This window comes from Enterobacter cloacae complex sp. 309I3 (assembly GCF_050031595.1).
GTDB lineage: Bacteria > Pseudomonadota > Gammaproteobacteria > Enterobacterales > Enterobacteriaceae > Enterobacter > Enterobacter cloacae.
The window spans coordinates 1,148,404-1,204,942 of the sequence record NZ_JBLGWI010000001.1; the positions used below are offsets into that span (position 1 = coordinate 1,148,404).

Annotated in this window: 54 protein-coding genes, 1 pseudogene and 1 other annotated feature (2 of these 56 running past the window's edge); of the genes and pseudogenes, 28 read left to right on the top strand and 27 right to left on the bottom strand. The window is 54.4% G+C overall.

Annotation, left to right across the window (positions count from 1 at the left end):
• Positions 1 to 392, top strand: the 3' portion of a protein-coding gene (gene acrR / locus ACQG22_RS05330; protein ID WP_023620092.1) for a multidrug efflux transporter transcriptional repressor AcrR. It extends 262 nt beyond the left edge of the window; the window shows 392 of its 654 coding nt (coding positions 263–654); its start codon lies beyond the left edge, outside the window; it ends in the stop codon at positions 390 to 392.
• Positions 393 to 505: 113 nt separating this feature from the next.
• A complete protein-coding gene (mscK, locus tag ACQG22_RS05335; RefSeq protein ID WP_102751745.1) occupies positions 506 to 3,853 on the top strand; it encodes a mechanosensitive channel MscK in 3,348 nt (1,115 codons plus the stop codon).
• A 1-nt stretch (position 3,854) separates the two neighbouring features.
• Here mscK and rsmS read toward each other — a convergent pair whose 3' ends face one another.
• Positions 3,855 to 4,040 (bottom strand): pleiotropic regulatory protein RsmS, encoded by a 186-nt coding sequence (gene rsmS / locus ACQG22_RS05340; RefSeq protein ID WP_023620091.1) that lies wholly within the window; start codon positions 4,038 to 4,040, stop codon positions 3,855 to 3,857.
• A 12-nt stretch (positions 4,041 to 4,052) separates the two neighbouring features.
• Positions 4,053 to 4,580, bottom strand: a complete 528-nt coding sequence (priC, locus tag ACQG22_RS05345) for a primosomal replication protein N'' (protein WP_102751744.1) — start codon at positions 4,578 to 4,580, stop codon at positions 4,053 to 4,055.
• A 50-nt stretch (positions 4,581 to 4,630) separates the two neighbouring features.
• Here priC and ACQG22_RS05350 point away from each other — a divergent pair, with 50 nt between their 5' ends.
• From ACQG22_RS05350 to ACQG22_RS05390, 9 genes are all read left to right on the top strand, one after another.
• Complete coding sequence (locus ACQG22_RS05350) at positions 4,631 to 5,008, top strand: DUF454 family protein (protein WP_013095896.1); 378 nt, start codon at positions 4,631 to 4,633, stop codon at positions 5,006 to 5,008.
• A 151-nt stretch (positions 5,009 to 5,159) separates the two neighbouring features.
• Positions 5,160 to 5,711 carry an adenine phosphoribosyltransferase gene (apt, locus tag ACQG22_RS05355; protein ID WP_000127359.1) on the top strand — a complete coding sequence of 184 codons (552 nt, stop codon included), beginning with the start codon at positions 5,160 to 5,162 and terminating at the stop codon, positions 5,709 to 5,711.
• Positions 5,712 to 5,799: 88 nt separating this feature from the next.
• On the top strand, positions 5,800 to 7,725 hold the full coding sequence (gene dnaX, locus ACQG22_RS05360) for a DNA polymerase III subunit gamma/tau (RefSeq protein ID WP_020685009.1): 1,926 nt from the start codon (positions 5,800 to 5,802) through the stop codon (positions 7,723 to 7,725).
• Positions 7,055 to 7,119, top strand: a sequence feature (DnaX frameshifting element). (Overlaps the previous gene by 65 nt.)
• A gap of 53 nt (positions 7,726 to 7,778) precedes the next feature.
• Entirely contained in the window at positions 7,779 to 8,111 is a 333-nt protein-coding gene (locus ACQG22_RS05365; protein WP_003858972.1) for a YbaB/EbfC family nucleoid-associated protein, read from the top strand.
• Positions 8,111 to 8,716, top strand: a complete 606-nt coding sequence (gene recR, locus ACQG22_RS05370; protein ID WP_013095898.1) for a recombination mediator RecR — start codon at positions 8,111 to 8,113, stop codon at positions 8,714 to 8,716. Before ACQG22_RS05365 ends, recR begins: the two co-directional genes overlap by 1 nt.
• Before the next feature lie 110 nt (positions 8,717 to 8,826).
• The gene (gene htpG, locus ACQG22_RS05375) at positions 8,827 to 10,701 is read left to right on the top strand and encodes a molecular chaperone HtpG (RefSeq protein ID WP_020685010.1); all 1,875 of its coding nucleotides are present in this window, start codon (positions 8,827 to 8,829) and stop codon (positions 10,699 to 10,701) included.
• A gap of 195 nt (positions 10,702 to 10,896) precedes the next feature.
• Positions 10,897 to 11,541 (top strand): adenylate kinase, encoded by a 645-nt coding sequence (gene adk, locus ACQG22_RS05380; RefSeq protein ID WP_006809841.1) that lies wholly within the window; start codon positions 10,897 to 10,899, stop codon positions 11,539 to 11,541.
• Between the two features lie 124 nt (positions 11,542 to 11,665).
• Positions 11,666 to 12,628 (top strand): ferrochelatase, encoded by a 963-nt coding sequence (hemH, locus tag ACQG22_RS05385; RefSeq protein WP_013095900.1) that lies wholly within the window; start codon positions 11,666 to 11,668, stop codon positions 12,626 to 12,628.
• Between the two features lie 62 nt (positions 12,629 to 12,690).
• Entirely contained in the window at positions 12,691 to 13,995 is a 1,305-nt protein-coding gene (locus ACQG22_RS05390; protein ID WP_020685011.1) for an inosine/guanosine kinase, read from the top strand.
• Between the two features lie 92 nt (positions 13,996 to 14,087).
• On the opposite strand, the gene ybaL is transcribed toward ACQG22_RS05390, so the two are convergent.
• Complete coding sequence (gene ybaL, locus ACQG22_RS05395; protein ID WP_029882633.1) at positions 14,088 to 15,764, bottom strand: YbaL family putative K(+) efflux transporter; 1,677 nt, start codon at positions 15,762 to 15,764, stop codon at positions 14,088 to 14,090.
• A gap of 228 nt (positions 15,765 to 15,992) precedes the next feature.
• The gene (locus ACQG22_RS05400) at positions 15,993 to 17,213 is read right to left on the bottom strand and encodes an MFS transporter (protein ID WP_013095903.1); all 1,221 of its coding nucleotides are present in this window, start codon (positions 17,211 to 17,213) and stop codon (positions 15,993 to 15,995) included.
• A 163-nt stretch (positions 17,214 to 17,376) separates the two neighbouring features.
• Between ACQG22_RS05400 and ushA the strand changes: the two genes are divergently transcribed.
• Positions 17,377 to 19,029, top strand: a complete 1,653-nt coding sequence (ushA, locus tag ACQG22_RS05405) for a bifunctional UDP-sugar hydrolase/5'-nucleotidase UshA (protein WP_149896821.1) — start codon at positions 17,377 to 17,379, stop codon at positions 19,027 to 19,029.
• A gap of 122 nt (positions 19,030 to 19,151) precedes the next feature.
• Here the strand turns inward: ushA and ybaK are convergent, their stop codons facing one another.
• The 5 genes from ybaK to ACQG22_RS05430 form a co-directional block, all read right to left on the bottom strand.
• Entirely contained in the window at positions 19,152 to 19,631 is a 480-nt protein-coding gene (ybaK, locus tag ACQG22_RS05410; RefSeq protein WP_010428207.1) for a Cys-tRNA(Pro)/Cys-tRNA(Cys) deacylase YbaK, read from the bottom strand.
• A 199-nt stretch (positions 19,632 to 19,830) separates the two neighbouring features.
• Entirely contained in the window at positions 19,831 to 20,625 is a 795-nt protein-coding gene (locus ACQG22_RS05415) for a TraB/GumN family protein (RefSeq protein ID WP_013095905.1), read from the bottom strand.
• A 148-nt stretch (positions 20,626 to 20,773) separates the two neighbouring features.
• Entirely contained in the window at positions 20,774 to 23,272 is a 2,499-nt protein-coding gene (copA, locus tag ACQG22_RS05420) for a copper-exporting P-type ATPase CopA (protein WP_369706601.1), read from the bottom strand.
• 264 nt (positions 23,273 to 23,536) lie between these two features.
• The gene (locus ACQG22_RS05425) at positions 23,537 to 24,421 is read right to left on the bottom strand and encodes a type VI secretion system-associated protein TagO (protein WP_248076797.1); all 885 of its coding nucleotides are present in this window, start codon (positions 24,419 to 24,421) and stop codon (positions 23,537 to 23,539) included.
• A gap of 4 nt (positions 24,422 to 24,425) precedes the next feature.
• Positions 24,426 to 24,758 carry a hypothetical protein gene (locus ACQG22_RS05430; RefSeq protein WP_248076795.1) on the bottom strand — a complete coding sequence of 111 codons (333 nt, stop codon included), beginning with the start codon at positions 24,756 to 24,758 and terminating at the stop codon, positions 24,426 to 24,428.
• Positions 24,759 to 24,931: 173 nt separating this feature from the next.
• Here ACQG22_RS05430 and ACQG22_RS05435 point away from each other — a divergent pair.
• From ACQG22_RS05435 to ACQG22_RS05445, 3 genes and pseudogenes are all read left to right on the top strand, one after another.
• Positions 24,932 to 25,186, top strand: a pseudogene (locus tag ACQG22_RS05435) (phage portal protein); the annotation flags it as partial.
• Between the two features lie 468 nt (positions 25,187 to 25,654).
• On the top strand, positions 25,655 to 27,007 hold the full coding sequence (locus ACQG22_RS05440) for a KAP family P-loop NTPase fold protein (protein ID WP_369706602.1): 1,353 nt from the start codon (positions 25,655 to 25,657) through the stop codon (positions 27,005 to 27,007).
• 64 nt (positions 27,008 to 27,071) lie between these two features.
• Positions 27,072 to 28,721, top strand: coding sequence for a hypothetical protein (locus ACQG22_RS05445; RefSeq protein WP_426711495.1), 1,650 nt, complete (start codon positions 27,072 to 27,074; stop codon positions 28,719 to 28,721).
• 410 nt (positions 28,722 to 29,131) lie between these two features.
• On the opposite strand, the gene ACQG22_RS05450 is transcribed toward ACQG22_RS05445, so the two are convergent.
• Complete coding sequence (locus ACQG22_RS05450) at positions 29,132 to 29,425, bottom strand: replication endonuclease (RefSeq protein WP_369706333.1); 294 nt, start codon at positions 29,423 to 29,425, stop codon at positions 29,132 to 29,134.
• 55 nt (positions 29,426 to 29,480) lie between these two features.
• Between ACQG22_RS05450 and ACQG22_RS05455 the strand changes: the two genes are divergently transcribed.
• Together ACQG22_RS05455 and cueR are read left to right on the top strand one after the other, a co-directional pair.
• A complete protein-coding gene (locus ACQG22_RS05455) occupies positions 29,481 to 29,747 on the top strand; it encodes a tyrosine-type recombinase/integrase (protein WP_095454688.1) in 267 nt (88 codons plus the stop codon).
• Between the two features lie 70 nt (positions 29,748 to 29,817).
• On the top strand, positions 29,818 to 30,228 hold the full coding sequence (gene cueR / locus ACQG22_RS05460; RefSeq protein ID WP_013095907.1) for a Cu(I)-responsive transcriptional regulator: 411 nt from the start codon (positions 29,818 to 29,820) through the stop codon (positions 30,226 to 30,228).
• On the opposite strand, the gene ACQG22_RS05465 is transcribed toward cueR, so the two are convergent.
• Positions 30,225 to 30,677: an NfeD family protein gene (locus ACQG22_RS05465; protein ID WP_020685017.1), complete on the bottom strand. Its 453-nt coding sequence runs from the start codon at positions 30,675 to 30,677 to the stop codon at positions 30,225 to 30,227. The genes cueR and ACQG22_RS05465 overlap by 4 nt on opposite strands.
• On the bottom strand, positions 30,674 to 31,588 hold the full coding sequence (locus ACQG22_RS05470) for an SPFH domain-containing protein (protein WP_008499312.1): 915 nt from the start codon (positions 31,586 to 31,588) through the stop codon (positions 30,674 to 30,676). The genes ACQG22_RS05465 and ACQG22_RS05470 overlap by 4 nt, the downstream gene beginning before the upstream one ends.
• A gap of 162 nt (positions 31,589 to 31,750) precedes the next feature.
• Here ACQG22_RS05470 and fetA point away from each other — a divergent pair, with 162 nt between their 5' ends.
• Together fetA and fetB are read left to right on the top strand one after the other, a co-directional pair.
• A complete protein-coding gene (gene fetA, locus ACQG22_RS05475; protein ID WP_369706334.1) occupies positions 31,751 to 32,422 on the top strand; it encodes an iron efflux ABC transporter ATP-binding subunit FetA in 672 nt (223 codons plus the stop codon).
• Entirely contained in the window at positions 32,415 to 33,197 is a 783-nt protein-coding gene (fetB, locus tag ACQG22_RS05480) for an iron efflux ABC transporter permease subunit FetB (RefSeq protein ID WP_020685020.1), read from the top strand. The genes fetA and fetB overlap by 8 nt, the downstream gene beginning before the upstream one ends.
• A 48-nt stretch (positions 33,198 to 33,245) precedes the next feature.
• On the opposite strand, the gene ACQG22_RS05485 is transcribed toward fetB, so the two are convergent.
• Genes ACQG22_RS05485 through tesA form a run of 3 tightly spaced genes read right to left on the bottom strand, consistent with a single transcriptional unit; the run spans position 33,246 to position 35,581 of the window.
• Positions 33,246 to 34,100 (bottom strand): co-chaperone YbbN, encoded by an 855-nt coding sequence (locus ACQG22_RS05485; RefSeq protein ID WP_369706335.1) that lies wholly within the window; start codon positions 34,098 to 34,100, stop codon positions 33,246 to 33,248.
• A 58-nt stretch (positions 34,101 to 34,158) separates the two neighbouring features.
• The gene (locus ACQG22_RS05490; RefSeq protein WP_013095912.1) at positions 34,159 to 34,929 is read right to left on the bottom strand and encodes an SDR family oxidoreductase; all 771 of its coding nucleotides are present in this window, start codon (positions 34,927 to 34,929) and stop codon (positions 34,159 to 34,161) included.
• Between the two features lie 28 nt (positions 34,930 to 34,957).
• On the bottom strand, positions 34,958 to 35,581 hold the full coding sequence (tesA, locus tag ACQG22_RS05495; protein WP_013095913.1) for a multifunctional acyl-CoA thioesterase I/protease I/lysophospholipase L1: 624 nt from the start codon (positions 35,579 to 35,581) through the stop codon (positions 34,958 to 34,960).
• Between tesA and ybbA the strand changes: the two genes are divergently transcribed.
• The 3 genes from ybbA (at position 35,552) to ACQG22_RS05510 (ending at position 39,977) form a co-directional block, all read left to right on the top strand.
• Positions 35,552 to 36,238: a putative ABC transporter ATP-binding protein YbbA gene (ybbA, locus tag ACQG22_RS05500; RefSeq protein WP_369706336.1), complete on the top strand. Its 687-nt coding sequence runs from the start codon at positions 35,552 to 35,554 to the stop codon at positions 36,236 to 36,238. The genes tesA and ybbA overlap by 30 nt on opposite strands.
• Positions 36,235 to 38,649, top strand: coding sequence for a putative ABC transporter permease subunit YbbP (gene ybbP / locus ACQG22_RS05505; protein ID WP_369706337.1), 2,415 nt, complete (start codon positions 36,235 to 36,237; stop codon positions 38,647 to 38,649). The genes ybbA and ybbP overlap by 4 nt, the downstream gene beginning before the upstream one ends.
• 182 nt (positions 38,650 to 38,831) lie before the next feature.
• A complete protein-coding gene (locus ACQG22_RS05510) occupies positions 38,832 to 39,977 on the top strand; it encodes a porin (protein ID WP_369706338.1) in 1,146 nt (381 codons plus the stop codon).
• Between the two features lie 123 nt (positions 39,978 to 40,100).
• On the opposite strand, the gene mnmH is transcribed toward ACQG22_RS05510, so the two are convergent.
• From mnmH to ppiB, 7 genes are all read right to left on the bottom strand, one after another.
• The gene (mnmH, locus tag ACQG22_RS05515; RefSeq protein WP_369706339.1) at positions 40,101 to 41,171 is read right to left on the bottom strand and encodes a tRNA 2-selenouridine(34) synthase MnmH; all 1,071 of its coding nucleotides are present in this window, start codon (positions 41,169 to 41,171) and stop codon (positions 40,101 to 40,103) included.
• Between the two features lie 95 nt (positions 41,172 to 41,266).
• Positions 41,267 to 42,334, bottom strand: a complete 1,068-nt coding sequence (purK, locus tag ACQG22_RS05520) for a 5-(carboxyamino)imidazole ribonucleotide synthase (RefSeq protein ID WP_013095918.1) — start codon at positions 42,332 to 42,334, stop codon at positions 41,267 to 41,269.
• Positions 42,331 to 42,840 carry a 5-(carboxyamino)imidazole ribonucleotide mutase gene (gene purE / locus ACQG22_RS05525; protein WP_013095919.1) on the bottom strand — a complete coding sequence of 170 codons (510 nt, stop codon included), beginning with the start codon at positions 42,838 to 42,840 and terminating at the stop codon, positions 42,331 to 42,333. The genes purK and purE overlap by 4 nt, the downstream gene beginning before the upstream one ends.
• A gap of 161 nt (positions 42,841 to 43,001) precedes the next feature.
• The gene (locus ACQG22_RS05530) at positions 43,002 to 43,187 is read right to left on the bottom strand and encodes a hypothetical protein (RefSeq protein WP_023620085.1); all 186 of its coding nucleotides are present in this window, start codon (positions 43,185 to 43,187) and stop codon (positions 43,002 to 43,004) included.
• Between the two features lie 65 nt (positions 43,188 to 43,252).
• Positions 43,253 to 43,462 carry a YdgH/BhsA/McbA-like domain containing protein gene (locus ACQG22_RS05535; protein ID WP_013095921.1) on the bottom strand — a complete coding sequence of 70 codons (210 nt, stop codon included), beginning with the start codon at positions 43,460 to 43,462 and terminating at the stop codon, positions 43,253 to 43,255.
• A gap of 140 nt (positions 43,463 to 43,602) precedes the next feature.
• Positions 43,603 to 44,325: a UDP-2,3-diacylglucosamine diphosphatase gene (gene lpxH, locus ACQG22_RS05540; RefSeq protein ID WP_023620084.1), complete on the bottom strand. Its 723-nt coding sequence runs from the start codon at positions 44,323 to 44,325 to the stop codon at positions 43,603 to 43,605.
• A gap of 3 nt (positions 44,326 to 44,328) precedes the next feature.
• The gene (gene ppiB / locus ACQG22_RS05545) at positions 44,329 to 44,823 is read right to left on the bottom strand and encodes a peptidylprolyl isomerase B (protein WP_020685026.1); all 495 of its coding nucleotides are present in this window, start codon (positions 44,821 to 44,823) and stop codon (positions 44,329 to 44,331) included.
• Positions 44,824 to 44,997: 174 nt separating this feature from the next.
• On the opposite strand from ppiB, the gene cysS reads away from it, so the two are divergent.
• The gene (gene cysS, locus ACQG22_RS05550) at positions 44,998 to 46,383 is read left to right on the top strand and encodes a cysteine--tRNA ligase (RefSeq protein ID WP_020685027.1); all 1,386 of its coding nucleotides are present in this window, start codon (positions 44,998 to 45,000) and stop codon (positions 46,381 to 46,383) included.
• 89 nt (positions 46,384 to 46,472) lie between these two features.
• Here the strand turns inward: cysS and ACQG22_RS05555 are convergent, their stop codons facing one another.
• The 5 genes from ACQG22_RS05555 to folD form a co-directional block, all read right to left on the bottom strand.
• Positions 46,473 to 47,000: a metal-dependent hydrolase gene (locus tag ACQG22_RS05555; RefSeq protein ID WP_057071960.1), complete on the bottom strand. Its 528-nt coding sequence runs from the start codon at positions 46,998 to 47,000 to the stop codon at positions 46,473 to 46,475.
• 74 nt (positions 47,001 to 47,074) lie between these two features.
• Positions 47,075 to 48,091, bottom strand: a complete 1,017-nt coding sequence (gene malI / locus ACQG22_RS05560) for a Mal regulon transcriptional regulator MalI (protein WP_020685029.1) — start codon at positions 48,089 to 48,091, stop codon at positions 47,075 to 47,077.
• An 83-nt stretch (positions 48,092 to 48,174) separates the two neighbouring features.
• Positions 48,175 to 49,674 carry a PTS transporter subunit EIIC gene (locus tag ACQG22_RS05565; RefSeq protein ID WP_014830936.1) on the bottom strand — a complete coding sequence of 500 codons (1,500 nt, stop codon included), beginning with the start codon at positions 49,672 to 49,674 and terminating at the stop codon, positions 48,175 to 48,177.
• A 235-nt stretch (positions 49,675 to 49,909) separates the two neighbouring features.
• A complete protein-coding gene (gene ybcJ, locus ACQG22_RS05570) occupies positions 49,910 to 50,122 on the bottom strand; it encodes a ribosome-associated protein YbcJ (protein WP_040021473.1) in 213 nt (70 codons plus the stop codon).
• 1 nt (position 50,123) lies between these two features.
• A complete protein-coding gene (gene folD, locus ACQG22_RS05575) occupies positions 50,124 to 50,990 on the bottom strand; it encodes a bifunctional methylenetetrahydrofolate dehydrogenase/methenyltetrahydrofolate cyclohydrolase FolD (RefSeq protein WP_013095929.1) in 867 nt (288 codons plus the stop codon).
• Between the two features lie 311 nt (positions 50,991 to 51,301).
• On the opposite strand from folD, the gene fimA reads away from it, so the two are divergent.
• The 5 genes from fimA to fimH all read left to right on the top strand — a co-directional run.
• Entirely contained in the window at positions 51,302 to 51,865 is a 564-nt protein-coding gene (gene fimA, locus ACQG22_RS05580) for a type 1 fimbrial major subunit FimA (RefSeq protein WP_013095930.1), read from the top strand.
• A 68-nt stretch (positions 51,866 to 51,933) separates the two neighbouring features.
• Positions 51,934 to 52,479, top strand: a complete 546-nt coding sequence (fimI, locus tag ACQG22_RS05585; RefSeq protein ID WP_013095931.1) for a type 1 fimbrial protein subunit FimI — start codon at positions 51,934 to 51,936, stop codon at positions 52,477 to 52,479.
• A gap of 34 nt (positions 52,480 to 52,513) precedes the next feature.
• Positions 52,514 to 53,206, top strand: a complete 693-nt coding sequence (gene fimC / locus ACQG22_RS05590) for a type 1 fimbria chaperone FimC (protein ID WP_013095932.1) — start codon at positions 52,514 to 52,516, stop codon at positions 53,204 to 53,206.
• Between the two features lie 14 nt (positions 53,207 to 53,220).
• Complete coding sequence (locus tag ACQG22_RS05595; protein ID WP_369706340.1) at positions 53,221 to 55,785, top strand: fimbrial biogenesis usher protein; 2,565 nt, start codon at positions 53,221 to 53,223, stop codon at positions 55,783 to 55,785.
• A 13-nt stretch (positions 55,786 to 55,798) separates the two neighbouring features.
• On the top strand, positions 55,799 to 56,539 hold the 5' portion of the coding sequence (fimH, locus tag ACQG22_RS05600; RefSeq protein WP_020685033.1) for a type 1 fimbria D-mannose specific adhesin FimH. It continues 264 nt past the right edge of the window; the window shows 741 of its 1,005 coding nt (coding positions 1–741); it begins with the start codon at positions 55,799 to 55,801; its stop codon lies off the right edge, out of view.

Sequence of the window (56,539 nt, forward strand, 5' to 3'; positions counted from 1 at the left end):
TATTAAGAGAAATATTAGTATATATCCTTGAAGCGACGGTAGTTGAAGAGCGCCGTCGGTTAATGATGGAAATTATTTTCCATAAATGTGAGTTTGTGGGAGAGATGGCTGTTGTGCAGCAGGCGCAGCGCAGCCTTAGCCTGGAAAGCTATGACCGCATTGAACAGAACCTGAACCAGTGCATGCAGGCTAAACTGCTACCGGCCAATCTCCTGACCCGCCGGGCGGCTATTCTGATGCGCAGCTACATTTCGGGCCTGATGGAAAACTGGCTTTTTGCCCCGCAATCCTTTGACTTAAAAGCGGAAGCCCGCAGCTACGTAGCGATTTTACTGGAAATGCTACAGCTCTGCCCGACGCTGCGCAGCGACGCGACTTCGCTCACTGCCTGAGCCATTTCCAGGATTTATCTCAGAGGCTCACGTTCGCGCTATTCTGCTTCAGGCGAGCGTGATATTCTGCACGCCGGACTATTTTCGGTCATCTTCTGACATCACTCACGACTATGCTGCACACCAATCGCTCGCAACATCCTGTTCTTGCACTACTCTTCGCGATGCTGTTTTTCTTCGCAACGGCACCGCTTTCCTGGGCCCGCGCCGATAACGGCAATGACATTCCATCACGTGCTGATGTCCAGTCGCAGCTCGACGCCCTGAATAAACAAAAAGATCTTACGCCGCAGGACAAACTCGTTCAGCAGGATCTGACGGAAACGCTGGAATCACTGGATAAAATTGAGCGCGTCAAAGCGGAAACCACCCAGCTTCGTCAGAAGGTGGCGCAGGCGCCTGAAAACATGCGTAAAGCAACGGATTCGCTAAATGCCCTGAGCGACGTAGATAACGACGACGAAACGCGCAAAACGCTGGCAACGCTGTCGCTGCGTCAGCTGGAGTCACGCGTCGCGCAACTGCTCGACGACCTGCAAACCGCACAGTCGGATCTCGCCACCTACAACAGTCAGCTTGTCTCTTTGCAGACTCAGCCCGAGCGCGTACAAAACGCGATGTACGCCGCGTCTCAGCAGCTGCAGCAAATCCGTAACCGCCTTAACGGCACCACGGTGGGTGAAGGCACGCTGCGCCCGACGCAGCAAACGCTGCTGCTGGTTCAGCAGTCGTTACTGAATGCGCAAATTGAACAGCAGCGTAAAAGCCTGGAAGGGAATACGGTGCTGCAGGACACGCTACAAAAACAGCGTGATTACGTGACCGCCAACATTAACCGTCTGGAACACCAGCTTCAGCTGTTGCAGGAGGCGGTGAACAGCAAGCGCCTGACGCTGACGGAAAAAACCGCCCAGGAGGCGGTATCGCCGGACGAAACCGCCCGCATCCAGGCCAATCCGCTGGTGAAGCAGGAGCTCGACGCAAACCATCAGCTGAGCGAGCGCCTGATTCAGGCGACCGAAAACGGTAACTCGCTGGTTCAACAGAACATTAAAGTTAAAAACTGGCTGGACCGCGCGCTCCAGGCGGAACGTAACATCAAAGAGCAAATTGCGGTGCTGAAAGGCAGCCTTCTGCTGTCACGCATTCTTTATCAGCAACAACAGACGCTGCCCTCTGCCGACGAGCTGGAGGACATGACCAACCGCATTGCGGATTTACGTCTGGAACAGTTTGACGTCAACCAGCAGCGCGATGCCCTTTTCCAGAGCGATACCTTTGTCGCCAAAATAGAAGAGGGCCACTCCAGTGAAGTGAACCCGGAAGTGCACGACGCACTGTTGCAGGTGGTGGATATGCGCCGCGAGCTGCTTGACCAGCTCAATAAACAGCTGGGTAACCAGCTGATGATGGCGATTAACCTGCAGATCAACCAGCAGCAGCTGGTGAGCGTTTCTAAAAGTCTGCAGGAGATTTTAACCCAGCAGATTTTCTGGGTTAACAGCAACAAACCGATGGACTGGGACTGGGTTAAATCCTTCCCCGAAACGCTGAAAACGCAGATTAAAAGCATGAAAATCACCGGGAACTGGGAGAAAGCCTGGCCCGCGGTGATGATTGCCTTCCTGGCGGGATTACCGCTGCTGCTGATTGCGGGCGTGATCCGCTGGCGTCTGGGATGGCTGAAGAACTATCAGGCGAAGCTGGCCTCAGAAGTGGGGCAACTGCGAAATGACAGCCAGCTGCATACGCCAAAAGCGATTCTGATCGATCTCATTCGCGCGCTGCCGGTGTGCCTGATCATCCTGGCGGTTGGCCTGATCCTGCTCACCATGCAGCTCAACGTCAGCGATTTGCTGTGGGCTTTCAGTAAAAAGCTGGCCCTGTTCTGGCTGGTGTTTGGTCTGTGCTGGAAGGTGCTGGAAAAAGACGGCGTGGCGGTGCGTCACTTCAATATGCCACAGCAACTGACCAGCCACTGGCGTCGTCAGATTGTCCGCATCAGCCTGGCGCTCCTGCCGCTGCACTTCTGGTCGGTGGTTTCCGAGCTTTCTCCGCTGCATCTGATGGATGACGTTCTGGGTCAGCTGGTCATTCTGCTGAACCTGCTGTTGATTGCCATCCTGATGTGGCCGATGTGCCGCGATAGCTGGCGTGATAAAGAGTCCCACAACCTGCGCCTCGCCACCGTCACGGTGCTGGCAATCATTCCGCTGGCGCTGATGGTGCTCACGGCGACGGGCTACTTCTACACCACGTTGCGCCTGTCCGGCCGCTGGATAGAAACCGTCTATCTGGTGATCGTCTGGAATCTGCTCTACCAGACCGTACTGCGCGGTCTGAGCGTGGCGGCTCGCCGTATCGCTTATCGCCGCGCCATTGCGCGTCGTCAGCATCAGGTGAAAGAGGGCGCCGAAGGCGCGGAGCCGCAGGAAGAGCCGACCATCGCGCTGGAGCAGGTTAACCAGCAGACGCTGCGTATCACCATGCTGGTGATGATTGCCCTGTTCGCGGTGATGTTCTGGGCCATCTGGTCTGATTTGATTACCGTCTTTGCCTATCTCGACAGTATCACTCTCTGGCAGTACAGCGGGACCGAAGCAGGCGCTGCGGTGATGAAAAGCGTCACCATGGGCAGCCTGCTGTTTGCGGTGGTGTCGTCGATGGTGGCCTGGGCGCTGATTCGAAACCTGCCGGGTCTGCTGGAGGTGCTGGTGCTGTCGCGCCTGAACCTGCGTCAGGGGGCGTCCTATGCCATTACCACCATCCTTAACTACGTCATCATTATTGTCGGGGCGATGACGGTCTTCGGCTCGCTGGGCGTGTCATGGGATAAACTGCAGTGGCTGGCGGCAGCTCTCTCTGTGGGTCTCGGTTTTGGCCTGCAGGAGATTTTCGGTAACTTCGTTTCCGGACTGATCATCCTGTTCGAACGTCCGGTGCGAATCGGCGATACGGTGACCATCGGGACCTTCTCCGGTACCGTCAGCAAGATCCGCATTCGTGCGACCACCATTACCGACTTCGATCGCAAAGAGGTGATTATCCCGAACAAAGCGTTCGTGACCGAGCGTCTGATCAACTGGTCGCTCTCTGATACGACGACGCGTGTGGTGATCCGCCTCGGCGTAGCCTACGGTTCGGATCTGGATAAGGTGAAAGAGGTATTGCTGAAGGCCGCAAAAGAGCATCCAAAGGTCATGCACGAGCCGGCGCCAGACGTCTTCTTCACCACCTTTGGGGCGAGCACGCTGGATCACGAGCTGCGTTTATACGTGCGTGAGCTTCGCGATCGCAGCTACACCGTGGATGAACTGAACCGCTCCATCGACCGTCTGTGCCGTGAAAACAATATCAATATTGCTTTCAACCAGCTTGAGGTTCACCTGCATAACGAGAAAGGTGACGAGCATACGGAAGTGAAGCGTGAGATTAAGGGTGACGATCCGACTCCCGCCTGAACTATTTTCCCTCTCCCTGTGGGAGAGGGTTAGGGTGAGGGCAACCGGCCTTCACCTTTCCCTCAAAATCCCGCCGCACAATCTCCAGTGCCTTCAGCACCGTCTCAGCCGGGATCTCATGATTCTCCAGCAGCATAATCAAATCGACGGCCAGTTTGACCTCATCGGGGGCATTTTCCAGCGACATGTGTGGCTCCTTTTAACGGGTCAGGCGTTCAATGACGCGTTCGATCTCATCCAGCGCCTGACGGCAGCGGACAAGACGTCCTTCCAGCGCGTCGATTTCGCGCATCAATAACTGCTGCTCTTCCAGCGTTTCACTGTTGCTCAGACGTGCTTCCCGCTCGCGCTTCATCTCAAACAGACGGCGTTCAAACTCCTGGTGCTCCAGCCGTTTGCGCTGCCATTTACCGAGGCCGGGCGACGCGCTATCCCACGTACGCAGGGGCCAGGCTGCGATCTCCCGGTGCAGGGCGGTGATCTGACTGGTGAGATGCTCCGCAAGCCAGGCCACCTGCTCATGTTTACCGTCATTCACGGACTGTCGCAGTTCGTCGAGGTTGGTCTGCGCCTCATCAAGATAGTCTTTCATCAGCGTACTACGCGTATGAAATAACTGCCGGTCAAAGCGCGGTTTGAGCGTCGCATGCTGCATCAACGGTGACGCCTGCGTGCGCAGGGCAACGAGCTGATTTTGCAGCGTCTCTAAAAGCAGGGCTATTTTCAAGGCGCGCTCCAGTGGTAAAGTAGCCGTTCAGTTTGATAACGATTCGCATTATGCAGCGTACTATTTTAATCATCATTGGCTGGCTGGCGGTAGTGTTAGGCACCCTGGGCGTGGTTTTGCCACTTTTGCCCACGACGCCGTTTATTCTGCTGGCAGCCTGGTGTTTTGCCCGCTCATCCCCGCGTTTTCATCACTGGCTGCTGTATCGCTCGTGGTTTGGCGGCTATCTGCGCCACTGGCAGAAACACCGGGCCATGCCGCCTGGCGCAAAGCCGCGTGCGATTGCAGTCATCCTCATCACCTTCGCCATTTCATTATGGCTGGTGAAAATGATGTGGGTGCGGATCCTGCTGCTGGTTATCCTGACCTGCCTGCTTATCTTTATGTGGCGGATCCCCGTGGTTGATGAAAAGCAACAAAAGCACTGAAGCCTTATAATGGCTGTTGCAATTATTGCGCGCAGCCAGTAAATTCGACCGTTTTCGAGCACAGGCGCGCCTGGTTAAAGGTTAAACAATTGTTACCTTTACCGCCTCTTTGCGCGCTGTGAGTAACACTGTTTCATTTAGGCACAAACCGATGACCGCAACTGCACAGCAGCTTGAATATCTGAAAAACAGCATCAAAAGCATCCAGGACTATCCAAAACCTGGCATTCTTTTCCGTGATGTCACCAGCTTGCTGGAAGACCCGAAAGCGTACGCGCTCAGCATTGAACTGCTGGTAGAGCGTTATAAAAACGCCGGGATCACCAAAGTAGTAGGTACCGAAGCCCGTGGCTTCCTGTTTGGCGCACCGGTGGCGCTGGCAATGGGCGTAGGTTTTGTGCCAGTGCGTAAGCCGCGCAAACTGCCGCGCGAAACCATCGCGGAGAGCTATGAGCTGGAATACGGCACCGATCAGCTGGAAATCCACGTCGATGCCATTAAGCCTGGCGACAAAGTGCTGGTGGTGGACGATCTGCTGGCAACCGGTGGCACTATCGAAGCGACCGTGAAGCTGATTCGTCGCCTGGGTGGTGAAGTGACCGACGCGGCCTTCATCATCAATCTGTTCGATCTGGGCGGCGAACAGCGCCTGGAAAAACAGGGTATTACCAGCTACAGCCTGGTGCCTTTCCCGGGTCATTAATCCCGTTTCTCACAACCTCGCTCAATGGGTGAGGTTGTGATAGCATTCCCCTCCATTAATTCACCTTCCAGCGTTGCAGAGCCTGCCCATGAGTTATCAGGTGTTAGCCCGTAAATGGCGACCACAAACCTTTGCCGACGTTGTCGGTCAGGAACATGTGCTGACGGCCCTGGCGAACGGCTTGTCGCTAGGTCGTATCCATCACGCCTATCTCTTCTCCGGTACCCGCGGCGTCGGTAAAACCTCTATTGCCCGTTTGTTGGCAAAAGGTCTGAACTGCGAAACCGGGATCACCGCCACGCCGTGTGGCGTGTGTGACAACTGCCGTGAGATCGAGCAGGGGCGCTTTGTCGATCTGATCGAGATCGACGCCGCCTCGCGCACCAAAGTTGAAGATACCCGTGACCTGCTGGATAACGTGCAGTACGCCCCGGCGCGTGGCCGCTTCAAGGTCTATCTGATCGATGAAGTGCACATGCTGTCACGTCACAGCTTCAACGCCCTGCTGAAAACGCTGGAAGAGCCGCCTGCGCATGTGAAATTCCTGCTGGCGACCACCGATCCGCAAAAGCTGCCGGTGACGATTCTGTCGCGCTGTTTGCAGTTCCATCTGAAGGCGCTGGACGTTGAACAGATCCGTACTCAGCTGGAACACATTCTTGACGAAGAGAACATTGTCCACGAGCCGCGCGCCCTGCAACTGCTGGCCCGTGCAGCGGACGGTAGCCTGCGCGATGCGCTCAGTCTGACGGATCAAGCCATTGCCAGCGGTGACGGTAAACTGTCGACGGAGGCGGTCAGCACCATGCTCGGCACGCTGGACGACGACCAGGCGCTGTCCCTGATTGAAGCCACGATCGCCGCGAACGGTGAGCGCGTCATGTCGCTGGTGAATGCCGCTGCAGCCCGTGGCGTTGAGTGGGAAGCCCTACTGGTCGAGATGCTTAGCCTGCTGCACCGTGTAGCGATGCTTCAGCTCTCTCCGTCAGCAATGGGGGCGGATATGGCGGCCATTGAACAGCGGATGCGTGAACTTGCGCGAACCGTGCCGCCTGCTGACGTACAGCTTTATTACCAGACCTTGCTGATTGGCCGTAAAGAGCTGCCGTTTGCGCCGGATCCTAGAATGGGCGTTGAAATGACGCTGCTGCGTGCGCTGGCGTTCCACCCGCGTATGCCGCTGCCAGAGCCTGAAGTGCCCCGGCAGTCATTCGCCCCGACCGCTCCAACGGCAGTGATGTCCCCGCAGCAGGTGCCAGCACAGCCGGCAGCGCCGCCGCAAAATGTACCGCTGTCGGATGCCACCAGTTCGGTGCTTGCCGCCCGCAGCCAGTTGCAGCGAGCGCAGGGAGCAACCAAACCAAAAAAGAGTGAACCGGCAGCGCCAGGAAGAGCGCGGCCGGTTAACAACGCCGCGCTTGAACGACTGGCCTCGGTAACGGAGCGCGTACAGGCGCGCCCGGCACCGTCCGCGCTCGAGCAAAAAGCCCCGGTGAAAGAAGAGGCTTACCGCTGGAAGTCGACGACCATCGTCGAAGAGGTGAAGAAAGAGGTTGCCACGCCAAAAGCGTTGAAGAAAGCGCTGGAGCATGAAAAAACACCGGAGCTTTCCGCGAAGCTCGCGGAAGAGTCTATCGCGCGTGACGCCTGGGCCGCGGAGGTCAGTAAACTGCATTTGCCTAAGCTGGTCGAGCAGGTCGCGCTGAATGCCTGGAAAGAGCAGGACGGTAATCAGGTGCGTCTGCATCTGCGTCCTGGTCAACGGCATCTGAACTCCCCCGGCGCACAAAAAGCGCTGGCGGAGGCGCTGGCCACATTGCAGGGTGCACCGGTTGAATTGACTATCATTGAAGATGATAATCCGGCGGTGCGAACGCCACTGGAGTGGCGCCAGGCCATTTATGAAGAGAAACTCGCGCAGGCGCGTGAGTCGATTATTGCGGATAACAACATCCAGACCCTGCGCCGGTTCTTCGACGCCGATCTGGATGAAGAGAGTATTCGCCCCATTTGATCGTGAGTCTGACTTACGGTTGTCATCGTTAAACGTGAAAGAGAGAGAAGCCTATGTTTGGTGGAAAAGGCGGTCTGGGTGGCCTGATGAAGCAGGCTCAGCAGATGCAGGAAAAAATGCAGAAGATGCAGGAAGAGATCGCTCAGCTGGAAGTCACGGGTGAATCCGGTGCCGGTCTGGTCAAGGTGACCATCAACGGTGCGCATAACTGCCGCCGCGTTGAAATCGATCCAAGCCTGCTCGAAGACGACAAAGAGATGCTGGAAGATCTGGTTGCAGCCGCGTTCAACGATGCCGCTCGCCGTATCGACGAAACCCAGAAAGAGAAAATGGCCTCTGTATCCAGCGGTATGCAACTGCCGCCGGGCTTCAAGATGCCGTTCTGATGCAAACCAGTCCGCTGCTCACGCAGTTAATGGAAGCGTTGCGCTGCCTGCCGGGCGTAGGCCCGAAGTCGGCGCAGCGTATGGCGTTTACGCTATTGCAGCGCGACCGCAGCGGCGGGATGCGCCTGGCGCAGGCTCTGACCCGCGCCATGTCAGAGATTGGTCACTGTGCGGATTGCCGTACTTTTACCGAGCAGGACGTCTGTAATATTTGCTCGAATCCGCGTCGTCAGGAGAACGGTCAGATTTGCGTGGTGGAGAGTCCGGCGGACATCTATGCCATCGAACAAACCGGGCAGTTTTCTGGCCGCTATTTCGTGCTGATGGGGCATCTCTCCCCGCTGGACGGTATTGGCCCGGATGATATCGGTCTTGATCGCCTTGAACAGCGTCTGGAGTCCGAGACCATCAAAGAGGTGATCCTCGCCACCAACCCCACGGTGGAAGGGGAGGCAACCGCCAACTACATCGCCGAGCTGTGCGCGCAGTACGGCGTTGACGCCAGCCGTATCGCTCACGGCGTGCCGGTTGGCGGCGAACTGGAGATGGTTGACGGCACCACGCTGTCGCACTCTCTGGCCGGACGTCACAAGATTATTTTCTGACCAAACGGAGGCGGCATTCGCAGCCTCCGCTTGAAAATTTCCCTGCTTATCCCCATCTCTCCCTCAACGTTTTACAACCCCATTAAATGGCATTGTTGAGGTCGACTTAGATGAAAGGACAAGAAACCCGTGGTTTCCAGTCAGAAGTAAAACAGCTTCTGCACCTGATGATCCATTCCCTGTATTCCAACAAAGAAATCTTCCTGCGTGAGCTGATTTCCAACGCCTCCGATGCGGCGGACAAGCTGCGTTTCCGCGCGCTGTCTAACCCGGATCTGTATGAAGGCGACGGCGAGCTGCGCGTGCGCGTCTCTTTCAATAAAGAGAACCGTACCCTGACCATCGCCGATAACGGCATCGGCATGAACCGCGACGAGGTGATCGACCACCTCGGGACTATCGCCAAATCCGGGACCAAAGCGTTCCTGGAATCAATGGGCTCTGACCAGGCGAAAGACAGCCAGCTGATCGGCCAGTTCGGTGTGGGCTTCTATTCGGCGTTTATCGTGGCGGACAAAGTGACCGTGCGTACACGTGCGGCGGGTGACAGCGCGGAAAACGGCGTGTTCTGGGAATCCAAAGGTGAAGGTGAATACACCGTTGATGACATCACCAAAGCGGATCGCGGCACCGAAATCACCCTGCACCTGCGTGAAGGCGAAGACGATTTCCTGAACGACTGGCGCGTGCGCTCCATCATCAGCAAATATTCCGACCACATTGCCCTGCCGGTTGAGATTGAAAAACAGGAAGAGAAAGACGGTGAAACCGTGGTCTCCTGGGAGAAAATCAACAAGGCGCAGGCCCTGTGGACGCGCAATAAGGCTGAAATCAAGGACGACGAATACAACGAGTTCTACAAACACATCGCCCACGACTTTACCGATCCGCTGACCTGGAGCCATAACCGTGTGGAAGGTAAGCAGGAGTACACCAGCCTGCTGTATATCCCGTCGCAGGCACCGTGGGATATGTGGAACCGCGATCACAAGCACGGTCTGAAGCTTTACGTTCAGCGTGTCTTCATCATGGACGACGCCGAGCAGTTCATGCCGAACTACCTGCGCTTTGTCCGTGGCCTGATAGATTCCAACGATCTGCCGCTGAACGTCTCCCGTGAAATTCTGCAGGACAGCACCGTGACCCGCAACCTGCGTAACGCGCTGACCAAACGTACGCTGCAGATGCTGGAAAAACTGGCGAAAGACGACGCGGAAAAATACCAGACCTTCTGGAAGCAGTTTGGCCTGGTGCTGAAAGAAGGCCCGGCGGAAGATACCGCGAACGTAGAAGCGATCGCCAAACTGCTGCGCTTTGCCTCTACGAACACTGACTCCTCCGCGCAGACCGTGTCGCTGGAAGAGTACGTTTCCCGCATGAAAGAAGGGCAGGAGAAGATCTACTACATCACCGCCGACAGCTACGCCGCGGCGAAGAGCAGCCCGCACCTGGAGCTGCTGCGTAAGAAAGGTATCGAAGTGCTGCTGCTTTCTGACCGCATCGACGAGTGGATGATGAACTACCTGACCGAGTTCGACGGTAAGCCATTCCAGTCTGTTGCCAAAGCCGATGAATCCATCGACAAGCTGGCGGATGAAGTGGATGAAAGCGCGAAAGAAGCCGAGAAGGCGCTGGAGCCGTTCGTTGAGCGCGTGAAAACTCTGCTGGGCGACCGTGTGAAAGAGGTGCGCTTCACCCACCGTCTGACCGATACGCCGGCGATTGTGACTACCGATGCGGACGAAATGGGTACCCAGATGGCGAAACTGTTCGCCGCGGCGGGTCAGGCAATGCCAGAAGTGAAATATATCTTCGAGCTGAACCCGGATCACCCGCTGGTGAAACGCGCGGCGGATACCCAGGACGAAACCCGCTTCGCTGAGTGGGTTGAACTGCTGCTGGATCAGTCTCTGCTGGCCGAGCGCGGCACGCTGGAAGATCCTAACCTCTTCATTAAACGTGTGAATGCGCTGCTGCTGGCGTAATTGACCACGCCTCCCCTGGTCTTCTCCCTCTCCCCGTGGGAGAGGGCCGGGGTGAGGGCACCAGACCGCACTCCCCCAAATAATCTCGCCCCATTATCCGTTTCAGCCCTCCCGCCTTCCTTGAGCCGCATCCGTTCTGGTGGTATTGTTTAGCGCTTTTGAAAAATTGAATCGACTTTTGAGGGGATTTTCGCAATGCGTATTATTCTGCTTGGCGCTCCGGGCGCGGGTAAAGGAACTCAGGCTCAGTTCATCATGGAGAAATACGGTATTCCGCAAATCTCCACCGGTGATATGCTGCGCGCTGCTGTTAAATCTGGCTCTGAGCTGGGTAAACAAGCGAAAGACATCATGGACGCTGGCAAACTGGTGACCGACGAGCTGGTTATCGCTCTGGTCAAAGAGCGCATTGCTCAGGAAGACTGCCGTAACGGTTTCCTGCTGGACGGCTTCCCACGCACCATTCCTCAGGCTGACGCCATGAAAGAAGCGGGCATCAACGTAGACTACGTGCTGGAGTTCGACGTACCAGACGAGCTGATCGTTGATCGTATCGTTGGTCGCCGTGTGCACGCTGCTTCTGGCCGCGTTTACCACATTAAATTCAACCCACCTAAGGTTGAAGGTAAAGACGACGTAACCGGCGAAGAGCTGACCACCCGTAAAGACGATCAGGAAGAGACCGTGCGTAAGCGCCTGGTGGAATACCATCAGATGACTGCGCCGCTGATCGGCTACTACACCAAAGAAGCGCAGGCGGGTAACACCAAATACGCGAAAGTTGACGGCACCAAAGCCGTGGCTGACGTTCGTGCAGAGCTGGAAAAAATCCTCGGCTAATCGCACTGCTCTCACCCGGGTCCCCGGGTGAGAATATTTCTCATCTTACCTATTACAGCAATGGGTTCCGTTTAAACGCATTTCCGCTACAATTGACAACCATTCAAATGGTTAAGAGGCGTGAATGAGTCAGGCGAAAACCGGCATCCTGCTTGCCAATCTGGGCACCCCAGAAGCACCTACGCCAGAAGCGGTAAAACGCTATCTGCGACAATTTTTAAGCGACACGCGCGTTGTGGATACCCCAAGACTGCTGTGGTGGCCATTACTGCGTGGCGTGATTCTGCCCATTCGTTCACCGCGCGTCGCCAAACTCTATCAGTCTGTCTGGATGGAAGAGGGCTCGCCGCTGATGGTCTACAGCCGTCGCCAGGAGAAAGCGCTGGCTGCCCGCCTGCCGGATATGCCTGTCGCGCTCGGCATGAGCTATGGCAAACCGTCTCTGGAAAGTGCGGTCGACGCGCTGCTGGCGCAGGGGGTTGAGCACATTGTGGTGCTGGCACTCTACCCGCAGTACTCCTGCTCGACAGTCGCTGCGGTGTGGGACGAACTGGCCCGCATTCTGGCGACCCGCCGCCGCATTCCGGGCGTGACCTTTATACGCGACTACGCCGATAACGAACTCTATATCAAAGCGCTTGCCAGCAGTGCCCGCGCGTCGTTTGAAAAACACGGCGAGCCGGATCTGCTGCTGTTGTCCTATCACGGCATTCCTCAGCGTTTCGCTAACGAAGGGGATGATTATCCGCAGCGCTGTCGCGATACCACGCGTGAGCTGGTGTCCGCGCTCGGCCTGCCGCCGGAGAAGGTGATGATGACTTTCCAGTCGCGCTTTGGTCGCGAGCCGTGGTTGACACCGTATACGGACGAAACCCTCAAAATGCTCGGCGAGAAAGGCGTGAAGCATATTCAGGTGATGTCGCCGGGCTTCTCGGCCGATTGCCTGGAAACGCTGGAGGAGATCGCGGTGCAAAACCGGGAGTTTTTCCTGGAGGCAGGCGGTGAGAAGTACGAGTACATTCCGGCACTTAACGACGCTCCGGAACATATCGACATGATGGTCTCGCTGGTGACCAACAGCCGCTGATCGCACTCAGGGCCGGGTTTGTGCTACCATTCCCGGCCCATATTCTATGCACAGTTCAGACCATGAAATTTCCCGGTAAACGCAAATCCAAACACTACTTCCCTGTTGATGCCCGCGATCCGCTCCTGCAGCAAATCCAGCCTGAAAATGAAACCAGCGCCGCATGGGTCGTCGGTATTGATCAGACGCTGGTGGACATTGAAGCGAAAGTGGATGATGCGTTTGTCGCCCGTTACGGTCTGAGCGCCGGCCACTCGCTGGTAATCGAAGACGACGTTGCTGAGGCGCTCTATCAGGAGCTGGTGCGTGACAACCTGATCACCCATCAGTTTGCCGGTGGCACTATCGGCAATACCATGCACAACTACTCCGTTCTGGCAGACGACCGCTCAGTGCTGCTCGGCGTGATGTGCAGCAACATCGAAATTGGTGGCTACGCCTACCGTTACCTGTGCAATACCTCCAGCCGTACCGATCTTAACTATCTGCAGGGTGTCGACGGCCCCATTGGCCGCTGCTTTACGCTGATCGGTGAATCCGGCGAGCGTACCTTTGCCATCAGCCCTGGCCACATGAACAAGCTGCGTGCCGAGAGCATTCCCGAAGAGGTGATTGCGGGCGCGTCGGCGCTGGTGCTCACCTCCTACCTGGTGCGCTGCAAGCCGGGCGAGCCGATGCCGGAAGCCACCATGAAGGCGATTGAGTACGCGAAAAAGTACGATGTGCCGGTGGTCCTGACGCTGGGAACGAAATTTGTGATTGCCGACAACCCGGAGTGGTGGCAGGCCTTCCTGAAAGAGCATGTCTCGATTCTGGCGATGAACGAAGAAGAAGCTGAGGCCCTCACCGGCGAGAGCGATCCGCTGCTGGCCTCCGATAAAGCGCTGGACTGGGTGGACCTGGTGCTCTGCACCGCCGGACCGGTAGGGCTGTATATGGCAGGCTTCACGGAAGAAGAGAGCAAACGCAAAACCCAGCATCCGCTGCTGCCTGGCGCCATCGCCGAGTTCAACCAGTATGAGTTCAGCCGTGGCATGCGTTATAAAGACTGTGTTAATCCGCTGCGGATCTACTCGCACATCGCCCCGTACATGGGCGGCCCGGAGAAGATCATGAACACCAACGGTGCGGGCGACGGTGCGCTGGCGGCGCTGCTGCATGACATCACCGCCAATGCCTACCACAAAACCAACGTGCCGAATTCCAGCAAACATAAGTTCAGCTGGCTCACCTATTCGTCGCTGGCGCAGGTGTGTAAATACGCGAACCGCGTCAGTTATCAGGTGCTGAACCAGCACTCCCCGCGCTTAACACGTGGCCTGCCGGAAAGGGAAGACAGCCTCGAAGAGGCGTACTGGGACAGGTAAAAGCAAAACGGCAACGTATGTTGCCGTTTTTAGTGTTTATTCCCTCTCCCGGTGGGAGAGGGCCAGGGTGAGGGCATCAGGCCGCACGAAAATTACCTCGTCACAGCCTCTTCAACCGGCGGCTTCGCCAGCAGCGCCAGCATCGTATTCGCAATTTCGCGCTCACCCATCACCACCTGATTCGCACCCCGTTCGGTGATGTAATCCACCTCGTCGTCGTAATGGGCGCGGGCAATGATCTCAATCGTTGGGCATTTCTCACGTGCAGTGGCCACAATCTCACCCGCTTCGTAGCCGTTTGGAATGGTCAGCAGCAGCCAGCGGGCGCAGTCCAGATGCGCCAGGTTCATAATTTCTTCGTTCGCCGCATTGCCCAGCACCGCGCGGATACCGCGCTCGCGCAACTCATCGACGCGGGTACGCGAGGTTTCAATCACCACCAGCGGGATCCCCTGCGCCATCAGCTTCTCGCCGAGCAGGCTTCCCACGCGGCCAAAGCCGACCAGCAGGGCGTGGTTGCAAATATCCACCGGGATCTGCTTCTCTTCTTCAATGGCCTCTTCGAGCGTCTGCTCTTCAAGGGTTTCCGTTTTATCGAGATATTTTTCCAGCAGGGCGAACAGCACGGGGTTCAGCATAATCGAGAGGATCGCCCCCGCCAGCACCAGGTTCTGCCCGGCCTGCGGCAGCAGGTTCAGCGCCATCCCCAGACCCGCCAGAATAAAGGCGAACTCACCAATCTGTGCCAGGCTTGCGGCGATGGTAAGAGCGGTACGCGGCGAGTGGCCGAACATTCGCACCAGGAAAAAGGCGGCGACCGACTTACCAAAGATGATAATCGCCAGCGTCCCCAGTACGGCCAGCGGCTGCTGAACCAGAATCATCGGATCAAACAGCATCCCGACGGAGACAAAGAACAGCACCGCGAAGGCATCACGCAGGGGGAGGGTGTCGTGCGCCGCTCGGTGGCTCAGTTCGGATTCGTTCAGCACCATCCCGGCGAAGAACGCGCCAAGGGCAAAGGAGACGTCAAAGAGCTCCACCGCACCAAAGGCAATCCCCAGCGCCAGCGCAAGGACGGAAAGGGTGAACAGTTCACGCGAGCCGGTGGCTGCGCTGCGCGACATGATCCACGGCACCAGACGGCGGCCTACCAGCATCATGATGGCGATAAACGCCACCACTTTCCCGATGGTGATGCTCATATCCAGCGCCAGCGAGGCAAAGCCGAGGGTGTCTTTTTCCATCATTCCGGCGACGGCAGGCAGCAGGACCAGCGTCAGCACCATCACCAGATCTTCAACAATCAGCCAGCCGATTGCGATTTGTCCGCGCTGGCTGTCTATCAGCTGCCTCTCTTCAAGCGCGCGCAGCAGCACCACGGTACTGGCGGTTGAGAGACACAGCCCAAATACGATGCCGGTCATTAACGACCAGCCCAGTACGGCTGAAAGCGCCATGCCCAGCAGCGTCGCCACCCCTATCTGGGCGATCGCTCCCGGTATGGCGATCGACTTTACCGCCATCAGGTCCTTCAGGGAAAAATGCAGCCCCACGCCAAACATCAGCAGAATCACGCCCAGTTCCGCCAGTTCAGGTGCCAGTTTGGTATCCGCAACGAAGCCAGGCGTAAACGGTCCCGCCAGTACCCCGGCTAACAAATAGCCCACAAGAGGGGAAATACGCAGTTTATTGGCAATCATGCCGAGAATAAAAGCGAGCACAAGTCCACCAACAATGGTGGTGATAAGCGGTGTGGCGTGGTGCATTCCGTCTCCTTTCGTTGTGGGTGTTCCATTTTGGTGAAAACCAAAAACCGAGTAATAGTTTATGACAATTTTTACCCTTGTGTTTATGAATAATTGTTGAAGTTTGAATAAAACGGCAATATGCCTCAGAAAAGGCAGGTTTTGATAAATTCAGAGAAGGGATGAACAGGAAAGCCTTATGCCATGAGGGCATCAGGCTGCCAAAGTTACACTTTGGCAGCCATGAAATTACGCTTTATGACGATTATCAGGCAGGAATATGGTCAACATCCCCAGAAGTGGCAGGAAAGCGCAGATTTTATAAACCAGGAAGATACTGGTGTGGTCGGCAACCATACCTAACACGGCTGCACCAAGGCCGCCCATGCCAAAGGCGAAACCAAAGAAGAGCCCGGAAACCATACCAATACGCCCCGGTAACAACTCCTGCGCATACACCAGGATAGCCGAGAACGCCGAAGCCAGAATAAAACCAATAATCACCGTTAAAATGCCCGTCCATTCAAGGCTGGCGTAAGGCAAAATAAGGGTAAAGGGGGCAACGCCAAGGATAGAGCCCCAAATAACATATTTACGGCCAATTTTATCCCCGACTGGCCCGCCAATCACCGTCCCTGCTGCGACGGCAAACAGGAAAGCAAACAGATGGAACTGCGCGTTTTGTACCGATAATCCGAATTTTTGCATCAGGTAAAAGGTGTAATAGCTGCTGATGCTCGCCATATAGAAATATTTCGAGAAAATCAGCACCAGCAGCACGGACACGGCCAGGATAACCTTATTGCGTGGAAGGGGATTGATAACCTTCACTTTTGGTTTGCCTTTGTTTACGCGGTGCTGTGCGGCATACCAGCGGCTGATCTGGGCGAGCACAACGATTGCCAGCAGGGCGGCCAGCACAAACCAGGCGACGTTACCCTTGCCGTACGGCGCGATGATCACTGCCGCCAGCAGCGGGCCGAGGGAACTGCCAAAATTACCGCCCACCTGGAAGAGTGATTGCGCCAGCCCGTGGCGCCCGCCGGAGGCCATACGTGCCACGCGGGAGGACTCCGGATGGAAGACCGACGAGCCGGTTCCCACCAGTGCGGCGGCAAGCAGCACCGCTTCAAAACTTCCCGCCATAGCCAGCAGCACCAGCCCGCTCAGGGTGAAGCACATGCCAATCGGCAGCGACCACGGCATCGGATATTTATCCGTCCAGTAACCGACGATAGGTTGCAGTAGCGAAGAGGCCAGCTGGAAGGTCAGGGTGATCATCCCGATCTGCACGAAGGTTAATGAAAACTCGGATTGCAGCAGCGGGTAAATCGCCAGGATCAGCGACTGGATCATGTCGTTGAGCAGATGGGAGAGGCTAATAGCGCCTAAGACTTTAAATGAGGTGCGCGAGGGTGGCGGCGACGCCGGCGCGCCCGAAACGGGCTGGGTTGATTCACTGATTGCCATAAATACCACGTCGTTAGTGATGAAAAATGCAGGGGGTAATTATTATCCAACTAACATACCTGTCAGCGACATTTGAAGAAAGTCGCAATTATGAAAACTTATTTGTCTATTCTTGTTACTCACTGTAATTTTTGCGTTTGTCTATTGGTCAGGGAGAGAGAAGATGAAGTTAATGAAGCATGGCGTCGCGTTGGCGCTGCTCGCCGCCTGGGGTCTGGCAAGCCTGCCCGCACAGGCGTATGAAAAAGACAAAACGTATAAAATTACGATCCTGCATACCAACGATCACCACGGCCATTTCTGGCGCAGCGAGTACGGCGAATATGGTCTCTCCGCGCAAAAAACGCTGGTGGATGGCATTCGTAAAGAGGTTGCCGCCGAAGGGGGCAGCGTGCTGCTGTTATCGGGGGGCGATATCAATACCGGCGTGCCGGAGTCCGATTTACAGGATGCTGAGCCTGATTTTCGCGGTATGAATTTAATCGGTTACGATGCGATGGCCGTCGGAAACCATGAGTTTGATAACCCGCTGAGCGTGCTGCGCCAGCAGGAAAAGTGGTCCAAGTTCCCATTCCTCTCCGCCAATATCTATCAGAAAAGTACCGGTGAACGCCTATTTAAACCGTGGGCGCTGTTTAAGCGTCAGGATCTGAAAATCGCGGTGATTGGCCTCACCACGGACGATACGGCAAAAATTGGCAACCCGGAGTTCTTTACCGATATCGAATTCCGTAAACCGGCCGACGAAGCGAAGCTGGTGATTCAGGAGTTGCAGCAAAACGAAAAACCGGACGTGATCATCGCCACCACCCATATGGGACATTACGACAACGGCGAGCATGGTTCTAACGCGCCGGGCGATGTTGAAATGGCGCGCAGCCTCCCTGCGGGCTCGCTGGCAATGATTGTGGGTGGTCACTCACAAGATCCGGTGTGCATGGCCTCGGAGAATAAAAAGCAGGTGGATTATGTTCCGGGCACGCCGTGTGCACCAGACCGTCAGAACGGGATCTGGATTGTGCAGGCACACGAGTGGGGTAAATACGTTGGCCGTGCCGACTTTGAGTTCCGTAACGGCGAGATGAAACTGGTGCATTATCAGCTCATCCCGGTCAACCTGAAGAAAAAAGTGACCTATCCGGACGGGAAAAGTGAGCGCGTACTCTACACCCCGGAAATCCCCGAGAACCCACAGATGCTCTCCCTGTTAACCCCGTTCCAGAATAAAGGCAAAGCGCAGCTGGACGTGAAAATCGGTACGCTGAACGGGCGTCTGGAAGGGGACCGCAGCAAAGTCCGTTTCGTACAGACCAATATGGGTCACCTGGTGCTGGCGGCACAAATCGCGCGCACCGGCGCTGATTTTGGTGTGATGAGCGGCGGCGGGATCCGTGATTCCATCGAAGGCGGGAATATCACCTATAAAGATGTGCTGAAGGTGCAGCCGTTTGGCAACGTGGTGGTTTATGCCGATATGAGCGGGAAAGAGGTGATTGAGTACCTTACCGCCGTGGCGCAGATGAAGCCGGACTCCGGCGCCTATCCGCAGTTCGCTAACGTCAACTTTGTGGCCAAAGACGGCAAGCTCAACGATCTCAAAATCAAGGGTGAGCCGGTTGATCCCGCGAAAACCTACCGTCTGGCAACCTTAAGCTTTAACGCCACCGGCGGCGACGGTTATCCGCACATCGATAACAAACCGGGCTATGTGAATACCGGCTTTATTGATGCCGAGGTTCTGAAGCAGTTTATCGAGCAGAATTCACCGATCGACGTGAATGCGTATGAGCCGAAAGGCGAGGTGAGCTGGCAGTAACGTTGTGCGGCCTGATGCCCTCACCCCAACCCTCTCCCACCGGGAGAGGGCGCGAACACAAAAAACGGTAACGTCTGTTACCGTTTTGCTTTTACCTCGCAGCCGCCACCCGGCTTTTTCTTTTAATCCCTGCGCGCAATATCCGCAAACTTCGCATCCAGCATTTTGGCCAGATCGCCTGCGGCCAGTTCGATATCCAGCCCGCGCTTGCCGCCGGAAATATAGATGGTTTCAAATTCCTGAGAAGGGGCGTCAATCAGCGTTGGCAGGCGTTTTTTCTGCCCGAGCGGGCTGATCCCGCCCACCAGATAACCCGTGGTGCGTTGCGCAACCATTGGGTCTGCCATATCTACCTTTTTCGCTCCCAGCGCTTTGGCCACTTTCTTCAGATCCAGTTGCCCAGCCACGGGCGTGACCGCGACGGCGAGATGCTTCATATCGCCATTCACGGCCACCAGCAGCGTTTTATAGACCTGGTCGGCGTTCAGCCCCAGTTTGCGCACCACTTCATCACCAAAATTGGTTTCGTTCGGATCGTGATCGTAAGTGTGGATCCGGAAAGAAATTTTGTTTTTTTCGAGTAATTTAACGGCGGGAGTCATAGCTATCCTTCTTACGACAGACAATTCATGCTGACAGCATACGCCTGACGTTTGTCTAAAAAATAGCACCATCTTGCGCAATAGTATTGGCAGTGATGGTCACTTTGAGCGACAATCGGCTCAACCGAAGGTCTCCTTCGGCATAATAAAAACGATGAAATTCCTCTTTGACGGGCCAATAGAAATATTGGCCATTTTTTTATTTCAGCAGCGACGGCAAGTTTCCTTCTCCGTACAAATGTAATGCCCCCACCGCAACCACGTAATGCCCGGCAGGTAACGCATGCAGCGTCTGCCGCCATGCCGCATTGCGTGCGTTCATCAGCACATCATACAGCGATTCACTGAACGTCGACGGCAGCGTTAATTTCCCCTCAGCAGGCGGGGCATCCAGCCACCAGCCAATCATGGTTTGCAGCAGACGGGCGTTGGTATGCCAGTGCGTTAGCGTATCATCAAGAAGAATGAGACCGTCATCAGGCAGCTGGCGAAGGAGGGCAATCTGGCTATCGGTACCTTCCAGCTCAATGATCGGCAGACGGCGTGCCCGGGCTGCATTCAGCAGCTGGTAATCAATACCGTAATCACCGCGCAGACCCAGACGCTGTGCCTGCGTCGCCTGTAATATCATGGCAATCTGCCAGAGCGGCAGGGTGTCCAGCATCGAGAGCGAAACGCCGGTTTCATCCGCCACGCGCGTCAGTTCGGCGAGCTGAGCCTCGTCCAGACGGTCGGCCAGGGTGAGATCGCTCTCCAGCCCGGCAAAGGGAGACTCGTGGCCTGAAATATCCGCCTCAACCACCAGCGCATCGGCCTGCTTCAGGAGGGATAACAGACCAGAGGGCAGCGGAGACATATCCTGCGTGCCCATATGTATGCTGCCCACCAGGTGCAGATGCTGACCGCCGGGGAGCGAGATATCCATTCCGGGCCAGGTATAACGGCGGGGGAAGAGGGCGCGAAACGATGTTTTTATACGGCGAAACAGACTCATACGCGCTCCATAAACGGAAAGGTTCATGCTAACGCGTGGGGCAGGGCGGCGCAACAGGTGAACGTCGGCACGTTTCGTAGGCCTGATAAGCGCAGCGCCATCAGGCAAAAAAGCCGGGTGGCGCTGCGCTTCCCCGGCCTACAACGTATTACGCTTTCGGTTTAAAGCGCAGCAGACGGTTGGCGTTGCTCACCACGGTAATGGAGGAGAGCGCCATCGCTGCACCTGCGACCACCGGGTTAAGCAGCGTACCGGTCAGGGGCCACAGAATGCCGGCAGCAATCGGGATACCGAGCGAGTTATAGATAAACGCACCCAGCAGGTTCTGCTTCATGTTGCGCAACGTGGCTTTCGAAATCGCCAGCGCATCGGCAACACCCATCAGGCTGTGTCGCATCAGTGTGATGGCTGCCGTCTCAATGGCAACGTCGCTCCCGCTTCCCATGGCAATCCCCACCTCTGCCTGTGCCAGTGCCGGCGCATCGTTAATACCGTCGCCAACCATCGCGACCTGGCGCCCCTGTTGTTGCAGCGTTTTAATGGCGTCCGCTTTGCCGTCCGGCAGGACACCGGCAATGACTTCATCGATTCCCGCCTCTCTGGCGATGGCGTTGGCCGTGGTTGGGTTATCCCCGGTTAACATCACCAGGCGGTAGCCCGCGCGGTGCAGTCGTTGTAAGGCATCCACACTGTCCTGACGTAACGGATCGCGCACGGCCAGCAGGGCCGTAATTTGACCGTCCACCGCGAGCAGCACAGGGGTTGCGCCCTGTGATGCCTGGGCATTCAGTTCACTTTCCAGCGCTGAAGTTGCTATGCCGTTTTCATTCATCAGGGCCTGGTTACCCAGCAGCAGTGTGTGCCCTTCGGCCTCACCGCTGACGCCTAATCCGCGCAGGGTGCGGAAGTTGTTCACCTGCGGCAGGCTGGCCTCACCGGCTTTCTCAATGATGGCTCGCGCCAGCGGGTGGCCGGAGCCTTGTTCCAGGGCCGCGGCGAGACGCAGCGCGTCAGCCTCCGCGAAGCCTGAGGTATGCACGGATACAACCTGCGGTTTACCTTCGGTCAGGGTACCGGTTTTATCAAAGACCAGCGTGTCGAGAGTGCTGGCGCGTTGCAGGGCGTCGGCATCACGCACCAGCACGCCAAACTCGGCGGCGCGACCCACGCCGGAGATAATCGACATCGGCGTCGCAAGGCCGAGCGCGCAAGGACAGGCGATAATCAGTACCGTGGTGGCGATCACCAGGGTATAGACAATTTGCGGCGCCGGGCCGAAGAAATACCAGATAGCCGCGCTCAGCAGCGCGATGCCCACTACTACCGGCACAAAAATGGCGGAGATTTTATCGGCCAGCTGACCTATTTCAGGCTTACTGCTCTGTGCCTGGCGCACCATGCGGATAATACGGGACAGCGTGGTATGGCTCCCCACCGCACTGGCGGTGAACAGCACGCTGCCGTCCTGCACCACCGTACCGGCATGCACGCCATCACCCTGTGATTTCTGCTGCTGAATGGGTTCCCCGGTGAGCATCGCTTCGTCAAACCAGGCTTCGCCCTGCGTAATGTCTCCGTCCACGGGAACGCGGTCACCGGTGGTCAGACGCAGCGTCATACCGGGCTGAACCTCGGCCAGCGGAACGCTTTTTTCTCCGTCGTCAGTGACCACGCGGGCGGTCGGGGGGGTTAAATCCAGCAGCCGCTCCAGCGCCTTTGAGGAGCGCTGACGGGCACGGGCTTCCAGCATATGGCCCAGGTTAATCAGGCCGATGATCATCGCGCTCGCTTCATAATAGAGATGGCGGGCTTCCATCGGGAACCACTGTGGCCAGACGTTCACGCTCATGGAGTAGAGCCATGCCGCACCCGTGCCGAGTGCCACCAGCGTATCCATGGTTGCGGTGCGGTTTTTCAGGCTCTTCCAGGCGCTGGAGTAGAAATGTCCGCCTGCAAATACCATTACACCAAGCGTAATAATACCAATGACCAGCCACAGCGTGCGGTTATCGTCGGTGACCATCATGTTGTCACCGATCATGCCCCACACCATCACCGGGATCCCGACCAGCAGTGCAACAATGGCCTGCCAGCGGAAGCGTTTCATGGTGGCGATAGCCGTTTCCTGCTGGCGTTCGCGGCGTTTGGCATCATCTTCGATGGCCTCTGCGCCATAGCCCGCTTTTTCAACGGCCTGCACTAATTCTGCGGCGGAGGCACTGCCCATGACCAGCGCAGTACGCTCCGCAAGATTGACCCGTGCCTGCGCGACTCCGGGTACCGCCTGCAAGGCATTTTGCACCCGGGAGACGCAGCTGGCGCAGCTCATGCCGTTGATCAGCAGCTGTTGGCTGTCATCGATATCATCAGCTGCCGGAAGCTCAGGAGTGGCCGCTGTCAGTGCTTCCGACGGGGATGATGACTCTGCCAGCGGTTTAGCCTTTGGGTGGCTCAGCTCCGCCCCATAACCTGCCTGTTTGATGGTATCAATCAGCGCTTGCGCACTGGCGCTGCCGGTGACGGCGGCGTGATCGATAGTGACGTCAGCGCTTTCGACATCAGGACGCTGTTCCAGACTTTCTTTTACGCGTTTGACACAGTGGCCGCAGGAGAGGCCGTCCAGTGTCAGGTCAATTGTGTGAGACATAACAAAACTCCCGTATAATGAACTGGTCAGTTGTTGACCGGAGTAACGCTTTTCGCTAACTGTTATGAAGGTTAAACCTTCCATCAAGGGGAAGGTCAAGAATTTAAATCGCTGATTGAAAGGGATTTTTAAAATCAGCGTCCACACTTCGACAAAAGTGTCCACATTACAATGACAAAGCCCCGCTTATTGAGCGGGGCTTTTTTCATAACAAGTTACTCTTCATCGTCTGAAAGTTGCTCTGGTTAATGACATAAACTTCGTTTACTTCCAACCACAAGCTTTTTGAAGCGGTTTCATTGCATCTGAAAGGCCCTTCAGATCGAAGGTTGCACTCACAGGGGCTTCATTGTATGGGGTGATTCTGGTGAACATTTTATCTGCTTTAGCTAAAGATTTAATGAAATCGATATCACTACCCTTGTAAAAAACCGCTTTGGTATCAGTTGAGATAGACCATTCTTTTTCAACTGCTTTTTGCTTATCCAGGCGGTAGAGCATGCTCGTTTGCTCAAGACCCAGGTACACATCCCAGTTAATGAACACCTCCGTTTTCTTTTCGCGGCAGGCTACATACATTGTTGGAATCACACTTTCTCCAAAAGGTGTTCGAATGTAATCATTACTGTTAAGTGAGAGGATTATGTTTTTTGAGTCGTCTACCGGCGAGGTGCTAATTGATGTTTGCCACTTGCCAGGGTTAGAAATAGAATTTTCTACAGCTTCAGTTTCTGCGGATGTAGTCTGCGGGAATAACTTGTCGAAACATGCCAGCCTTTTAGTGCCATTAATTTCACTTTGGCACTCTAACAACTTAGCTCGGTCAGGTTGCTGATAATCAGTTTTTGCTGACGTGTTTATCGTGCTTGTTGTAGCTTTAAACGTTGGTGAGAAGAAGCGATCGTAACAAGATAGTCGTTTATCGTTATCTTTCTCCTCAGGGCATTGATCTCTACTCTCGAATTTATCAGCATTTTGTGTTCGTGATGGCGGTATTGATTTGTCGTAACAAGAAAGTCGTTCAGCATTATTTTCCATAGCCCGACATTCGAGGACTGCATTGAAGTTTTTATGTTCACTTCCTGCGTATACAGACGCTGCATTGAGTGCCATAAATGATGCTATTGCATTTAAAAAAAGCTTTTTCATTTAATCATCCCTTTGGTCTTGTGAGGAATACAAGGATACCGATGATTATGTCGCCTATAACCCAGACACTAGCGATTGCCATTAAACCTAGACCGGTACCAATTGCAGCCCCAGCTCTTTCAGCATCGGAAGTTGCGTGATTTATTACTTCACCACTACCATCTAATCCTGCGAAGAGGCAGTAGATCATAAATAAATTGAACAGTATAAAAGCCCACTTGATGGCTTTTCCAAAAAGTGAACGCCGTGGCTTTTTAAGCTGCTTCCCACAGGACGGGCAACGTAATGCTGTATCACTTACATCCTTAAGACACTCTGGACAGCTAACCAATGCCATAAACAAATCTCCTTAAATGAACATCTTATCTTTTTGTTACAAATCATTGGGATTTTATCGGATTTGGGCGCATTGACAAGTGAAAAGCCCCGTTATATCGCGGGGCTTATGTTTAGATAATCAGGCTAAGTTGATTATTTCCATAGTGTGAGGCGGGAAAGGCATCGCGGGGGATATCGGCAAAGGATGAGTTTCTTAACATCAAATCGGCAACGCGCAACGATTTGTGCGACGCTCACCGTATCTCGCAGCAATTGATGGGTACAATGCCGGAAGGCAATGGATTGCTCGGTGATGTTGAGAAGGCCGAGCGCGTCTTCGCCATCAACGAAATGTTGCCCGTGATGGAAGCAATTAAGGGCATTAATGGCTGGCTCTGTCAGGAAATGATCCGCTTCAATCCCTACGCTCTGCTCAAAGACGAGTAGCCCGATCCACTCGGCGCACATCGTGCGGCGGTGTTCCTTCAGTAATTTTCAATCTCCGCATGTTCGGCCACCATCTGAGCACCATTCAGCACGACCTTTAACGCCCCTCACTCAGAACGCATGTGCGCAATTCTAGCAGGCGCAAGCTGCAATCGACGGGTACGCGCCCCGAAGCGGGAAAGCACGCCTAGAAAGCAGGAAAGGCTGAAGCATGGCATTTAAAGGCATCCCCTCCATGACTCCTGTCGCGTGGGCTGTTCCCCCGTCACCTGCGCGTGAAATTTGCTTCGTTTTTTGTGCATTTGCTGATCCGGTTTCAGACCGCACCGCCACCATGCGGAAAGGGTAAAATTATTTTAAAAAGTTTGTGCAATTTTGTGCACTATTGTGCAGCTATTTGTCCGTTGAAGTTTTATATTTTTACTCGTTATGACGCTGTTTTCTTTTGGCTATATGGAGTAATAGAAAATGCGATTGACCGCACCTGTTAAGAATTTTACAGATGGTTTTAGTGAATGCGATGACATTTTTGGTCGAAAAAAGCTACATGATACAATTATGAGAGTAGCAACAAATGCACCAGATAAAAGCTTAGTCCTGGCTCTCAATGACGAATGGGGAAATGGAAAAACTTCGTTTGTTAAAATGATGTCCTCAGAAATAAATAATAATGCTTCAGATAAATTTGATGTAATCTATTTTGATGCTTTTGAAAATGACTATCAGTCAGATCCGTTTGTCTCTCTAACATCAAAAATTTATTCACTCATAAAAAAAGAAGAAGGTAAGCTAAAAAATCTTGGGCAAGAGTTATTAGCAATTGGTAAAAAATTAGGAGCCTCTTTTGCGCTAAATGGTGCCAAGTTTGCTGTCAGCACTCTCACAAGCGGCCTGGTTTCTGGAAGCACTTTAGAAAAAGCTAGTGATGTTATAAGCGACGCTCTCTCGACACCTATAGAAGACTATATTGAGGAGAAAATAAAGAAAAGCGAAAGTGAATTGGTCACAATTGAACAGTTTAGAGGTTTGTTAACCAGAATACATAAAAATAGTGACAAAAAAATAATTTTTATTATAGATGAACTGGATAGAGCTCGTCCCGACTTCGCCCTTGATTTGTTAGAGAAAATAAAACATATTTTCTCAGTTGAAGGATTCATATTCCTCCTGGTGATTAATCGCGAACAATTTGAAAAGAGTATAGAATGCAGATATGGAAATATTAATGCACGACTATACCTCAATAAATTCATTCATTACTGGTTTACTCTCCCCAAAAAAAGCATTTTTTCTGATGGATGTAAAGATGGTTATGAACGTTCAACACTAACACAATATCTTCTTACTCTCGATCAAGGAAACAATTTACTTACAAGCAATGGTGCCCTCGTGAAAACTTTGGCATATCTCTTGGAGGCAAATAACTGTTCGTTACGTGAAGCAGAGCGCTGTTATTCAACCTTCGCTGTTATGACAGAACCACGTGAAATCAATTTCTTTAGACACGATATTTTCTGTGTGGCTTTTGGGCTGGTAGCTTTCATAAAAGTATTCGACCAAGCTCTCCTAATCGAGATTAGTAGGAAAACTATTACACTGGAAGGTATTTTAGCCCGACTCTCTATATCAACAAGTATCATGAGTACTGTTGAGGTTAATTATATTTTAATGTTGCTGAATTATCATTTTTCAACGGATGAACAGCTTTCAAAAAATGAAATGAAAGAACGTTACGCATTCATGACAGATATGACTGGAAGACGAGTTAAATGGTTCGAAACAATGTCCGAAAAGGTAGAAGGTTTTACTGTTAGTCGGTAATCCTCTCTCAATAAACAAGATGCTATTATGATATTATTAACATTTTTAAAACAAGGAGTGTAAAATGAATAAGACTAACTTTATCAGTCTTGATAAGAAGATTGAAGAATTAAAATCACTTACAGCAAAGCTTGATATTTATAAGGTGGCCAATAGTTTATTTCATGAGCTTATGATGTTTGGTCAAATGGGGAGTCGGGGGAAACTTAACTCTCCTGCTCGGCAAAGTCTGTATCTGTTGGGGGTAATGTCTTCCCAAAGTATTTGTAATACTGAAGAGCTTTCTGATGAAAAATTGAATAAAATATACTCTCTTCTTAATGACATTTACAGTAAGTATTTAAGTGTTTATTTTCCTGATAAAAAAGATTTTGAGCAAGGAATCGATAACTCTTGGTTAAAAACTCGCCATGCATCTATGCCAGCTTTTTTGGGATATTTTTTTGAAAGCAAAAAAATTGCAACTGATGAACTAAGAAAAGATCTTTTAAAAGCTTATGAACAATTTGAAGATATTATTTCTGCTCATTTTGGTTTATCGCACAAAGATATGATTGAAATTACAGATCGTATTGGTTCTATTCTTCAAAATAGAATCGATTATATCTACAAAATTTTAGGTGACGTTGATACAAAAAGATTAGAATTCGCCAATTCAGATGTAAATGAATATCATGAAAATCTTAAAGCCTTACAAGAAGGTTGCGGCCCATTAATGCTAAAGCTCATGAGGTTATCTGAGGAGATTTGCATCTTCAAATTTGATGAAATTGATGGCATCGACCCTGCAAAAATCGAACAATTTAAACAGCATTTTGTTTTGAAGAAAGGCACTGCTAATGATATCAATTATATTACTGATGAGAATTCTTTAGAAACCAATCCTATTATAACTGTTGATGAAAAGAATTATGCTCTTTGCTCAATCAATTTTATGTTGCTTGCCGTTCAGAATAAAATAGATCAGTATTTCAAAGACAGTAAGTTCAATGATCGCTTCAGAAAAGCTAGGGATATAAAACTAGAGCAAGATGCGAAGGAAGCATTCAGTGAATTACTTCCAGAAAATTCGATTGTATTAGAAAGTGTTTTTGAAAATAATAAATCTTCTAATGAACATGATCTCGTAATAATCACCAACAGAACTATATTGATTGTTGAAGCAAAAGCGGCACCAAGGCGCGAACCACTAAGAGATCCTTCTAGAGCATTTACAAGAATAAAAGATGACTTTAAGAAGAAGTCTGGGATTCAAAGCGGTTGTGATCAAGCATTGAATCTAAAAACTCTCATTGAAAAAAATGAAATCACCATCTTATATGATAAAAAAGGAAATGTGCTGCATACTATTTCAAAACAAGACTTTGATGAGATATATTGTATATGCGTAACAAAGGATGATTTTGGTTTATTGGCTACTGACTTAACAATCTTATTAGAAAAAAATGATGATGTGAAATCTCCTTGGGTGATTAATATTGATGATTTGAGGTTTTTAATTTCATGCTTGAAATATATTGGTAAAGATTGGTTGTATTTCATTGATTATTTATCACAAAGAGTAAATTTAATGGGGAAAATAATTGCCGCTGATGAATTAGAAATCGCTGGAGCTTTTTTGAAATATAATGGTTTTAAAAACATAAATAAAGATCTAGCCCTCAATTATTCCTTGATATTAGTGAATCAACTGTCTTTGATGAAATCCATTTAACCAAGCTTGAAGGTAAAACTTACACCCTGAAAATAACTGAGCCTGATTTTGTTGAAATTGATAGACGAAAAATATTCTCAATAAAAAATAAAAAACCAAAGGACAAGAAAAACAGAGAGCAAAAAAAAGCAAGAAGAAGAAATAGGAAATAACTGATCAAATACATCTCAAAAAGGCTTGGTTATTCGAGCCTTTTAAAATTAAATATTCCGAAATATTATATTTAAATGTCTATGGTATGAGGGAACGATTGTAACAATTAGATATAGTTATTCCTTTGGGGGGCTTTTAACCTATTATTGTAATAGGTAATAGGTAATAGGTAATAGGTAATAGGTAATAGGTAATAGGTAATAGGATCATGCATAGTGTTACTACATGTGCTCTGGGGCTGTAAACAGCAGGCCATGTCAATGCGGAGTACCGTCATGATGGGAATCAGCGACGGGAAGACCGAAAACAGGAATTTCGCGGCGTGCGAGTTCAGCGCGAATCTGTTGCCATATTTGATTGAGATATCGCTGTGATTCGTGTGGACTTACTACCGAATTGCGATTTTGCTGCTGGCTACTGGTGCTAGGTGGTGAGAGGCATACCGCTTTGAAAGGGGAGAATATTGTCGGTAACAGGGTTATGTTTACCCTGACAAATAACGGTGAAAGGCGCGTTTTTCCAATATCGGATGATAATGCTAGGATTATCAAACACAGGTAATCAGGGCGTCTTTTCTGAGTAAGTTACAAAACGTTCCGGTTGAGGATGAAAGAAGCAAAACCCAACTTGCCAGATGGACAGGCGGCCCATGCTTTGCGGCACACGTTCGCAACGCACTTCATGAAGAAGGGGGGCAACATAATTGCTTTGCAGCGGATATTGGGCCATGCGGATATTTATCAAACGATGGTTTACGCACACTTCGCACCAGATTATTTACTGGATGCTGTGAGCTATAATCCTCTCAGCGGAATCCACACTCTGGAGGCAAAGCGGGGGATTTGCGGGTTAATTAAGTCTGTAAAATACTGATTCGGCGCTGTGCCTTACGGGGCTGCGCTTGTCAGGATCCCACCATCAAGGGGAAGGTCAAGGGGGAAATGTGAATATCAGCGATGTTGCGAAAAAAACCGGATTGACCAGCAAAGCAATCCGCTTTTATGAAGAGAAGGGGCTGGTGACGCCGCCGCTGCGCAGCGAAAACGGCTACCGTAGCTACACGCAACTGCATCTGGACGAGCTGACCTTACTGCGTCAGGCGCGTCAGGTGGGTTTTAACCTTGAAGAGTGCGGTGAGCTGGTGAATCTGTTCAACGATCCAAAACGCCACAGCGCAGATGTAAAAAAACGGACGCTGGAAAAAGTGGCGGAGATTGAACGGCACATTACGGAACTGGAAGCGATGCGCAAGCAGCTGCTGGCGCTGGCGGAATCCTGTCCGGGAGATGACAGCGCCGACTGCCCGATTATCGATAATCTTGCCGGCTGCTGTCATCGTAAGGCGCAGGCTTAGCAGGCTTTCACCCGAAGCGTAATCCCTTCCACCGCGATGACCTCAACCCGCGTCCCGGCGCTGAGGTCATCGTCGGCCACCACCGGCCAGGAGCTATCGCCCACGCGCATATGTCCGCGGCCGTTCACCAGCGCGGTCTCAAGCGTAAAGCGCTGGCCGACGATCTGCTGTCCACGCTGATTGAGATGGGTATCCAGCGGTTTTTGCTCGTTAACCTGACGGTTCAGCCAGCGCCACCACAGCCAGGCGGCCACCAGCGTCAGCACGGCAAACAGCGCGCCCTGCCACGCCCAGTCCAGGGGGAGCAGCCAGACCAGCAGCCCGGTAATCACCGCGGCCACACCGCTCCAGAGCAGATAACCGTTGCCACCAAGCATCTCTGCGGCCAGCAGTAAGCCACCCAGGCTTAGCCAGAAAGCATGAGGATGTGCGACGATCAGCTCAATCATTTTTTGCGCTCGTTTCCGCTGTCTTTGATAAGTTCAGCAATCCCGGCAATGGAGCCCATCAGACTACTGGCATCCAGCGGCATCATCACCACTTTGCTGTTATTTGCCGAGCCGATCTCTTTCAGCGCATCGGTATATTTTTGCGCGACAAAGTAGTTCACGGCCTGGATGTCACCGGCGGCAATGGCCTCGGATACCATCTGGGTTGCGCGGGCTTCCGCTTCGGCAGAACGTTCACGCGCCTCTGCCTGCAAGAAGGCAGACTGGCGATCCCCTTCCGCTTTCAGAATTTGCGACTGTTTTTCACCTTCGGCTTTCAGGATCTCCGCCTGACGCACCCCTTCGGCTTCCAGAATATAGGCGCGCTTGGTTCGTTCTGCCTTCATCTGGGCGTTCATCGAAGCGATAAGCTCCGCAGGTGGGCGAACGTCCCGGATTTCAATGCGGGTGACTTTAATGCCCCACGGGTTTGTCGCTTCATCAACAATGTGCAGCAGACGGGTGTTGATGCTGTCACGCTGAGAGAGCATTTCGTCCAGCTCCATAGAGCCGAGTACCGTACGGATGTTGGTCATCGTCAGATTAACAATCGCCAGCTCCAGGTTGCTCACCTCATAGGCGGCTTTGGGCGCATCAATTACCTGAATAAAACAGACGGCATCGATGGTGACGTTGGCATTATCCTTCGAAATAACTTCCTGCGAGGGGATATCCAACACTTGTTCCATCATGTTGATCTTGCGACCAATTCTGTCCATGAAGGGAACAATCAGGCTCAAGCCTGGCTGGAGTGTATTGGTGTAGCGGCCGAAGCGTTCAACGGTCCACTGATATCCCTGCGGGACAATTTTGACCCCGGCGCCCACAATAACCAGCGCAACGAATATAAGGACAGGAACAACGATAAGCATAAAAACCTCCTGTTTTGCATGCTGTTGATGAGTAAAAATGCATGTTTATTGTTCATCAGTATATCGGCTATCGGGCTGAAATTCGCCTCTGAAAATAGGCTGGGAAGGGACAAAGGATTATGCTACAGACGATTTTTACCAGAAGCGGTTAACGGAAGCGGAATGAACGATCAAAAAAACATATTACATCTCAGGGATGTCGGGTTTCGTGTTGGGGGGAATACGATCCTTCAGCACGTCGAATTTTGCCTTTCACCGGGCGAGTTTAAATTAATCACCGGGCCGTCAGGCTGCGGCAAAAGCACGTTGCTGAAAATTGTGGCTTCACTGCTAAGTCCTACGGAGGGAACCGTTCTGTTTGAGGGCCACGATATTGCGACCCTCTCCCCGGAACGCTATCGCCAGCAGGTCTCTTATTGTGTACAGACCCCTTCACTGTTCGGCGAAACGGTCTATGACAACCTGATCTTCCCGTGGCAGATTCGCCAGCAAACGCCAGAGCCGAATAAATTTATCGCTGACCTGGCCCGCTTTGGCCTGGCGCAGGAGACATTGACCAAATCCATTAATGAGCTCTCCGGGGGCGAAAAGCAGCGCGTTTCGCTGATTCGTAACCTGCAGTTTTTACCGAAGGTGCTGCTGCTGGACGAGATCACCAGCGCGCTGGATGAGGCCAACAAGCGCAACGTGAACGACATCATCCATCGCTACGCCAGTGAAGAGAATATTGCCGTGCTGTGGGTGACGCACGACGCAAATGAAATTGCCCATGCGGATGATGTCATCACGCTGCAGCCGCAGGGTGGGAAATGGCAGGAGGCAAACCATGGGTGAGCATAATATCACCAACGCATCGCTGGCGTTTTCGATGGTGCTGGTACTGGTGGCGATTTTAGTGAGCTACCGGGAAAAGCTGGGGCTGGAGAAAGATATTCTCTGGAGCATCTGCCGCGCGGTGATTCAGCTCATCATCGTTGGCTATGTGCTGAAGTACATCTTTAACGTCAACCACGCGGTGCTGACGCTGCTGATGGTGCTGTTTATCTGCTTCAACGCAGCGTGGAATGCGCAGAAGCGCAGCAAATATATCGATAAGGCGTTTGTCTCGTCATTTATTGCCATTACGACCGGGACCGCACTGACGCTGGCGGTGCTGGTGCTATCTGGCTCTATTGAGTTTACGCCGATGCAGGTGATCCCCATCTCCGGGATGATCGCCGGGAACGCCATGGTGGCGGTAGGGCTGTGCTACAACAACCTTGGCCAGCGCTTCAGCAGTGAGCAACAGAAGCTGCAGGAGAAGTTAAGCCTGGGGGCCACGCCAAAAGTGGCGTCGGCGCGGCTGATTCGTGAGAGTATCCGCGCGTCGCTGATCCCTACGGTGGATTCGGCGAAAACGGTCGGGCTGGTGAGTCTGCCGGGGATGATGTCAGGGCTGATTTTTGCCGGTATCGATCCGGTAAAAGCAATTAAGTATCAGATCATGGTGACGTTTATGCTGCTTTCTACGGCAAGCCTGTCAACTATCATTGCCTGTTACCTGACGTATAGGAAGTTCTACAACGCGCGCCACCAGCTGGTGGTCACACAGCTAAAAAAAGCGGATTAAGCCTGTTTGTGTAGGCCCGGTAAGCGTGAGCGCCACCGGGCATTTTTTTTAGTAGAGCAACGCGTACAGCTGACGACGGTACTTCGAGGCCAGCGCATCGCCGGTACCCAGCGCGGCCAGGATCTCCTGGAACATTTTCCGCGCCTGACCGTCTGCGGCCGCCAGATCGTTTTGCAGATGGCTGAACAGCAGTTCCAGCGCCTCTTCGTTTCGACCCACCTGGTGCAGCTGGAGTGCCAGCTGGCTTGCCAGCGCTGCATCGGCCGGGTTATCGGCAACCTGCTGCTGGAGTTGCTGGATTTCCGGGGTATCCGCCGCCTGTTTCAGCAGATCAATTTGCGCCACCAGGCCCTGATAGCGGGTGTCCTGATCCTGCAACGGGATCGTTTTTAGCACGGCTTCGGCATCTTCTGAGCGGTGCAAGGCAATCTGCGTTTCAGCCAGCAGCAGGCCAATCTGGCTGTTCTGCTTAGAGAGCTGCCAGGCCTCTTTCAACAGCGGCAGGGCTTCGTCGTATTTACCTTCCTGCATCAGCGCCATGGCTTCCTGCGCTTTTAGCTCCTCCTCACGCGGCAGCACTTTATCCAGCAGGGCGCGGATCGCCTCTTCAGGCTGCGGTCCCTGGAAGCCATCAACAGGCTGTCCATTCTGGAAAAGATAGACCGTGGGGATGGCGCGCAGGCCAAACTGTGAGGCCACCATGGGTTCTGCATCACAGTCCAGTTTGGCGAGAATAAACTGGCCATTGTATTGTGCGGCAAGGCTTTCGAGGACCGGCGTCAGTTGCAGACAGTGTTGGCTGCGTTCAGACCAGAAGTAGAACAGTACCGGTTTAACCATCGACTGTTCGAGGACCTGTTGCAGGTTTGCTTCAGTAATATTGACGATATTCTGTACGGACATGCGGCATTCTCTTTTATCGGTTTGTTATTTACATGGGGGTGAGCGTCGTCGCTTCAACTCAACCGTGTAAAATTTTGTCCATCATCCGGCCCGGCAGCAGACGTTTTAACCAGCCTACGGCATGGGTGACCAGCGTTACCGGATAGCGCATTTTTGGGTTATCGCTCTCAAAAGCATGGCGCACTTTCGCGACAACCGCTTCCGGCCCAAGGGTAAAACGTGCGGCGATGCCGGGGTTTTCGACCGGTTTGTCCGCCTGCGTCTGGTTGACGTTATCCGTAAAACGGGTGCGGATGGGGCCGGGTTCAATCAGGCTCACCTTAATCCCGCTGTGACGCAACTCCATGCGCAGGGCGTCCGACCATGCTTCCAGCGCATATTTGCTGGCGGCATACGCGCCGCGGCCGGGGGTAGAAATCAGCCCCATGACCGAGGAGGTCATCACGATACGCCCTTCACCGTGAGGCAGCATCGCCGGAAGCAGGCGCATGGTGAGCTGATGCACACCGAAAAAGTTGCTGGAAAACTGTTGTTCAAGCTGTTCGCGGGAGATCGTATTCAGCGGACCATAGAGACCGTAACCGGCATTATTGAACAGACCGTACAGACGGTTGCCGGTAAGGGCGATCACCTCATCGGCGGCGCGTTCAACGCTTTCCGGTGAGTCCAGATCCAGCAACACGCTGGTGAACCCCATCCCGTTGAGGCGTTCCACATCGTCAGGTTTACGGCAGGCCGCCAGCACCTGAAATCCCTGACGCTTTAATTCGAGCGCGCTTTCAAGACCAATTCCGCTGGAACATCCTGTAATTAAGACCGATTTTTGCATAACTTTACCTGTCAGGATCTCCGCTTAATCAGGAGTCATGGTTAACTAAAGGAGCCAGCCGCGTTGCCATCCAGTCGGCAATAAACGGCTGTGCATCGCGATTGGGGTGGATCCCGTCATCCTGCATCCAGTTGGGTTTGAGATAGACCTCTTCCATGAAAAATGGCAGCAGCGGAATATCAAACTCGTTGGCAAGCTTAGGGTAGATCGCGCTAAAGGCTTCATTATACCGACGACCGTAGTTGGCGGGCAGGCGAATTTGCATCAGCAGCGGCTGGGCGTTCGCCGCTTTAATGTCCTTCAGGATGGTGCGCAGGGTTTGTTCCGTTTGCTGAGGCTGGAAGCCACGCAATCCGTCGTTACCGCCCAGCTCCACCAGTACCCATCGCGGTTGATGCTGTTTGAGCAAAGCCGGCAGACGCGACAAGCCCTGCTGCGAGGTATCACCGCTGATGCTGGCGTTGATAACAGACGTTTTGCTCTGCCATTTTTCGTTGAGCAGAGCCGGCCAGGCCGCACTGGCCGCCATACGATAGCCTGCGCTGAGGCTGTCGCCGAGAACCAGTAACGTGTCCGCTGCCGCCGCGCGGAAAGTCATCAGAATCAAAAACAGGAAGGGCAAATGCCAGCGGAAAACATTGTTGAAGTTCATCGTCTTAAGAAGTCCGTCGGTCAGGGGGAACACGAGCTTTCCATCCTCACCGGAGTTGAACTCGTTGTCAAACCTGCCGAAACCATTGCGCTGATTGGCGAATCCGGTTCCGGTAAGTCCACGCTGCTGGCTATTCTGGCCGGACTGGACGACGGCAGCAGCGGCGAGGTTAACCTGGTCGGACAGCCGCTGCATCTGCTTGATGAAGAGGCGCGTGCCGCGCTACGTGCCCGTCACATCGGCTTTGTGTTTCAGTCCTTCATGCTAATCCCCACCCTGAACGCGCTGGAAAATGTTGAATTGCCCGCGCTGCTGCGCGGAGAAAGCAGCCGTGAAAGCCGCGATCATGCGAAGGTATTGCTGGAACAGCTGGGGCTGGGGAAACGCCTTGACCATCTTCCGGCGCAGCTTTCCGGTGGAGAGCAGCAACGCGTGGCGCTGGCCCGCGCATTTAATGGTCGCCCGGAGGTGCTGTTTGCCGATGAACCCACCGGGAACCTGGACCGTAAAACCGGCGATAAGATTGCCGATCTGCTGTTCTCGCTCAACCGGGAACATGGCACCACGCTGATTCTGGTCACGCACGATCCGCAGTTGGCCGCCCGCTGCGATCGCCGCCTGCGGCTGGTCAACGGTGAATTGCAGGAGGAAGCATGATTGCCCGCTGGTTCTGGCGCGAGTGGCGCTCGCCTTCACTGCTGATCGTCTGGCTGGCGTTAAGCCTGGCGGTGGCCTGCGTGCTGGCGCTGGGCAGCGTCAGCGATCGCATGGAGAAGGGGCTTAGCCAGCAAAGCCGCGAATTTATGGCGGGCGACAGGGCGCTGCAAAGCTCGCGCGCCGTCCCGCCGGGCTGGATCGACGAAGCGCGCAAGCGGGGGCTAAAGGTCGGGGAGCAGATAAGCTTCCAGACCATGACCTTTGCCGGTGACACGCCGCAGCTGGCCAGCGTCAAAGCCGTGGATGATATCTACCCGATGTACGGTGAACTGCAGACCAGCCCGCCAGGCGTCAAGCCGAAACCCGGTACGGTGCTGCTGGCGCCGCGACTGATGGCGCTGCTGAACCTGAAAACAGGTGACAGCATCGACGTGGGGGACGCGACGCTGACCATTGCCGGGGAGGTGGTTCAGGAACCCGATTCCGGCTTCAACCCGTTCCAGCTCGCCCCACGCTTGCTGATGAACACCGCAGACGTGGCAAAAACCAACGCCGTCCAGCCGGGGAGCCGCGTCACCTGGCGCTATAAGTTTGGCGGCACGCCTGCGCAGCTGGAGGCGTATGAAAAATGGCTTCTGCCGCAGTTAAAACCGGAGCACCGCTGGTACGGGCTTGAGCAGGATGAGGGCGCGCTCGGCAAGTCTCTTGAACGCTCTCAGCAGTTCCTGCTGCTCTCGGCACTGTTAACCCTGCTGCTGGCCGTCGCGGCGGTTGCCGTGGCGATGGGACACTACTGCCGCAGCCGTTACGATCTGGTGGCGATCCTCAAAACCCTTGGCGCGGGCAGGGCGCAATTGCGGAGGCTGATTGTCGGCCAGTGGCTGATGGTGCTGGCGCTGTCGGCCGTCACCGGTGGGGCGACAGGTCTGCTGTTTGAAAAGCTGCTGATGATGCTCCTGAAACCGGTACTGCCTGCCGCGCTGCCACCAGCAAGCCTCTGGCCGTGGCTGTGGGCGATTGGCGCGATGACCGTGATTTCATTGCTGGTGGGGTTGCGCCCGTACCGGCTCCTGCTCGCCACCCAGCCGCTGCGCGTGCTGCGCCGCGATGTGGTGGCCAGCGTCTGGCCGCTTAAATACTACCTGCCGGTGATGATAGCCGTGGTGATCGGGCTCCTTGCCTGGCTGATGGGCGGGAGTACCCTGCTGTGGGCCGTGCTGGTCGGGGCGGTGGTTCTGGCGCTGCTGTGTGGCGTGCTGGGCTGGATGTTGCTCACTGTTCTGAAAAGGATGACGATTAAATCCCTTCCCGTGCGGCTGGCGGTGAACCGTCTGCTGCATCAGCCGTGGTCAACGCTGAGCCAGCTTTCGGCGTTTTCGCTCTCGTTTATGCTGCTGGCTCTTTTGCTGGTGCTGCGCGGCGATCTGCTGGATCGCTGGCAACAGCAGCTTCCGCCGGAAAGCCCGAACTATTTTCTGATCAATATTGCTCCAGAACAGGTGACGCCACTGAAGGGTTTTCTCTCTGAGCATCACATTATTCCCGAGTCGTTCTATCCGATCGTGCGTGCGCGCCTGACGCAGATCAACGGTCAGTCGACGGAGGGAAATAAAGATGAGTCGCTCAACCGTGAGCTAAACCTGACCTGGCAGGAGAAGCGCCCGGATCACAATCCGATCACCGCCGGAAGCTGGCCGCCAAAGGCCGGGGAAGTGTCGATGGAAGAGGGGCTGGCAAAGCGTCTGAATGTGAAGCTGGGAGATAGCGTGACCTTTACCGGCGACACGCAGGATTTCAGCGCCAGAGTGACCAGCCTGCGCAAAGTGGACTGGGAAAGCCTGCGGCCAAACTTCTTCTTTATCTTCCCTGTCGGGGCGCTGGATGGACAGCCGCAGAGCTGGCTCACCAGCTTCCGCTGGGAAAACGGCAACGGCATGTTGACGCAGCTCAACCGGGAATTCCCGACGGTTAGCCTGCTGGACATCGGCGCGATACTGAAACAGGTCGGTCAGGTGCTGGAGCAGGTCAGCCGCGCGCTGGAGGTGATGGTGGTACTGGTGACGATTTGCGGCGTGCTGTTGCTGCTGGCACAGGTGCAGGTTGGCATGCGTCAGCGTCATCAGGAGCTGGTGGTCTACCGTACGCTGGGAGCCGGCAAGCGCCTGCTGAGGGCTACGCTGTGGAGCGAGTTCGCCCTGCTGGGGCTGGTGGCAGGCCTGGTGGCCGCCATTGGCGCAGAGGCGGCGCTGGCAGTGCTGCAGTCGAAAGTCTTCGACTTCCCGTGGGAGCCAGACTGGCGCCTGTGGCTGACGCTGCCGGTGTGCGGTGCGCTTCTGCTTTCACTTTGCGGCGGCTGGCTCGGAACGCGGCTGTTAAAAGGCAAAGCATTGTTCCGCCAGTTTGTCAGTTAGTTCACAGACGTGATGGTTGCGTGCCGGTTTAAATGCTGGTACGCAGCCCGTTAACAGCACAAATCGATAATACCCACTCATTTAGTAGCACAAAACATTAAAAACCCGCCCACACAGCCCGATTATTTCCAGTTAATATTCACACGCTAAATATTTAGCAGCGTGTCTATTAAGGAAAAATAATGACTATAAAAACAACCGCGCTGGCGACAGCTATTGGCGCAGCAGTGGCATTAACCTCCTTCGCATCTCAGGCGGAAATCACGGTTCTTAAGCAAGATCCTCAGGCGGGTAACCCGCTGAGCCGTCTGAACTTTACCGTTGGCGGCAGTATTCGTCCTCAGTTCCAGAACATGACGGGCGACGACGGTAAAAACAGCTACAAACGTAACGGCTTCGACGGCGGCACCCGTTTCCGTTTTGCGGCAGATTACTATCTGTTCGACGACATCAGCTGGATCAGCTACTACGAACTGGGTGTGAATATCCCTGCCCAGTTCAACTGGGATCATCATTATGCCGAAGGTGCTCACGACACCACGCGCCGTATGCTATACACCGGTCTGAAGAGCGACACCTGGGGTACGCTGACCTTCGGTCAACAGAACAGCGTGTACTATGATGTGGTGGGCGTGAAAACCGATATCTGGGACTACGACATGATCGGTCAGGCACCAGGTAACGGTATCAACGGCGACTACGATGGCTCTTATCGTTCACGCAATATGCTGAAATATAAGAAAACCGTTGGCGATGCTGATATCTACGCCTCTTACCTGTTTGAAGACAGCGAATACCTGCCGGGCAACGGTCTGCGCTACAAGCGTAAAGGCGGCGGTTCCCTGGGTATCGATTACCACCTGACCACCGATCTGACCTGGGGCGCGGCATGGAACTACACCCGTGCAGATATGCGTAACCCGGACAACGGCGACAGCAAAGCCTATGACCAGAACATCCTCGGTACCGCGCTCAGCTGGACACCGGATAACTGGACCTTCTCTGCTGGCGGCGGCTGGTACCAGAACTTCCTGACCACCAAAAAAGTGTCTGTTAACGACTACTTTGCCGGTGACGCATGGGGTATCGAATACTTCGCAGGGTACAAATTCCCAATCAATCAGTATGCGGTTAAATCCATCCAGCCATACTTCATGGGTGACCGTATCGAGTACGTGAACGGCCGTAACTACCAGCGCATCGACAACGGTGTGGGTATCAGCTTCCAGCTGGACTACGGTTTCCGTGTGGATTACGAACACGTGTTCACCTCCAGCACCGACAACCTGGGCGATATGAACCTGGTGCGTCTGCGTTACGACTTCTAAGGTCGAAGCACAGGGTGCGGTCTGATGCCCTCACCCTGACCCTCTCCCACAGGGAGAGGGTACAAACATTAAAAACGGCAACCAGGTTGCCGTTTTGCTTTTACCTCGCCACCCGGCTTTCTTTTAGCGATCAAGCCACTCAGCAATTTCTTCGTACGTCCCGCGATATACAATCTTTTCTGCCTTCTTCTCCAGCTGATAGCCGTACATCGGGTCGTAATAATCTCTGAGCAGCGGCGCAAGCCAGCTAAAGTGTGCGTCAGTGCTGCCAGAGCGTTGTTGTTCCAGCAGTGCGGAATCTAACAGCGCGGTGAATTCCGCATAACGCTGCAGCCCCAGACGGCGGCGAATGGCGAACAGGCCGTGGTGCAGATACTCGTTATACTCCTTCCAGCCTGCCTCTTCGCCGTAGGCGGCAGAAAAATTGGCCCACATATGGTCGAAATACTCTTCGCGCAGGCGCTCAAGACGAATGTCAAACGGATCCTCTACCACCACGATAGGGGCTTCGGCCATCCGGTCGCGCAGGCATTCCGGCAGATGGTTAGAGCCAATCATCCTGCCCTCATCCTCCAGCACCCAACGTGCAGCATCTTTTTTCAACAGCTCGACGGCCAGATGATTTTCAAAGCTTGCCTGGGAAAGCTGTGGCGTCAGCGTGCGGCCAAACGATGAGCCGCGATGGTGGGCCAGCCCTTCCAGATCGATCCCCTGCACGTGCTGCTTCACCAGCAACGTTTTACCGTTTCCGGTACAGCCGCCGATAAGCACCATCGGTTTTTGTGACTGCTCAATAGTGACCTGAATCGCCGTCTGACGCAGGGCTTTATAGCCGCCGCGGATCAGCGGGTAATCCACGCCCGCCTCTTTCAGCCAGGCCTGCGTGATATGCGAGCGCTGTCCGCCGCGCGCGCAGCAGATAAAGCCTTCAGGACGGGCAAGACAGGCTTCGCGCCAGGCGTTGATCCGGGCCTCCCGCGTGTCGCCGTTCACCAGACTATGGCCGAGCGCCAGCGCAGCGTCGGGCCCCTGGCGTTTGTAGCAGGTCCCCACGGCGGCGCGTTCGTCGTCGTTCATTAAAGGCAGGTTGATTGCCGCAGGCATCGCACCCTGCGCAAATTCGATCGGCGCGCGAACGTCAATCAAAGGGGTATCGGACGCGAGTATCGCGCGATAATCCGTTCCATCGTTCATGGTTATTCCAGAAATCAAAACAGCAATGGAGGGGGATTTTACGCGCGTGAGGAGAGGCCGGGGAAGGGGAAGATCAACTCCCCGGCAATTATCGCTTATTTGAGCTTTGATTGCGCCCAGACAATCCCGCTTGCGTATTCCGGCGGCAGGAGAGGGATCATCGCTTCCAGGGTAGCGCTCAGGCGGCCTGCGTCGCTGTCGTTCAGGTTCAGGTGACCCACTTTACGCCCCGGACGAACCTCTTTGTCGTACCAGTGCAGGTGCACCAGCGGCAGCTTCAGCCAGTCGTAGTTCAGATCGGTACCGATCAGGTTGATCATCACTGAAGGGCTGTTAACCACCGGCTGCGGCAGCGGCAGGTCAGTAATGGCGCGCAGGTGCAGCTCAAACTGGCTGATTGATGCGCCGTTTTGCGTCCAGTGACCGCTGTTGTGAACGCGCGGTGCCAGTTCGTTGATCAGCAGACCAGACGGCGTTACAAAACACTCCATAGCCATCACGCCCACATAACCCAGTTCATGCATAATGGCCGAGAGCATCTCTTCCGCCTGGGCCTGCTGTTCAGCATTGGCCTGCGGGAAGGCGACGCTGGTGCGTAAGATCCCGTCCTGATGCAGGTTATGGGTCAGAGGATAAAATACGGTACGCCCGTCGTGGCCGCGAGCGCCAACCAGCGACACTTCACCGCTGAAGTTGATGCCCTGCTCAACGATGCACTCTCCGTAGCACTCTTCCGGCAGTTCGGCGGTTTCGTGCGCGCGCAAACGCCACTGTCCGCGGCCGTCATAACCGCCGACGCGACGCTTTACAATCGCCAGTTCGCCCAGCATAGCGAAGACATCGTTCCACTCGCTTTTATCAGACAGCAACTGCCACGGCGCGGTCGCCAGTCCGAGCTTGTCGAACAGCTGTTTTTGCGTCAGACGGTCAGCAATGATTGGGAACACGTCGCGGTTCACAAAAGCGTTATGGCGCGCCAGTTCACGGGTCAGCGCGGTTTCCGGCCAGCGTTCAATCTCAGCGGTAATGACGCTCTGGTGGAACGGCACGGCTTCGGGTTCGGCATCCAGACCGACCGGCCAGACGGCAATACCCAGTGGTTCACCGGCCTGGCGCAGCATGCGGCCTAACTGACCGTTACCGAGGACGCAAACCTGCTTCATGCCGCACCCCGCGGGTCCGGGTTGTCCAGCACTTCGTCGGTCTGGGCTTTACGCCAGTCCGCCAGACGCTGATGTAAGGCTTTATCGTGCGTCGCCAGGATCTGCGCCGCCAGCAGAGCCGCGTTTGCCGCGCCCGCTTTGCCGATGGCCAGCGTACCCACAGGAATACCACGCGGCATCTGCACGATGGAGTAAAGGCTGTCGACACCGCTCAGTGCAGCGCTCTGCACCGGAACACCCAGTACCGGCACCAGCGTTTTGGCGGCAATCATGCCCGGCAGATGTGCTGCGCCACCCGCACCAGCAATGATCACCTCGTAACCGTTCTCTTGCGCGCTTTCGGCAAAGCTGAACAGTTTATCCGGCGTGCGGTGTGCGGAAACCACTTCAACGTGGTGAGGAACATTCAGGATTTCAAAGATTTCGGCGGCGAACTGCATGGTAGCCCAGTCGCTTTTGGACCCCATCACGATGGCGACACGCGCCGGATTATTGCGGGAAGACATGCGTCTTAAAACTCCTGTGGTGCGAAACACACTGCTTTCGAGGGCACAGAGAATAGCATGTAATACGGGCAAGGAAAACGGTTGCGCGGTTAAAAACCGAGCCGTTGTGGTGCACAGGGAATAACAAAACAGACCGCATTCAGGCGGTCTGTTTTGAGAGGTTACTGAAGATCCCCTGCGGTCAGGTTCTCTTTGTCGAATGCGTGGCTGACATCAATATGATTCACCATGCTGGTGTCGATATTCGAGCCGGCTTCCGGTACACAGAAGCCATTCTCTGCTGCCATCGCGCCAGTGGACAGTCCAGCGGCCAGAAGCAGGGCACTTACGATGCTGATTTTTTTCATTCTCTTTCCTTCCTCATCGTCTTGTCGCTGTCGCGGATCTACTGGCGGCACGGCAAACGGCGATCTTATTTAGTCAGTTCTGCAGTCATGTGCACGCGGTTATTGAACTGTGCGCTGGTGATTTTGTAAGACGCGCCCTGTTCAGCAGCCTGAGCGGCAATTTTCGCTTCTGCACGATCCAGAGTTGAGGCTGTCGCGCTAACGCTTTGTGCGAAAGAACCGAAAGAGATCAGAGACAGAGCGGCAACTGCAACGAAAGTTTTGATAGATTTCATGGTCGTAATCCTTAAGTGTTTTGTTTGGGATAGGGCGTGTTGCCCTGATGTGATAAATGATAGGCCGACCACGGGCTGATTAAAATCGAAACAATTTGCCGATATCGTTCAAAAAAATAGAATGAGTTTTGCGGGGGAGATTAAAACGGGAAAGCGATCAGTTCCACACCTTCAGGCGTGACTTTCACCATCGATCCTTCGCTGTGCCACGCGCCCAGTACCACACGGTGAGCCGGTTCGCCGTTGGCGACCAACGTATGCACGTCGGGACGGTGGGTATGACCGTGGATCAACCACTGGACGTGGTGTTTCTCCATCATGTTGACCACTGCCTGCGGGTTGACGTCCATGATGGTCATCGACTTGCTGCTGTTGGCGGCTTTACTGCCCGCGCGCATTCTGGCGGCGATACGGTTCCGGATAAACAGCGGCAGGGCAAGGAACACCTTTTGGATCCACGGGGTGTGGACCTTCGCGCGAAACGCCTGATAGCCGGTATCGTCCGTACAGAGCGTGTCACCGTGCATGATCAGGACTTTTCGACCATAGAGGTCAAGCACCTGTTCTTCTGGCAGCAGCGTCATGCCGCTTTCGCGGGCGTAGCGAGGGCCGACCAGAAAATCGCGGTTGCCGTGAATGAAGTAGCAGGGAACGCCGGAGGTGACCAGCGCGTGAATGGCGGCAGCCATTTCACGGTGCAGCGGGTTGGGGTCGTCGTCGCCGATCCAGGCTTCAAACAGGTCGCCAAGGATGTAAAGCGCGTCGGCGTGTCTGGCTTCACCCGCTAAAAAACGCAGAAAACCGGCGGTGATCGCCGGTTCTTCTGTTTGCAGGTGCAAATCTGCAATAAAGAGTGTCGCCACGAATTACTCGCTGACGGTCACGCTGGTAATCACAACGTCTTCTTTTGGAACGTCCTGATGCATGCCGCTGCGGCCGGTGGAAACGGCTTTGATCTTGTCGACCACGTCCATGCCTTCAACCACTTCTGCGAATACGCAGTAGCCCCAACCCTGCAGGCTTTCGCCGGAGAAGTTCAGGAAGTCGTTGTCAGCCACGTTGATGAAGAACTGCGCGGTGGCAGAGTGAGGTGCCTGAGTACGCGCCATCGCCAGCGTGCCGCGGGTATTTTTCAGGCCGTTATTGGCTTCGTTTTTGATCGCTTCTTTTGTTTCTTTCTGCTTCATACCCGGTTCAAAACCGCCGCCCTGGATCATAAAGCCGTTGATCACACGGTGGAAAATGGTGTTGTTGTAGAAACCTTCGCGGCAGTAGTCCAGGAAGTTTTTAACTGTTTCAGGCGCTTTGTCATCAAAGGTTTTGATTACGATATCGCCATGATTAGTGTGGAAAGTAACCATTTTTGCATCCTGTTCCGTTATTGTGGTACGTCGACCCGCGTTCGGGTCAGATATAGGGGCCTGTTATAGCATAACCACAGGATGCGATCACCTTGCATTGTGTGCTGCTTCGGGTTTGAATTACGGGTAGAATACCCGGTTTTCGTCCACACACGTGTTTACATGGAATCTTCGATGTTAAAAATCTTTAATACAATGACGCGCCAGAAAGAGGAATTTAAACCTATCCATGCCGGGGAAGTCGGCATGTACGTGTGTGGTATTACGGTTTACGATCTCTGTCATATCGGCCATGGCCGTACCTTTGTCGCATTCGATGTCGTGTCGCGTTACCTGCGTTTCCTCGGGTATAACCTGAAGTACGTGCGTAACATCACCGATATTGACGACAAAATCATCAAGCGCGCTAATGAAAATGGCGAAAGCTTTGTCGCGCTGGTGGATCGTATGATCGTTGAGATGCACAAGGATTTTGACGCGTTAAACATTTTGCGCCCGGACAGCGAGCCGCGTGCGACCCACCATATTCACGAAATTATCGAGATCACGGAAAAGCTGATTGAACGCGGCCACGCGTACGTTGCGGACAATGGCGACGTGATGTTCTCAGTGCCAACCGATCCTACCTACGGCTCGCTTTCCCGTCAGGATCTTGACCAACTGCAGGCTGGCGCGCGCGTTGACGTGGTTGACGTGAAGCGTAACCCAATGGACTTCGTGCTGTGGAAGATGTCCAAAGAGGGCGAACCAAGCTGGCCATCTCCATGGGGAGAAGGGCGTCCGGGCTGGCACATTGAGTGCTCGGCGATGAACTGCAAACAGCTGGGCAAACATTTTGACATTCACGGCGGCGGTTCAGACCTCATGTTCCCGCACCACGAAAACGAAATCGCGCAGTCCACCTGTGCGCACGGCGGCGAGTATGTGAACTACTGGATGCACTCCGGGATGGTGATGGTTGACCGCGAGAAGATGTCTAAATCGCTGGGCAACTTCTTCACCGTGCGTGACGTCCTGAAGTATTACGATGCGGAAACCGTACGTTACTTCCTGATGTCGGGCCACTACCGCAGCCAGCTGAACTACAGTGAAGAGAACCTGAAACAGGCACGCTCTGCGCTGGAGCGTCTGTACACTGCGTTGCGCGGTACCGACAAGTCCGTGGAGGCCGCGGGCGGCGAGGCGTTTGAGGCCCGCTTTGTTGAGGTGATGAACGATGATTTCAACACCCCGGAAGCCTACTCGGTGCTGTTCGATATGGCGCGTGAAGTCAACCGTCTGAAGTCAGAAGATATGGCGGCGGCGAATGCGCTGGCTTCTCACCTGCGTAAACTCTCTTCCGTGCTTGGCCTGCTGGAGCAGGAGCCGGATGCCTTCCTGCAGAGCGGTGCGCAGGCGGATGACGGCGAAGTGGCAGAGATTGAAGCGCTGATTAACGCGCGTCTGGAAGCCCGTCAGGCGAAAGACTGGGCGGCAGCGGATGCGGCGCGCAATCGCCTGACCGAGATGGGGATCATCCTGGAAGATGGCCCACAGGGGACCACCTGGCGCCGTAAGTAATTTTCCCCTCACCCTAACCCTCTCCCACAGGGAGAGGGGATTGTTAGGTGTTCTCCCTCTCCCTGTGGGAGAGGGCCGGGGTGAGGGCATCAGCGTGCACGCTTTCGCCACCACAACAACCCCATCAGCACCACTCCCGGCAGCCACACCCACAGCAGTTCAGAGATAATCACCTGATGCCCGTACGGCGTGGTATAGCGCGACAGGGCAAACGGGGCGACCTTAATCACCTGCCACGGCGCAAAGAAGCGTTCATCTGACCACGGCCACAGCCAGCCGACGCCCTTGCCGCCGGTGGTGACGGAATCCAGCAGGCTGTGCGACAGCAGCGACACGGTTAAAAACAGCCAGCAGCGCGTCAAACTTGCCCTGAACCATTGTCGCCCGACCAGTACGCAGAGTATCGGCACCACGAAGGCAAACAGCAGTGAATGGGTAAAGCCGCGATGACCGAAAACATTGCCGTAAGCAACGCCGAACTTAAACGCCAGCACGTCGGCATCGGGCAGCATCGCGAGCACGACACCGGCGAAAAGCAGGCGGGGAGGAATAACCCGGGTTCCCAGGCCTAAGCCCAGGCAAAGCGGAACAGCAGCGTGAGTGATAACAGTAGGCATCGTAATTTTCCATGACAAATCATGGGAATATAGCAGCGATTTCGCTGAAACTGACCTGTGCTAAATTCCGATTTTTACGCCGATTCCCGCGCGATAAGCTGGCCGGAGAGGGTAATGCGCTGCGTCTGCAGCTCTGGCTCTTTCAGCTTACGGATGATAAGACCCGCCGCCTGGCGGCCTGTCTCGTCACTGGCGGAGGAGACATAGGTAAACGACGGCGAGGTCAGGTTGACGTGCAGCATATCTTCAAAGCCCACCAGCGCGACCTGCTGCGTCAGAAACACGTCTTTTCCCACGGTGCGGCCCACCTGATGAATGCCGCTAATGCAGCCGATCATCGCATCCGGTGAATGACAGAGCAGGGCGGTGATGGTGTTGTTTTTTTCAAGCAGCTGGCGGGTCGCCATTGCGGCGGCTTGCGTGTCATCGCTGCAGGCCGGGGAGCTTTCATCGCGCCACACCAGCCCGTTCTGGGTCATTGCGCTGCGAAATCCAAGCAGGCGTTGTTCGCGAATAAGGCAGCCTTCCCGTCCGCCAATGTAGGCGATGTTGCGGTGCCCGCGCTCGATAAGATAGCGCGCGGCCAGGTTTGCCGCCTGGCGGTTATCGCGCATCACCAGGTTGCATTTTTCATCCAGCAGAGACTGCGAGACCACCACCAGCGGCAGCGGGCACTGGCGGATCTGCTCCGGCAGGGTTGAGGAGCGCGTATCCGACGCGAGATAGATCACGCCCGCCACGCCCTGTTGCTTAAAGGAGAGCAGGGTGCGCTCTAAATGCTCCCGATCGTTCAGCGGCTGGCCGAGAAAAACCATATAGCCCTGCTTCTCCAGCTCCTGGACAATACTCGCCATGACTTTGATGGAAAAGCTGTCGCTAAAATCACGCAGGATCAGGCCGATCAGGTTGGAGGTGTTGGCGCGAAGGTTAGCAGCGGCAACGTTATGAACATAGCCCAGCGTCGTGATGGCGGCATTGACCTTCTCGATCGTTGCTTCGGAGATTTTCCCTTTCTGGCGCAGCACCAGCGATACGGTAGAGACCGACACCCCCGCGTGCTTTGCGACATCAATGATGCTGACTTTCTTCAAAACCGCTCCCTGAAATTTACCGATTATCAGCCAGATACGACACGTCTCTCAGCCTACAGGAGACGTGTCGTTCCGGCATCTTATTATTTGCCAATCATGGTGGACATGGTCTGGGCGATAAACTGTGCTCTGGCACCGAAAATCACCTGAATTCCGTTATCACCCACGAAGACCACGCCGCGAGCGCCGAGTCCGTTCAGGCCATCTTTATCCACCGCATCACTTTTTGCCACTTCCAGGCGCAGACGGGTAATACAGGAGCCAACGGAGTCGATGTTGTGCGCACCGCCCAGCAGGGTAATGATTTCGGTGGCGAGTTCAGAATCGGATTTATCATCCGCGCTGGCGGTCACTTCGGTACGGCCCGGCGTTTTCACGTCAAAGCGACGGATCACGAAACGGAAGGTGAAGTAATAAATCAGGCCCATCGGAATACCAATGATAATGGCATTGAGGAAGTTGGTCTGATAGCCGTTGAATGACGGCAGGATCCCGAACGACAGATAATCGATAAAGCCTGCCGAGAACGACTTGGCGATATGGGCGTGCAGCAGATACATGGTCATGTACGCCAGGCCCGCCATAATGGCGTTAAAGACGTAGAGGATCGGCGCGACGAAGATGAAAGTGAACTCCACCGGCTCGGTGATCCCCGTCAGGAAGCAGGTGAGTGCCGCAGAGAACAGAATACCGGCCGCGATTTTTTTATTTTTGGTATGCGCTTCATGATACATCGCCAGACACGCCGCAGGCAGGGCAAACAGCATCAGCGGGAATTCACCCTGCATGAACTTACCGGCGTTCTGGTAGGTGTCGCTGCTGAAGGATTTCACACCTTCTTCCAGCATCTTGAACCAGATGGTCTGGTCGCCGTGGATCACCTGGCCCGCCTGAGTGGTGTAATCACCAAATGAATACCAGAAAGAGGGATACCAGATATGGTGCAGACCGAGCGGGATGAGGGCGCGTTCGACCAGACCGAAGATAAAGGTTGAGGCGGCCTGATTATCGCCGTTCACCACCACGGAGAGCGCGTCGATGCCTGCCTGAATGTGTTGCCAGACGTAGGGCAGCAGCAGACCGAGCAGGAACGAGAGAAACGCCGTGGCAATCGCCACAAAGCGTTTGCCGGAGAAGAAGCCAAGGAACTCCGGCAGCTGCATGGTGTGGAAACGGTTATAGCACCACGCCGCCAGAATACCGCAGATAAGCCCGCCAAAGACGCCCATCTGCAGCGTCGGGATGCCGACCACCATAGCGTATTTGCCGCCCTGAGAGGCCATTTCCGGCGTAATGCTCAGCACGGTACTGATGGTGATATTGGTAACAAACACCGAGACGGCGGCAGACAGTGCGGCAATGCCGGATTCCGATGCCAGACCCACGGCGGAGCCAATGGCAAACAGCATGGGCAGGTTATCAAAGATAACCCCACCCGCGTTCATCATCAGCGGCAGGTGAAACTTATCGCCAAAGGCCAGCAGCAGGCCCGCAGCGGGAAGCAGTGAAATTGGCAGCATTAAGGCGCGACCAATCATCGATAACTTAGACAGCGATTTAACAAACCCTGATATCAGACTCATGCTGATTTCCCCCGAGAAGCGCTTTTTTTGGCGCTGTTATTGTAAGTAGAACGTTTTAGTAGAACGTTCTACTTATCGTGGGCAAAGCGTGAAAAACGCGCAACACAATTTTCACTTTTCAACAGATGAAATAGTGATTATTTGAAGTTGATCGATAATTAACCGTGATAGGTGTGCGGGGATTGTTATCCCCTCTCCCGGCCGGGAGAGGGTTAGGGTGAGGGCATCAGACGGCTCAGGCCGTAACGGTCACGCTCTGGCCGTCAAAGCTGACGGTCTGACCGGCAACAATCTTGCAGCGCTTACGCGTTTCTACCACGCCGTCGACGAAAACCAGCCCGTCGGCAATGACAATCTTGGCCTGCGCACCGCTCTCGCTCCAGCCTTCCAGCTTCAGCAGATCGCACAGCTCAACGTGTGGATGTTTACCTAATGAAAATGTCGCCATGTTACGCGTCCTCTACGTCGTGATACTCCTCGCATGCCTGCAAGGTATTCTGAATCAGGGTTGCTACGGTCATCGGGCCTACGCCGCCCGGTACCGGGGTGATGTAAGAGGCACGCGCTGCGGCATCTTCATAAACCACGTCGCCAACCACTTTGCCGTTTTCCAGACGGTTAATCCCGACGTCCACGACAATCGCCCCTTCCTTAATCCATTCCCCGGGAATGAAGCCCGGCTTACCGACCGCGACGATCAGCAGATCGGCATTCTCGACGTGATGACGCAGGTTTTTGGTGAAGCGGTGGGTCACGGTGGTGGTGCAACCGGCCAGCAGCAGCTCCATGCTCATCGGACGGCCCACGATGTTGGAGGCGCCAATCACTACGGCGTTCAGACCGTAGGTGTCGATGTTATAACGCTCCAGCAGCGTCACGATGCCGCGCGGGGTGCAGGGACGCAGGCGAGGCGCGCGCTGGCACAGACGGCCAACGTTATACGGGTGGAAACCGTCCACGTCTTTATCCGGCGCGATACGCTCCAGTACCTTCACGTTGTCGATGCCTGCCGGCAGCGGCAGCTGGACCAGAATACCGTCGATCTCTTTATCGGCATTCAGGGTGTCAATAAGTTCCAGCAGTTCTGCTTCGGTGGTGGTTTCTGGCAAATCGTAAGAGCGGGAGACGAACCCCACCTCTTCACACGCTTTGCGTTTGCTGCCGACATAAATCTGCGATGCCGGGTTGCTACCAACCAGCACAACGGCAAGCCCTGGTGCGCGAAAACCAGCCGCTTTACGCGCCTTCACTTTTTCCGCGACCTCAGAGCGCACCTGCTGCGCAATCGTTTTACCGTCAATAATCTTTGCTGCCATCAGAGAGAAGATTCCGTCTGTAACGTTTGAAAAGGGGGGATGGCCTGTATTTTGTCAGAAGCGAGCGCCGCTGTCAGTCACCCTTTGCGAGTTTTCCTCCGGCGGGCGTAAAGACCCTTCTCGGGTGATGGTCAATTTCTTAGGCAGGATTAGGATGTGACCTGGTAAAATGGCAGCGTTTTGACATATTTAAAAATAGTTTCCTGAGCTACTTTGTCTCCTCCGAAATAAGCTTTCAATTTTTCAATTGAACGTATTTCTTATTCCCGAAAATTCGCGGGAAGGGTTATTTACATTTTAAAGGAATAGACATGAAACTCAGCAACATTGCTTCTACTGTTATTGCTTCACTGGCCCTGGTCGCGGGTGCCGCTCACGCTGCCGATCCGGTTACGCCAGTTTCCGTAAATGGCGGTACCGTGCATTTTAAAGGTGAACTGGTTAATGCTGCATGTTCAGTAAATACCGATTCTTCCGAGCAGACTGTTAATCTCGGTCAGTACCGTACCGCGAAATTCACCAAAGTGGGTGATACCACCACCAATATTCCATTCACCATCGAACTGAACGATTGCGATCCGCTGGTGGCGAAAACGGCTGCTGTGGCGTTCACCGGTCAGATCGACGCAACTGACAAAACCCTGCTGGCAGTGACTTCCGGTAGCAACGACAACACCGCGAAAGGTGTTGGTATCGAGATCCTCGACAGCAAATCCAGCGTTCTGACGCCAGACGGTGCCACCTTCTCTGCTGCGCAGAACCTGATCCAGGGCACCAACACCCTGAACTTCAGCGCGCGTTATAAAGCCACTGCTGCGACCACTGAACCAGGCCAGGCAAACGCTGACGCCACTTTCGTTATGAAATACGAATAATTCCTCCGTACAGGGATGTTTTGGCCTCAGGGATGAGGCCCGTCATACGCTCAGGCCAGGAACGAAGGATGACAAGGACAGGAACACTACTGCTGTTAACCCTTGCGATGGCTTCCCAGGCATTCGCCCATACGGTGGTGATTGACGGCGGCAAAGTACACCTCCGGGGTGAACTGGTGAACGGTGGCTGCGCCGTGGCGCCAGACAGCCAGAATATGCGCATCGATATGGGACAATACCGGACCAATTCGTTTTCCGGGGTGGGCAGTTTTTCCACCGTTAATGTGCCTTTTACCGTGCGGCTGCTGGATTGCAGCGTGGATGTCTCACGCACCGTCGGGATCCAGTTCCAGGGCATCACGCCCGCGGAAGACCCGCAGGTTTTTCTGGCAACATCGCGCCCCGGTGAAACACCCATCAGCAGCGGGGTGGGGCTGGCTCTCTTTGACGAACAGCAGCGTCAGATAATCCCCAACGCCACGGCGGTCAGCTGGCTGCCCATTGATACCCGCGAGCTTGCGTTTCATTTTAGCGCCCGATATCGGGCTATTTCCGAACACCTTGTGCCAGGCAATATTCAGTCGGATGTCTGGTTTACGTTGATTTATCCATAACACCTGCGAACACATTATTAAAGGTACGGTTTTGATGAATACCCTAATTAAACCAGGACTGATTTTATCGTTTATTTTAATGATGGTTTCTGCAAGCGCGAATGCGTCCGGCGGTATTGCACTTGGAGCCACGCGCGTTATTTATCCGGCAGATGCTAAACAAACTTCACTGGCGATCACCAACAGTAACAAGCAAGAACGCTATTTAATTAACGCGTGGATCGAAAACGCAAACGGGCAAAAAGAAAAAACCTTTGCCGTCACGCCACCGCTGTTTGTCAGCGAGCCGGACAGCGAAAACACGCTGCGCATTATTTACGCCGGGCCTGCGTTGCCTGCCGATCGTGAATCGCTGTTTTACATGAACGTGAAAGCGATCCCGTCAGTGAACAAAGCCAAAACCGAAAACAACAACGTGCTGCAACTGGCCATCCTGTCGCGTATCAAGCTGTTTGTGCGCCCGAATAATCTGGCAATGCAGCCGGAAGAGGCGCTCTCTCAGCTGCGCTTTGAGCGCGTTGGCTCGCATCTGAAGATCAGCAACGCCTCACCGTATTACATCACGCTGGTCAATCTGAAGCTGGGCGGACAGACGCTGGATAACATCATGATTGCGCCAAAAAATTCGGCACAGCAGGCGCTGCCGGCTGGTGCGGGCGGTACGCTCTCCTGGCAGAGCGTCAATGACTACGGTGCCATTACTCCGGCGCGTAGCGTCAACCTGTGAGCAGAGTCAGGGCGATGAATAATCATCAATGGCGTTACTGCCCGGTTGCACTGGCGCTGATGGCAACGCTCTGGCCGCAGTCGGGCTGGAGCGAAAGCTACTTTAACCCGGCCTTTTTGTCCGACGATACCGCCAGCGTGGCGGATTTATCGCGTTTTGAACAAGGTCACCAGCAGGCACCCGGCGTGTATCGCGTGGATATCTGGCGTAACGATGAGTTTATCGCGACCCAGGACGTGCGCTTTGAGCAGGCCGACGATACGCCACCGGTGGCGGGCGGACTGGCGCCGTGCATCACGCGTAAAATGCTGGAACGGTTTGGCGTTAACCTCGCCGCGTTTCCCGAGCTGGTAAAGGTGCAGGACGACACCTGTGTCCCGCTGGCGACAGCGATCCCCGGCAGCCTGGTCGCATTTAACTTCGCCTCGCAGCGTCTGAATATCAGCCTGCCGCAGGTGGCGATGCAGAACAGCGCCCGTGGCTATATCCCGCCTGAACAGTGGGATGAAGGGATCCCCGCCGCGCTGTTGAACTACAGCTTTACCGGCAACCGGGGAAGCGAGGATGACAGCTACTATCTGAACCTGCAGAGCGGGCTGAACTATGGCGCCTGGCGTTTACGCAATAACGGCGCCTGGCGTTATACGCAAAACAACGGCCAGCGGCACAGTAACTGGCAGAACATTGGCACCTGGGCGCAGCGCACCGTCATTCCGCTCAAAAGCGAGCTGGTGCTGGGCGACAGCAATACCGGCAATGATGTCTTTGACAGCGTCGGTTTCCGCGGCGGGCGGCTTTTCTCGTCCGACAGCATGTACCCGGACAGCCTGCAGGGCTATGCGCCAACCGTGCGCGGTATCGCCCGTACCCCGGCCAAAGTGGTTGTTCGCCAGAACGGCTATGTTATCTACCAGAGCTATGTCCAGCCTGGCGCGTTTGCCATTACCGATCTGAACCCTACCTCCTCAAGCGGCGATCTGGAAGTGACCGTAGAAGAGAAAGACGGCAGTCAGCAACGCTATACCGTGCCGTACTCCACCGTGCCGCTGTTGCAGCGTGAAGGTCGCTGGAAGTATGACCTCGTGGCCGGGGATTATCGCAGCGGTAACAGCGATCAGGACACGCCGTTCTTCACCCAGGGCACGCTGATTACCGGTCTGGCCAATGGTTACACGCTCTACGGCGGTACGCAGCTGGCGTCGCGCTATACCGCGGTGGCCATTGGCGCCGGGAAAAACCTCGGTGACTGGGGGGCGGTGTCGGTCGATATCACCCATGCCCGCAGCCAGCTGGCGGACGACAGCCGCCATGAGGGCCAGTCCCTGCGTTTCCTGTATGCAAAATCACTCAACGGATTCGGCACCAACTTCCAGCTGCTGGGCTATCGCTACTCCACGAAAGGGTTTTACACCCTGGATGATGTGGCCTGGCGTTCGATGGAAGGCTATCAGTATGCCGACAGCAAGGATGATGACGGCGTGCCGGACGTGCAGAGCTATCACAACCTGACGTGGAATAAAAAAGGGCGCTTCCAGCTCAATATCTCTCAGTCGCTGGGTGATTATGGCTCAGTCTATGTCTCCGGCAGCGAGCAGACCTACTGGGGCACCAGCCAGTCGAACCTCTGGTATCAGCTCGGCTATGCCGGAGGTGTAAAAGGGATCAACTACTCCCTGTCATGGTCGTGGAACAAGTCCGTCGGGATAGAGGGCACGGACCGGATCGCGTCCTTTAACGTCTCGGTGCCGTTCAGCCTCTTTACCCGTCAGGGATATCGCCGGGACAGCGCCATCGACCGCGCTTACGCCACGGCCTCAGCCAGCCGCAACAGCGACGGTGATACCAGCTGGCAAACCGGGGTCAGCGGCACCCTGCTGGAAGATCGCAACCTGAACTACAGCGTTACGCAGGGGCACACCAGCACCAACGGCTCAAGCGGTAGCGCCAGCGCAAACTGGCAGGCGACCTACGGCACGCTGGGGGTGGGCTACAACTACGCGCGCGATCAGCACGATCTCAACTGGCAGCTCTCCGGTGGGGTGGTGGGCCATGCCGACGGCGTCACCTTCAGCCAGCCGCTGGGCGACACTAACGTCCTGATCAAAGCGCCGGGAGCCTTGGGCGTCAGCGTGGAAAACCAGACCGGGGTGAAAACCGACTGGCGAGGCTACGCGGTCATGCCGTATGCCACCGTCTACCGCTATAACCGCGTGGCGCTGGATACCAACTCCATGAGTAACAACACCGACATCGAAAATAACGTCAGCAGCGTAGTACCGACCAAAGGTGCGCTGGTGCGCGCCAGCTTCGATACCCGTATCGGCGTGCGTGCCCTGCTGACCGTGACCCGCGGCAACCAGCCTGTGCCGTTTGGTGCCGTGGTCCGTGAAACCCAGAGCGGGGTCACCAGTATGGTGGGCGATGACGGGCAGATTTACCTGAGCGGGCTGCCGCTGGAAGGGGAGCTGCTTATTCAGTGGGGCAATGGGATGCAGTCCCAGTGTCGTGCGCACTATCGTTTATCGCCTGAAAGCCAAAACCAGGCCATTACCATGGCGGGGGCAAGCTGTGACCGTTAACAGGAACCCAAAGATGCGCAGTTTACGCAATGTGTTTAGCTTAGCGCTGCTCTGCAGCACGATGCCCGCGTGGGCGACGGTTTGCCAGAACGCCACGGGTGTGCCGAAGGATATCTCATACGATCTTTCAAACGTCTTTAACAGCTCCAATAACAAACCGGGGCAGATTGTGACCCTTGCGCAAAAATCCGGGCTGGTGGGCGTGAACGCCATTTGCCCTAAAGGAACAACCGGAAAGTCCACGATGCGTAGTTATGTCACCAGCCTGCCGATAACGACGGTAATTGATGGCTATAAGTATGTGAAGCTGAATGACTACCTTGATGGCGCAATGCAGATCCACGATGACTACGCGGGCACCTTCTATCCACCGTCAGACTACATTCAGATGGGGCAGCACCCTAACGTTCCGAACAACAAAGCGTTTCCTGTCACCGATTCGAAGCTGGTCTTTCGTCTGCGGGTCACACGGCGGTTTATCAACATGGTGGTGATCCCCCAGCAGACCATGTTCACCGTCTATGTCACCACCACGTCATCCGATCCGCTGAATACGCCGGTCTATACCATCAGCTACAGCGGCACCATTCAGGTACCACAAAGCTGTGCGATTAACGCCGGGCAGGTGGTGGAGTTTGATTTTGGTGATATTGGCGCGTCGTTGTTCAGCCAGGCGGGGGCGGGCAATCGTCCTCAGAACGTCTCACCACAAAGCAAAACCATTGCCATTAAGTGCACTAATGTGGAGGCCAAT

Excerpts from the sequence above, each read along its gene's own strand:
- mscK (WP_102751745.1), top strand. The coding sequence starts at position 506 with ATGCTGCACACCAATCGCTCGCAACATCCTGTTCTTGCACTACTCTTC.
- rsmS (WP_023620091.1), bottom strand. The coding sequence starts at position 4,040 with ATGTCGCTGGAAAATGCCCCCGATGAGGTCAAACTGGCCGTCGATTTG.
- ACQG22_RS05350 (WP_013095896.1), top strand. The coding sequence starts at position 4,631 with ATGCAGCGTACTATTTTAATCATCATTGGCTGGCTGGCGGTAGTGTTA.
- apt (WP_000127359.1), top strand. The coding sequence starts at position 5,160 with ATGACCGCAACTGCACAGCAGCTTGAATATCTGAAAAACAGCATCAAA.
- dnaX (WP_020685009.1), top strand. The coding sequence starts at position 5,800 with ATGAGTTATCAGGTGTTAGCCCGTAAATGGCGACCACAAACCTTTGCC.
- ACQG22_RS05365 (WP_003858972.1), top strand. The coding sequence starts at position 7,779 with ATGTTTGGTGGAAAAGGCGGTCTGGGTGGCCTGATGAAGCAGGCTCAG.
- recR (WP_013095898.1), top strand. The coding sequence starts at position 8,111 with ATGCAAACCAGTCCGCTGCTCACGCAGTTAATGGAAGCGTTGCGCTGC.
- htpG (WP_020685010.1), top strand. The coding sequence starts at position 8,827 with ATGAAAGGACAAGAAACCCGTGGTTTCCAGTCAGAAGTAAAACAGCTT.
- adk (WP_006809841.1), top strand. The coding sequence starts at position 10,897 with ATGCGTATTATTCTGCTTGGCGCTCCGGGCGCGGGTAAAGGAACTCAG.
- hemH (WP_013095900.1), top strand. The coding sequence starts at position 11,666 with ATGAGTCAGGCGAAAACCGGCATCCTGCTTGCCAATCTGGGCACCCCA.
- ACQG22_RS05390 (WP_020685011.1), top strand. The coding sequence starts at position 12,691 with ATGAAATTTCCCGGTAAACGCAAATCCAAACACTACTTCCCTGTTGAT.
- ybaL (WP_029882633.1), bottom strand. The coding sequence starts at position 15,764 with ATGCACCACGCCACACCGCTTATCACCACCATTGTTGGTGGACTTGTG.
- ACQG22_RS05400 (WP_013095903.1), bottom strand. The coding sequence starts at position 17,213 with ATGGCAATCAGTGAATCAACCCAGCCCGTTTCGGGCGCGCCGGCGTCG.
- ushA (WP_149896821.1), top strand. The coding sequence starts at position 17,377 with ATGAAGTTAATGAAGCATGGCGTCGCGTTGGCGCTGCTCGCCGCCTGG.
- ybaK (WP_010428207.1), bottom strand. The coding sequence starts at position 19,631 with ATGACTCCCGCCGTTAAATTACTCGAAAAAAACAAAATTTCTTTCCGG.
- ACQG22_RS05415 (WP_013095905.1), bottom strand. The coding sequence starts at position 20,625 with ATGAGTCTGTTTCGCCGTATAAAAACATCGTTTCGCGCCCTCTTCCCC.
- copA (WP_369706601.1), bottom strand. The coding sequence starts at position 23,272 with ATGTCTCACACAATTGACCTGACACTGGACGGCCTCTCCTGCGGCCAC.
- ACQG22_RS05425 (WP_248076797.1), bottom strand. The coding sequence starts at position 24,421 with ATGAAAAAGCTTTTTTTAAATGCAATAGCATCATTTATGGCACTCAAT.
- ACQG22_RS05430 (WP_248076795.1), bottom strand. The coding sequence starts at position 24,758 with ATGGCATTGGTTAGCTGTCCAGAGTGTCTTAAGGATGTAAGTGATACA.
- ACQG22_RS05440 (WP_369706602.1), top strand. The coding sequence starts at position 25,655 with ATGCGATTGACCGCACCTGTTAAGAATTTTACAGATGGTTTTAGTGAA.
- ACQG22_RS05445 (WP_426711495.1), top strand. The coding sequence starts at position 27,072 with ATGAATAAGACTAACTTTATCAGTCTTGATAAGAAGATTGAAGAATTA.
- ACQG22_RS05455 (WP_095454688.1), top strand. The coding sequence starts at position 29,481 with ATGAAAGAAGCAAAACCCAACTTGCCAGATGGACAGGCGGCCCATGCT.
- ACQG22_RS05465 (WP_020685017.1), bottom strand. The coding sequence starts at position 30,677 with ATGATTGAGCTGATCGTCGCACATCCTCATGCTTTCTGGCTAAGCCTG.
- ACQG22_RS05470 (WP_008499312.1), bottom strand. The coding sequence starts at position 31,588 with ATGCTTATCGTTGTTCCTGTCCTTATATTCGTTGCGCTGGTTATTGTG.
- fetA (WP_369706334.1), top strand. The coding sequence starts at position 31,751 with ATGAACGATCAAAAAAACATATTACATCTCAGGGATGTCGGGTTTCGT.
- fetB (WP_020685020.1), top strand. The coding sequence starts at position 32,415 with ATGGGTGAGCATAATATCACCAACGCATCGCTGGCGTTTTCGATGGTG.
- ACQG22_RS05485 (WP_369706335.1), bottom strand. The coding sequence starts at position 34,100 with ATGTCCGTACAGAATATCGTCAATATTACTGAAGCAAACCTGCAACAG.
- ACQG22_RS05490 (WP_013095912.1), bottom strand. The coding sequence starts at position 34,929 with ATGCAAAAATCGGTCTTAATTACAGGATGTTCCAGCGGAATTGGTCTT.
- ybbA (WP_369706336.1), top strand. The coding sequence starts at position 35,552 with ATGCCAGCGGAAAACATTGTTGAAGTTCATCGTCTTAAGAAGTCCGTC.
- tesA (WP_013095913.1), bottom strand. The coding sequence starts at position 35,581 with ATGAACTTCAACAATGTTTTCCGCTGGCATTTGCCCTTCCTGTTTTTG.
- ybbP (WP_369706337.1), top strand. The coding sequence starts at position 36,235 with ATGATTGCCCGCTGGTTCTGGCGCGAGTGGCGCTCGCCTTCACTGCTG.
- ACQG22_RS05510 (WP_369706338.1), top strand. The coding sequence starts at position 38,832 with ATGACTATAAAAACAACCGCGCTGGCGACAGCTATTGGCGCAGCAGTG.
- mnmH (WP_369706339.1), bottom strand. The coding sequence starts at position 41,171 with ATGAACGATGGAACGGATTATCGCGCGATACTCGCGTCCGATACCCCT.
- purK (WP_013095918.1), bottom strand. The coding sequence starts at position 42,334 with ATGAAGCAGGTTTGCGTCCTCGGTAACGGTCAGTTAGGCCGCATGCTG.
- purE (WP_013095919.1), bottom strand. The coding sequence starts at position 42,840 with ATGTCTTCCCGCAATAATCCGGCGCGTGTCGCCATCGTGATGGGGTCC.
- ACQG22_RS05530 (WP_023620085.1), bottom strand. The coding sequence starts at position 43,187 with ATGAAAAAAATCAGCATCGTAAGTGCCCTGCTTCTGGCCGCTGGACTG.
- ACQG22_RS05535 (WP_013095921.1), bottom strand. The coding sequence starts at position 43,462 with ATGAAATCTATCAAAACTTTCGTTGCAGTTGCCGCTCTGTCTCTGATC.
- ppiB (WP_020685026.1), bottom strand. The coding sequence starts at position 44,823 with ATGGTTACTTTCCACACTAATCATGGCGATATCGTAATCAAAACCTTT.
- cysS (WP_020685027.1), top strand. The coding sequence starts at position 44,998 with ATGTTAAAAATCTTTAATACAATGACGCGCCAGAAAGAGGAATTTAAA.
- ACQG22_RS05555 (WP_057071960.1), bottom strand. The coding sequence starts at position 47,000 with ATGCCTACTGTTATCACTCACGCTGCTGTTCCGCTTTGCCTGGGCTTA.
- ACQG22_RS05565 (WP_014830936.1), bottom strand. The coding sequence starts at position 49,674 with ATGAGTCTGATATCAGGGTTTGTTAAATCGCTGTCTAAGTTATCGATG.
- ybcJ (WP_040021473.1), bottom strand. The coding sequence starts at position 50,122 with ATGGCGACATTTTCATTAGGTAAACATCCACACGTTGAGCTGTGCGAT.
- folD (WP_013095929.1), bottom strand. The coding sequence starts at position 50,990 with ATGGCAGCAAAGATTATTGACGGTAAAACGATTGCGCAGCAGGTGCGC.
- fimA (WP_013095930.1), top strand. The coding sequence starts at position 51,302 with ATGAAACTCAGCAACATTGCTTCTACTGTTATTGCTTCACTGGCCCTG.
- fimI (WP_013095931.1), top strand. The coding sequence starts at position 51,934 with ATGACAAGGACAGGAACACTACTGCTGTTAACCCTTGCGATGGCTTCC.
- fimC (WP_013095932.1), top strand. The coding sequence starts at position 52,514 with ATGAATACCCTAATTAAACCAGGACTGATTTTATCGTTTATTTTAATG.
- ACQG22_RS05595 (WP_369706340.1), top strand. The coding sequence starts at position 53,221 with ATGAATAATCATCAATGGCGTTACTGCCCGGTTGCACTGGCGCTGATG.